Annotated in this window: 18 protein-coding genes, 1 tRNA gene and 1 pseudogene; 10 read left to right on the forward strand and 10 right to left on the reverse strand. The window is 49.9% G+C overall.

The features are described 5' to 3' along the window. Positions 1-80 precede the first annotated feature (80 nt). Complete coding sequence (locus MXE41_RS10345; RefSeq protein ID WP_247100436.1) at positions 81-980, reverse strand: flagellin; 900 nt, start codon at positions 978-980, stop codon at positions 81-83. Between the two features lie 947 nt (positions 981-1,927). Between MXE41_RS10345 and MXE41_RS10350 the strand changes: the two genes are divergently transcribed. The 3 genes from MXE41_RS10350 (at position 1,928) to fbaA (ending at position 6,956) form a co-directional block, all read left to right on the forward strand. Next, complete coding sequence (locus MXE41_RS10350; RefSeq protein ID WP_247100437.1) at positions 1,928-3,592, forward strand: CYTH domain-containing protein; 1,665 nt, start codon at positions 1,928-1,930, stop codon at positions 3,590-3,592. A gap of 889 nt (positions 3,593-4,481) precedes the next feature. Further along, complete coding sequence (locus tag MXE41_RS10355; RefSeq protein ID WP_246978020.1) at positions 4,482-5,648, forward strand: phosphoglycerate kinase; 1,167 nt, start codon at positions 4,482-4,484, stop codon at positions 5,646-5,648. 228 nt (positions 5,649-5,876) lie between these two features. Then, a complete protein-coding gene (gene fbaA / locus MXE41_RS10360; protein ID WP_246978021.1) occupies positions 5,877-6,956 on the forward strand; it encodes a class II fructose-bisphosphate aldolase in 1,080 nt (359 codons plus the stop codon). Between the two features lie 836 nt (positions 6,957-7,792). Here fbaA and fliD read toward each other — a convergent pair. Together fliD and corA are read right to left on the reverse strand one after the other, a co-directional pair. Then, entirely contained in the window at positions 7,793-9,235 is a 1,443-nt protein-coding gene (gene fliD / locus MXE41_RS10365) for a flagellar filament capping protein FliD (protein ID WP_247100438.1), read from the reverse strand. Between the two features lie 2,046 nt (positions 9,236-11,281). Further along, the gene (gene corA, locus MXE41_RS10370) at positions 11,282-12,232 is read right to left on the reverse strand and encodes a magnesium/cobalt transporter CorA (RefSeq protein ID WP_247100439.1); all 951 of its coding nucleotides are present in this window, start codon (positions 12,230-12,232) and stop codon (positions 11,282-11,284) included. Positions 12,233-17,422: 5,190 nt separating this feature from the next. On the opposite strand from corA, the gene MXE41_RS10375 reads away from it, so the two are divergent. Further along, positions 17,423-20,077: an inorganic phosphate transporter gene (locus tag MXE41_RS10375; protein ID WP_247100440.1), complete on the forward strand. Its 2,655-nt coding sequence runs from the start codon at positions 17,423-17,425 to the stop codon at positions 20,075-20,077. Between the two features lie 443 nt (positions 20,078-20,520). Continuing rightward, positions 20,521-20,610 (forward strand) — tRNA-Ser (locus MXE41_RS10380). A 549-nt stretch (positions 20,611-21,159) separates the two neighbouring features. On the opposite strand, the pseudogene MXE41_RS10385 reads toward MXE41_RS10380, so the two are convergent. The 4 genes and pseudogenes from MXE41_RS10385 to cysK form a co-directional block, all read right to left on the reverse strand. Continuing rightward, positions 21,160-21,282, reverse strand: a pseudogene (locus tag MXE41_RS10385) (flagellin); the annotation flags it as partial. A 177-nt stretch (positions 21,283-21,459) separates the two neighbouring features. Beyond that, positions 21,460-23,424 carry a tyrosine-type recombinase/integrase gene (locus MXE41_RS10390; protein WP_247100441.1) on the reverse strand — a complete coding sequence of 655 codons (1,965 nt, stop codon included), beginning with the start codon at positions 23,422-23,424 and terminating at the stop codon, positions 21,460-21,462. Between the two features lie 3,793 nt (positions 23,425-27,217). Then, a complete protein-coding gene (locus MXE41_RS10395) occupies positions 27,218-29,140 on the reverse strand; it encodes a hypothetical protein (RefSeq protein ID WP_247100442.1) in 1,923 nt (640 codons plus the stop codon). 1,512 nt (positions 29,141-30,652) lie between these two features. Next, on the reverse strand, positions 30,653-31,594 hold the full coding sequence (cysK, locus tag MXE41_RS10400) for a cysteine synthase A (protein WP_247100443.1): 942 nt from the start codon (positions 31,592-31,594) through the stop codon (positions 30,653-30,655). Positions 31,595-32,482: 888 nt separating this feature from the next. On the opposite strand from cysK, the gene MXE41_RS10405 reads away from it, so the two are divergent. Both MXE41_RS10405 and MXE41_RS10410 read left to right on the forward strand, forming a co-directional pair. After that, positions 32,483-32,818: a hypothetical protein gene (locus MXE41_RS10405; RefSeq protein WP_247100444.1), complete on the forward strand. Its 336-nt coding sequence runs from the start codon at positions 32,483-32,485 to the stop codon at positions 32,816-32,818. 291 nt (positions 32,819-33,109) lie between these two features. Continuing rightward, the gene (locus tag MXE41_RS10410) at positions 33,110-34,210 is read left to right on the forward strand and encodes a hypothetical protein (RefSeq protein ID WP_247100445.1); all 1,101 of its coding nucleotides are present in this window, start codon (positions 33,110-33,112) and stop codon (positions 34,208-34,210) included. A gap of 117 nt (positions 34,211-34,327) precedes the next feature. Here the strand turns inward: MXE41_RS10410 and MXE41_RS10415 are convergent, their stop codons facing one another. Next, a complete protein-coding gene (locus MXE41_RS10415) occupies positions 34,328-35,302 on the reverse strand; it encodes a flagellin (protein WP_246978030.1) in 975 nt (324 codons plus the stop codon). Positions 35,303-35,658: 356 nt separating this feature from the next. On the opposite strand from MXE41_RS10415, the gene MXE41_RS10420 reads away from it, so the two are divergent. Then, positions 35,659-35,907, forward strand: a complete 249-nt coding sequence (locus MXE41_RS10420; RefSeq protein ID WP_247100446.1) for a hypothetical protein — start codon at positions 35,659-35,661, stop codon at positions 35,905-35,907. Between the two features lie 319 nt (positions 35,908-36,226). On the opposite strand, the gene MXE41_RS10425 is transcribed toward MXE41_RS10420, so the two are convergent. Beyond that, positions 36,227-36,547 (reverse strand): GNAT family N-acetyltransferase, encoded by a 321-nt coding sequence (locus tag MXE41_RS10425; protein ID WP_246978031.1) that lies wholly within the window; start codon positions 36,545-36,547, stop codon positions 36,227-36,229. 1,422 nt (positions 36,548-37,969) lie between these two features. Here MXE41_RS10425 and MXE41_RS10430 point away from each other — a divergent pair. Beyond that, a complete protein-coding gene (locus tag MXE41_RS10430) occupies positions 37,970-39,013 on the forward strand; it encodes a LacI family DNA-binding transcriptional regulator (protein ID WP_247100447.1) in 1,044 nt (347 codons plus the stop codon). Between the two features lie 1,480 nt (positions 39,014-40,493). On the opposite strand, the gene MXE41_RS10435 is transcribed toward MXE41_RS10430, so the two are convergent. Further along, positions 40,494-43,538 (reverse strand): hypothetical protein, encoded by a 3,045-nt coding sequence (locus MXE41_RS10435; RefSeq protein ID WP_247100448.1) that lies wholly within the window; start codon positions 43,536-43,538, stop codon positions 40,494-40,496. A 649-nt stretch (positions 43,539-44,187) separates the two neighbouring features. Here MXE41_RS10435 and MXE41_RS10440 point away from each other — a divergent pair. Further along, positions 44,188-44,574 carry a hypothetical protein gene (locus tag MXE41_RS10440; protein WP_247100449.1) on the forward strand — a complete coding sequence of 129 codons (387 nt, stop codon included), beginning with the start codon at positions 44,188-44,190 and terminating at the stop codon, positions 44,572-44,574. Positions 44,575-45,191 lie beyond the last annotated feature (617 nt).

Genomic DNA, 45,191 nt, shown 5'->3' on the forward strand with positions numbered 1-45,191 from the left:
AAAATTATGTAGCTTTTCTACATATACGGCTGTTCAGTTTGATAGAATTAAATACGAGGTAAAAAAAATGAATGGCCTGTCTATGCGGCTTTAGCTATGGAAGATAGCTTAAATGCCGGGCTATGGTCACGAATTCTGCTGCGGGCATCAGCCTCATTTTCAGAAATGGAAGCCTGGTTACGAATAGTACTTTCCATTCTGTTCTGTAAAGCGCCAAGCTCGGCACGCTTAGAGTCAACCTGCTGGATGATCTTGTCGATGTTGCCAAGGGTGTACTGAGCAAGAGAAGCCTTGGAAATAGTCCAGCGAACTTCTGCCTTGGCAGCATTTGTGGCGCCATCAACCACCAGTCCTTGTGTAGCATTTTTGTCCTGCTGAATATTTTTTGCTGCAGCAAAACCTGCCATATCAGCAAGACCAGAGAGGGTGAAAGGCTTATCCCACTGCATTGACAGTGTGTCGCCTGCATTTGCGCCTACCTGGAAAACAATCTTGCCTGAGGCACTGGGAATAAGGCTGTTTTCAACCTTTAAATGGTCCTGACCATTCTTGTTATTCTTACCATTCAGAACGGTAGCACCTGCAAAAGTGGTCTGGCGGGCAATACGGTTGATTTCCTGGGAGAGCTGGGTAACTTCTTCCTGAAGGGCTTTACGATCAGACTCGGAGTTGGTGCCGTTGGCTGACTGTACGGCCAGTACGCGGATGCGCTGGAGCATGTTGGTGGTTTCATCAAGCGCACCTTCGATGGTCTGGGCAAGGGCAATACCGTCATTGGTGTTACGGTTACCCTGGTTCAGGCCATTAATCTGAGATGTCAGTCGGTCGGAGATCTGCAGGCCGGCGGCATCGTCCTTGGCAGAGTTGATTCTCAGGCCTGAGCTTAATCTCTGGTAGGAGGTATTCAGGGCCAGAGTGCTGTTAGCAAGTTTGCGCTGGGCATTGATCGAACTGACATTGGTGTTAACGTACAGAGCCATAGCAATTCCCTCTTAAAGCAGGTATGCGGGACAGCATAATGGTCCCATGGATAAACATTGTTGAAGCCTGTTGATGAGCTTCATAAAACATTACTGAAGCTTTTAGTTATTGCTTTAGCACCATGTGTGCCATATTACGCTTTGCCTGGTCCTGGACCATAGTTGTCGTGTGATCGTCAGATTTATTTAACTGGATATTTATGCCTTTTGACAGAAGTGCCCGGCGGGACAAGATTATTTAAAAATTTGTTGATGTGTCGAAGTGGCATTTTTTGCATCGACATAAATATGACTGTTTCTGCCACCGGCGGCCCCTGCCTGGCGGTTGCATGGCCATGGTGGTGTCGTATCGATATGTGTTGTGTTGTGGTGTGGGGCTGGAATAAAAGTGATCAGCATTAGCTTGCCGGAGATCCAAAAGTTTGATTGAGCTCTAAATTTTGCACTTTTCCCATATTGGACTTCATGGGGCTGGCCAGATGGCGGTCTATGGCTGGTGCTTCATTAATGGCACCCGGCAGAGCCGTTATTTAGCCCTCAAAGTGGTAAAGATGCTATATCTAGTCAAATGGTGCAGGGCGGAAAAAACGGGCTTTCGGAACGCTTTTCCCTATGTTATGGAAAGTTGCAGGGGCGGGGTAACTTTGCTATTTTCCATGATATTTCTTATTTCTTACTGCCATGGCTTCCTTTTGCCTGGGAGCCATGCTGTTTTTCTAAGCGGCAGCACCATCTTTATAACCCGGTTCTCCCTTTTGCTCTGTGTCAGGGAGTGGGAAGCTATGATGGTGTATGGACTGAGATACGGCTGCTGCCGTCAGCTGCTTGCAGCTGCGTTAATGTTAAAGGCTGATGCTGACTCTTTGCTTTGCTGTTACCCCGGCAAGGTCTGCTGGTCTTTATACAGGGCGGGCTGTTATTGCTGTACAAGATGATATGAGGTTGCTATGGGAGCTGGTTCGGATTTGCTGAACAACATCGAGTGTGAGTACAAGTTTGGACTTAATGGCAAGTATGCCGGTTCATTTTTTGAAGATCTGTGTGCCAAATTCAATGAGGTCATTGCTGTACGCTATGAGGAGCTCAGCGATGATTTCAAAAAGGCCCATGCTCTTGATGAGTTTAAGGCTGATGTCTCCATGGTTCGCACTGAAAAACTGTCCAATGAGTACTTTGATACCAGCTTTGACCATCTGTTCAAAGAATTTCAGATGGGCCTGCGTATGCGTCGTTCCGATGCCGTTGCCGGCGTTGAGCAGACTGTAAAATTCAAGTCCAAAGTTGAGATGGGCGGTGCCTCACATACTCACGTTGAGTACAACGTGCGCTGTGAGCAGGACATGCAGTCTCCTGATCTGAGCCTGTTTGGCCCTGGTCAGCTTCCTGAAGGCCTCAACGACATTCTGGCTGAAAACCCACTTACCCTGCGCTACCGCAGCAACTTCCAGCGCTCTTCCATGGTTTTTACCGTACCTTACTTCATGTCCTTTGAGGTAGCTGTAGACCAGGGTGAAATCAATGCCGGCATCTGCTCCAGCCCGGTATCTGAAGTTGAGTTTGAGCTCAAGTCTATCGATCAGGCATGGCTTGACGCCAGCCGCGACAAGACCATTGTCGATCTTGATGATGTACGTTTTGAGTTCAGCTCCTTTATCAACGAGCTGCTGCTGATGATCTCCGGCTCTCCAACCGTCTATGTAGACAAGTATCCTGTTAACTACCGCAGCGTAGTCTTAAATCAGAGCGGCAAGTATGTAGCAGCCCCTGACCTTGACAATGCCGGCTTTGAGAGCGGTGCTGGCCACGCTGTCCATGAGATGCCTGTTACCATGCAAAAGGAGCAGTCCATTGCCAGCCTGCCTTTAAAAGAGGGTGGTCTTATTGGCATGGAGCCTTTATCTAAGCTGCGCCGTGCTGTAGTTCTGAGCGTCTTTGATCATGACAATCCAGGACGAGGCCTTGACTGTCCAGCTGATACTCCAGCTGTACTGTCCGTATCCCGTGGCACCCGTGTGGACTTTGAGACTTTCCGCGCAGCCTTGAACAGCTACAAGCGCGCTGCCAACCCAACTATCGAGCTTTACAACCATACCTCCTATGCCATTACTGAGGCTTTTACCCTGGCTGTAGGTCTGGCCAACCTCATGGGTACCCGTCAGCACTTTGAAGACGTGGCCATGATTATGAGGGAGGCTATGGACTTCTCCTGTAACCACAAGAAGTTGCGTATTTCTGATGAAATTCGTCAGAGCCATCGTGACCTGTGTCAGGATGCTGAACTGAGCGATCTGAGCATGCTTATCGTCAGTGAATGCTCCAACATGTATCTTGAGTTCAACGTTAAGATGTGGTTTGAGCCTTTCTACCGTCACTTTGCTGAGGATCTTGAGAACAAGGACTTCAACGTTGAGGACTTCAAGACCCTGATGCGCACTTCTGTCAAGAACAGCCAGGGAATCAAGATGGCCGAGTACATCGAGCGTGCCGGTTATATTCTCAGAAGAAAGTCCATGCTGCTAAACGACGACAATTTCAAGGGCAACAAGGGTCTGGCACTGGCAACCCAGTACCACATGCGTCGCGCCTGGGAAACCATCAACCTCGGCAGCTGATGTCGTCATCGGCTGATGACCCATTAGATACCAGCACTGCATTAGCCCCTATGTCATGTCGAAAGGCCGATAGTCTGCCGGATCCACCATGTAGGGGCTATCGTTTCGGAGTCATCTTTCCGTCTTCATAAAGAAGCGCTATAGCTCCGCGTATAAGAAGTATCCATGCATGTATGCTGCAGCTGTGCAGGCTTTATATGAGCGCATGAGCAGTGTCTGGCATGCATATGGGGCGTTTACCTGGACTTTGCCTTATGTTCTTCCTGGAAAGGTAATGTCCATGGTACTTTCCACTTTGGTGCTGCTTAATTGAGCGCAGCATGGCCTGTCAGGGATATGTCTTAGGTGTTTATGCTGTTGTGCTGCGGCAGTCATCTGATATGAGAAATGATTAACGAATCACGATTAAAGCGCCTTTGCAGGGCGCTTTTTTATTAGCTGTATGTCTGAGGCGGGGGTTAACTTACGTGCAGGGTTGCAATGGCAGGGGCGTCTGATGCAGTCAGTGAGTGGATTGAGGGGCTCTGACTGTTTATCTAGGATGACTGATTAAGCTAACTTTTTTAAATGCCTGGATTTGCCCTCAAAGGGCACGCATCCGGGCTTTTTCAATTGCTGCAATGGTGCTTTTACTATATAATATTTCTCACTTGAGGCAGATATTATCTGCCGGTAAACTCCGGAAGTATGCGGTTTTTTTTGTATAAACTGGAAAGCGGCATAGAGCCGGTGCCTGGAGTTCGCGTGTGTGGATCCTGGCAAAGTTCTCATCCGTCATCATCCGGTGCTTTTTGCAACACCGGGCAGACCACAAACCTTAAAACAGGCAAAGGTCCTGAGATGATGGTTAAAAGTCTGAAATGACAATCAAATTTGAGGAATTATCGTTATGGCAGCAGTCAAGAAGATGGCCGACCTCGACCTGAAGGGCAAGCGTGTATTCATCCGTGCTGATTTAAATGTACCAGTAAAGGATGGCAAGGTTACCTCAGACGTACGTATCGTAAGCTCTTTACCAACCATCAAGTTAGCTCTTGAGAAGGGCGCTAAGGTCATGGTTACTTCCCACCTTGGCCGTCCAGAAGAGGGTGTATACGCTGAGGAGTTCTCCTTAAAGCCAGTTGTTGACCACATGGCTACCCTTTTAGACTGCCCAGTACGCCTCGTTAAGGACTACCTCGACGGTGTTGAAGTAAACGAGGGTGAGGTTGTGGTTCTTGAGAACTGCCGCTTCAACAAGGGCGAAAAGAAGAACGCCGAAGACCTCTCCAAGAAGTATGCAGCTCTGTGCGACGTTTTCGTAATGGACGCTTTCGGTACTGCTCACCGTGCTCAGGCCACCACCTATGGTGTTGCTCAGTTCGCTCCTGTTGCCTGTGTAGGTCTGCTGCTTGACGCTGAGCTCACCGCTCTGGGCAAGGCCTTTGAGAGCCCAGCCCGTCCAATGCTGGCTATCGTAGGCGGTTCCAAGGTTTCCACCAAGTTACCAGTTCTCGAGTCCCTGCTGGGCGTTGCTGACCACCTCGTAGTAGGCGGCGGTATCTCCAACACCTTTATCGCTTCCCAGGGCAACAATGTTGGCAAGTCCCTCTATGAGCCAGAGCTCATGGAGAAGGCAAAGGAAATTGCCGGCAAGACCAATATTCCTGCTTTCGTTGACGTAGTAACCGGCAAGGAGTTCGACGCTGCTACTCCTGCTACTGTTAAGAAGATCTCTGAGATTGCCGATGACGACATGATCTTCGACCTGGGCCCAGAGTCCATCAAGAACGTATGCGAAGCCATCAAGGGCGCCAAGACCATTATCTGGAACGGTCCTGTTGGTGTATTCGAGTTTGATCAGTTCTCCAAGGGTACCGAAGCCATGGCCCGTGCCATTGCTGACTCCGATGCCTTCTCCGTAGCCGGTGGTGGTGACACCATTGCTGCTATCCAGAAGTTTGACATTGAGGATAAGATTTCCTACATCTCCACCGGTGGTGGCGCTTTCCTTGAGTTCCTCGAGGGCAAGAAGTTACCTGCCGTTGAGATTCTTGAGAAGCGTGCTGCTGAGTAATTCAGCCGTATGCTGAGCCGATTCCCGGACTGTGAACCGGGCATCATGCCTGAGCCTGCGCAGTGGTAAAATGGATACCGACGGTGTCTGTGCCTCTTCGTGGGCCCCGGCCCAAATTGTCTCCGTAATGACCTACCGTGAGTGTGTGCCCGCTGAGATCAGTAAGAGACAAAACAATTAAGCATTTAAGTGCGCAACCAAGCGCCTTATCTTTAGGAATTGACTTCAATGACCAAGATTTTAGATGTTGTTAAGCCTGGTGTGTTATTTGGCGAAGATCTCCACAAGTTATTTGCTGTTGCCAAGGAGAATGGCTACGCTTTCCCAGCTGTAAACTGCATCGGTACCGATTCTGTTAACGCCGTTTTAGAGGCCGCCAAGAAGGCTAACTCTGCTGTTATAGTTCAGTTCTCCAACGGTGGTGCTTCTTTCGTAGCCGGTAAGGGCATCAAGCTCGAAGGCCAGCAGGGTGCCGTTCTGGGCTCCATCTCCGGCGCCTTGCACGTTCACAACGTAGCTGAGTCCTATGGTGTCCCAGTTGTTCTGCACACCGACCACTGCGCCAAGAAGTTACTCCCATGGATCGACGGTCTGCTCGATGCTGGTGAGGCCTACTTCAAGGAGCACGGCAAGCCATTATTCTCCTCCCACATGATTGACCTCTCCGAGGAGTCACTTAAGGATAATGTAGACCTCTGCTGCAAGTACCTTGAGCGTATGTCCAAGCTTGGCATGACCCTCGAGCTCGAGCTCGGCTGCACCGGTGGTGAGGAAGACGGCGTTGACAACTCTGACAAGGACGAGTCCGCTTTATACACCCAGCCAGAGGACGTAGCTTACGCCTATGAGCGCTTAATCAAGATTTCTCCAAACTTCACCATTGCCGCCTCTTTCGGTAACGTACACGGTGTTTACAAGCCAGGTAACGTCAAGCTCAAGCCAACCATTTTACGTGATTCCCAGAAGTACGTAGCTGAGAAGTTTGGTCTGTCCGAGGCTAAGCCATTAAACCTCGTATTCCACGGTGGTTCCGGTTCTACCAAGGAAGAAATCGCTGAGTCCGTATCCTACGGCGTAATCAAGATGAACATCGACACCGACACCCAGTGGGCTTGCTGGAAGGGTGTAAAGGATTACTACGAGAGCAACAAGGACTACTTACAGGGTCAGCTGGGCAACCCAACCGGTCCAGACGCTCCTAACAAGAAGTACTACGACCCACGCGTATGGTTACGTAAGGGCCAGGAGACCATGACCGAGCGTGTACTCGCCGCCATGCAGGAATTAGGCTGCGTAGACTCCCTGTAATTCCTCATCTCTGCACAGTCCAGCTGCGCTCAGCACCGCTGTACTGACAGGGCAGCAGGCCTGCTTTGCAGGCTGCTGCCACCAGACAATAAAGCCCGAGGCTCGCGCCCCGGGCTTTTTGCGTCTTTATAATCTGAAACCGGACACCCGTACCATTTGAACCGCATTGCCACTTAACAGTCCTGCGACCCGATCAATCTCGACACCATACGTAAGGATCAGGCAGCAGACAGAGCAAGTGCAGTGCCTTGCGCTGCTGACTCCTGCAACTGAAGTCAAATTACCATGGGCCATAACAGAGGCTGTCACTGGCTAAATGTGGCAGTCAATGAGCATGCTTGTGCATCGTAGGCGGACCATTGACTGGTCATTACTCAGTGTTGAGCCAGAGTAAAGGCCAGGCAAGTAGCGGCCATTTGACCAACACTGCATAGCCGGCAAGTTGTACTGCAGCCGGCATGGCAGAGTACTGGGTATGCCAGTGTCAGCCATTGGACCACCTCGGGATAGCCGCCAAGTTGTACTGCAGCCAGCATGGCAGAGTACTGGATAGGCCAATGTCGTCAATTGGAACAACACGGCATAGGCGGCAAGTTGTCCTTTAAGCAGCAGGGCTTATTATTGCCTGTGACGCAGCTCCTCTTTTGTAATGGGGCCAGTAAAAGGGCTTTTACATCCGGCATTCCTGTTTTGAGGCGACCTCATTAAATGCACAGATAATTGGGCCTCAAATACAGAAAAGCCCCAAAGCCTGTTACGGCTCTGGGGCAGAGTAGTAGTGCGAATCAGGTGCGAGGTTGAAAGCCCTGATTTAAAGGCTTTCAGCCTTTATTGCATTAACCTAATGCGGACATTAAGTAATTCAGGGAAGTGTTATAGCCTGCGATAGTGGTATCGAGACGGGCATAACGCTGACGTAAGTTGGCCTCATACTCTTCCAGGTAAGTGGCGTTCTCAGCTTCTTCCTTCTGGTAGTCCTTGAGCTTCATGTTCAGGGACTCTTCACGGTTGGACAGCAGACCGTTGCTCTTGGTGTAGTCGTCAACAATCTTGTTGAGCTCGGTCATAACACCTGGGTTCTTGTCATCCTTGCTGGCAAAGATGTTAACAACGGCGTTGAAGTTGTCCTTGATGCCCTCTTTGAACTTGGTGGAGTCGAGGGACATGGTGCCGTCCTTGTCGATCTTGATACCTACAGAGTAGATGTCCAGACCTGAGGAGTTGCCCTTAACCTTGGTCATGATGTTCTGGACCTGGGTCTTGAGGCCACGGAGCATGGAGTCACCGGCAAGCTCACCACCGTCGTAGTTGTTCTGACCGTCGGTGTAGGTGTTGTGCTCGTAGAGGGTGTCCATGGTGGAGATTAAGGTGTTGTAGGCGTTTACGAAGCCGTTCATCTTCTCTGTAACCTTATCAATGTCAGCAGATACGGTTACGTTGTTGGAGATGTAGCCACCCTTGTCGTCCTTCTCAGACTCGCGCTGTACGTTAATGGTCAGACCGGAAACGTTCTTGAACTCGTTAGTAGAGGAGGTCAGTTCCTGACCATCGAGATCGATGATGGCGTCACGGCCCTGAACAACGTCCCATTTACCAGCCTTATTGGTGCTATTGTTCTTGGTGCTGACATTTAATTCGGCAGCTGCGCCATCAGCCTTACCGTCCTTGGCATCAAACTTCATCTCGAATTCGGCATCCTTACCGGATAAGCCAGTGTCGATTACAAGCTTGTCGCCGTCCTTGGTGGAAACGGTAGTAGCGGTTACACCGAAGTCATTGTCGTTGATCTTCTTACGCAGAGAAGCAACGGTGTCGTCAGCAGCAACCTGAATCTTGATCTCACGCTTCTTGGTGGTACCGTCGTCGTTCTTGATGTCCGGCAGAGTGATGGTAAGGGTACCTTCCTCAAACTTGGTGCCGTCTTTGAAGGTCTGGGAGATCTTTTCGTTGGAAGCGGTCTGCTTAACAGCGATATCGTAAGAACCGTCAGCAGCGTCGTCCTTGGTGGAAACGGTGAAGAATGGGTTCTCGGTAGGCTGGTTGGTGGTTACCTTACGGGTGTTGAAGCCGTTGTCTTCGGTAAGGGCCTTCAGAGCCTTCTGGAAGTCGGTTAAAGCACTCTTTAACTTGCCAACACCAGAGATGGCGATGTTGGTCTCTTCCTTGCGGTAGATGACGTTCTTGTTGATCTGGTTTTTCTTGGCAGCAACCGATGCAGCAATAATGGACTCAAAGTCCATGCCGGAAGCGGAACCAGCGGAAGTAATATTAGATGGCATTTTGCACTCCTGAAAATTCGCACGCGTCCAGTCATAGCTACTGGAACTGTTGAGTACCAGGTCAAAGTCTTTTTCTCTGACCGCTTAGTTATTTTAACGGTTATGCCTTTTACGACTTTAGGGATTTTGCGCCGTGTTTTTCAGCTGCAATCCTTTGCCGTAAGCGGCAAACAAATCAGCTCCGGCAAGCTGTCAAACTACTCTAAAACGTATGGCTGTGACGGCTCTTTTAAGGCACGCCATGACAGCTAATGCTGCAGAAATTAAGCAGCTTTATCCATCAGTAGTGAGGACTCTGTTCTGCTGTTTTCTGGCCTGTTTATCGTATTAGTCAGGCTCCCGCTACAGGGTGAAGCTTGGTGCTCCCTATAACTTATAGCCTGATTGATTCAAGAATCAAGCCAGAACTTCTGCCTGGGATCGGTGCGCAGGTACGTTACATGGATCCTGATCACAAAGACCGCAAATACGGGTATCAGTGAACAGTTCACCTTTTAACGGACCGCAGCCAACAATCTGAATACTGATGACACTCAAAGTTTGACCTTTTTATGGGAACCGGCAAAAATTTCCGTGTATCTATATGAGGCTTGTAAACGGTTTTAAATAGATACACAAAGGCCATATTTTGCCCTATTAAATCACCGTAATTTGTGAGAAATATATGCACCACAACGGTGATGCAACACAGCAAATACCCGGGATGCCATACCAAAATGTTGCACAACGCTCTGCTTAGGCTTCACCGTGCCTTTGAGTCACCCTGAGTGCTGCCATGATAAGGGCGTGCAATATTATCTTCTCGATTCACCCAATGACGAGCCCCTGTTTGCAGGCAGGCCATGAACACTTTTACACTTTCTCCTGGGTGACGCCGGGAACAGCCGGGAAAGGTATCACAGAATATTTTGTTGCTCTTGTTGGACAACTGCTTGTTCTCAAAGCCACCCTATAAGGAAAATACGCATTTATTTCACCTCCTGACGTGCTTTCTTTAGGTACGCTACTAGATGCACTGCAGGGTGATTTGCTGAGTGGTGTGTAAACGTAACCACACCACAGCAGAAAAGCAGCTATGAATGTCTATGAAATTGATAAATTCGGAGCATTGCCTGGACAATATTAACAGCATATGACATCGAAAAGCTTGTACTTGTCAACAAGTGTTTTAAGTGCTGATGCTCAATCAGCATATTGCTCTGATGCTCCTTGGTGATGCATTACAAAATCATTGTACTTACAAGATGCCAAGGGGGCAGTGGCGGAGGTTGTGGCCATGAAATTTTGGAGCCTGGAGTGCTTTTGCATGGTTTGCATGGTTTGCCTGGTTTGTTCAGGTTGACAGAGGTTTTTCATGTTTCAGGTCAAGCAGCAGGGCAATGCAGTGATATTGGCAAGGCTATGTAGCCGGTTTTGATTGCAGCTGTATGTCATCAGAGACAAGCTCCACTCAGCATTTTTCAGCTGGTAACGCTGGGACTGTTATCCAGCTAATGCAGGGGCTGTTAACCAGCTAATGCAGAGGCTCATCAGGCAATACTATATTGTTTTGGAGATTATTAATGTAAATGGGGCGCCCGTGTTAAGTACTGGCTGCTTCACAATGAGTGTGCTGTCCTGAAAGTTCGCACAGCATGGCTTGGATTGCATAAGGCTCTTCTTAATCATGGAGACAGGTATTCCAGTGATCGCCTTGCTGGGGAGGCCTTTGCCGGTGCAGGACCTGGTTGTGCTGTACTGACAGGAGCGAAAACATGCAGCAGGGCGGTTCAAGTCGGGGTCAGGGGTAGTGGTCGGGCTGTACAGTGACTGGATATGAAAAGGCCCACATTAAAGTGGGCCTTGGGCTGGACAACAGCTGACGACAATGCTGTCTGAGCCAGTGACAGTTGAGCTGTTTCGGATTGTGCTGCCTGTAGGGCACCACAGATGCCTGGTGGGCGGCGGTGCCCTGAGATGGAGTTTTATCCTGTGCCGGTGTAACTGCAGAATTGAGCTGTTTGCAGACCGGTGCAATTTTCAGACTGGAGTCGATTGCAGGCCTGGTTAGAGCCAGCCCTTCTTGCGGAAGAACAGGTAGGTAAGTGCAGCTGACAGACCCATCAGTCCTATGGACAGAGGGTAGCCGTACTCCCAGCGCAGTTCAGGCATGAACTCGAAGTTCATACCGTACAGGGATGCAATCCAGGTAGGAGGCATGAACACTACTGCAGCCACAGAGAAGATCTTGATGATCTTGTTCTGCTTATGGTTGGTATAACCCATGGAGGCCTCAAGCTGGAAGTTGATCTTGTTGGCCAGGAACTGAGTGTGCGGAAGAATGGATTCGATATCGTTAAGCACTTCATCGATACTGCGTTCCTGCTTGTCATCAAGGGTAGTCTCAAAGGACTTCTTGATAAAGCGCAGGGCGCGACGGGTATCGTACAGGGCCTGCAGAATCTGACCGTTGAGTTCTTCCTGGCGTACCAGCTCACGCAGGGTATCTTCCACGCTGTCATCACACAGGATCTGATCGGCGGTTTCATCCAGTACGCCGTAAGCATCTTCGATAAGGTCAGAGAGCTGATCTACCTTGAGGTCCTGCAGCTGCAGCAGAATATCCAGGGCAGAGCGGATATCAGCTTTGCCGTAGCGGATGTGATAGCGCAACAGACGTACGATGGACACTTCATCTTCACGGAAGGAGATGAGCAGATTCTTGCGGATGATAAATGACATGTTCACGCCACGGGTATCATTGGCAAGACGCTGAGGGAAGAGGGAGAGAATATGCACACCGTCGGCGCCGATTTTAAAACGGGACGATGATTCCAGATCGTCCATGTCGTCTTCATCAGGCACGTCTTCAACGAAGAGCTTCTCCAGCCAGTCGCTTTCTTCCTCGGTGGGTTGATGCACATCGAGCCAGATTACATCTGAGGGTAAGGCGTCACCTGCAGTTACCCTTACCAGGGAGAGGCTGTTGTCATCATAGAGCTGGCAGGCTGTAATCATAGAAAAATCTCCTGTACTAAACAGCACAAAGGCTGTTGTGCACAGTGCCGTGCATACGTAAAAGAACAGGTTGGGCTGTGACCTGAGGCCATCCCGGCCTGGTGTATTGTCCACCCGCAATCATGTCAGGGCGCAAAACCAGTGATGCATGGCTGCTTCAGCAATATACATGCTCAAGTGGGCAAATATGGCTCGCCCGCCAGCGGAGCAGCCTGGCGGCTGTATACGACTGCTGTATAAAGCTGCATATATCGCATGCATGCATGCTTTGCATTCTATGCATGGACCGGCCTGTCTGGCCATTATGATCATGCAGACTGCATACTTTCACAGGTTCATACGCCATACACTGTTGGCTGTTGTCAGCCGTGTCGTTGCGTCAGATGTGCCGGTGTGCATTGGTTAATGCCGCGACAGCAGGGGGTGATGACCCAACGTACCGCAGCTGCAGACACAGAGGAGAGCAGCCGGCTTGGGCCATACAGATCCTTTCAGGTGCCGAACATGCCTCCTGAGCTCAGTCAGGAGCTGGTAACAGTTTCATCACAGGACCATGGTGCCTCGAGCACTGCTGTGCTCTGCCAGTATTGAAGGCAGGATCCTGCAATACATATAAGGTAAAGAGCAGCACTTAAGGCTGGCTATCATTACAACATCAGCAGGGGCATGTCCTCAATGGCATGTTCTCCTGACTGTATGGCAGCTAATATCCATGCAGATCTCAATGACATGTCAGAACAGGAATTTGACAGCGCAGTCAGGCTGTTACTCAGGTTCATCCTGTGATGAGCTGCTCATCATGCTCATCTTGAATGAAGTGATGAAAATACCGGGCTAAAGTTGTGGTCGGCAAAACATTGATTAATAAGCTTCAGAATATGGTTAGCAGTGCTGATACCGGACTGATACGAAGCTGTTGTTAAACGCCCCAGGTCAGTATTGGAACTGGCCAGAGTAACAGGCGAAACAGAAATCAGCATATTTCAGTCCTGAATTGTCTCATCAGATTTTGCAGGCTCTTTACCAAAGCCTTAGAGCAGGCTTCAGCGATAAGAAAGCATTATGCCGCCTTGCTAAAGCGAGACTATGAGTCTTGCTAATGCATGACCATGAATTTTGCTAAAGCGAGACTATGAGCATTGCTAATGCACGACCATGAATTTTGCTAAAGCGATACTATGAAACTTGCTCAGGCATGGCTGGAGGCAGCATAATCGCACAGTAGCAGGGTTAAGGGCAGAAATAAGATGAAATCAGTACAGTAGACAGTAGTCTGAGTCAGTAATCACAGGGTGGATTTGCTCTGGCAGAGAGTGCCAGTAAGTGAGCTGAGTAAGCAAAGCAGACATTAGAGCAGATCACTGTCAGGACAGTGTGTGTTCTGCATTAAGAAAACTTTAAGATGACAGGATCAACTGACTTTTAGTTGCCTTAATGGTATGAGTGGATTCCAGGTTCAGGCGGATGCAGTACAGGCCTGAAGACGGAAGTCGGCCAGTCAGTTATCAGGAGAGAGATACTCCCTAAGGCAGGTAAAAGACAGCTGTCTTATCCTCAGCTGTGACCTGGAGTTTTGCCGGTAAATGGCGCATAAATAAGCCATTTGCACCGGGTATGACATCAAGGCCTGCTATACTTTAGACAAAAGCCCCCCAAGTGTCAAACAAAAATTCCCCGCATTACATCCTTTGTCTGCATGGCCTTTCCATGCCAGCAGACAAATGCACTTCCTGTTACAAACAATATTTTTCATATCGATTTTCCTGCATTCTGACAGCACATTTGACAGCAATATTCTGCCCTGCAGAGGCGCTGCGCATAATGCCTTTTTCCTTGCATCTCCAGTCTGACAAGGCGCCGGGATGGCCATGCCCTCATTATCTGATGCCATAAGCCTGACCAGTTATCTTAATCTGGCATACATGGTTGCTCTTGCACGGGCTACTCAGGATACCCTGGCCCCTGACCATTACCCTTACCCCTGGGCAATGGACCGTACACTTACTTTCACCTTATTTGAGCAGCAACCGATATGACCAGACCTCTGGAACAGCCACTGTGCAGCAAAAAAACAGCGGCCAGACACGACAGTCAAAACGGCAGCAAGTCAAGCAGTCATAAAGAAAGGAAAACATGACATGCCTCATTACGGCCAGACCAATGGGCAGCTTATGACAGTGCCATTAGTATCTTATGCAGAGGCGGTACGTAGCACCTGTATGCAGTAGAACTATGCATCAGCATTGAACTATTGGAGGCTTCCGGATGCAGTACCAGGCTATGGTCATGCCGTGCCATGCCATGCCATGCCTGGCTGTGCAGTGCATTGCCGTGCCCTCGTCAGACCATGCCCGGGTAATGTTCCGTAATGCCTGCCAGGGATTTTGCCAGTCATTTTATGACTTGCTATCAGGATCATGACGTAACGGGCTATGATGCCCGTCGAGCTCTGTCCGGTCACATAAAGCTAAGTCACTACATGATCCGTTATGTTCAAGTTTATGTCTGAGTATGATCTTTCTGCTATTTGTTATGGATGACAAAACTTGCGGCAATTAGCATGTGGACCAATGATGCAGGGCAGAGATGGTCAATTTCCATATCAGCTTAAGATGAGGTCAGGCAAAGAACGACAAACATCAGGCAGTCAGCCATAATGCCTGCCTGCCTGCCTGCCTGCCTGCCTGCCTGCCTGCCTGTCTGTCAGTAATGGATTAGTTGAGTTGCTGTCAAAGGTATTTGTTACAAGTCCAGCATACAGATGCTGTACGTAATCACCTGAAGGAAAAGCTTTTATAAGGGATTACTGCAGTAGCACGGGGATGACCATTGCAGTCGGCTGCAATATATAACACCTTCCAGGTATGCCGTCATCTTTTGTCAGCATGGAAATACTATGTCAGCGGCACAAAAGCCAGCTATGGCGGGCTTAGCGCTTACGCTTTGATGTTACTTGCACTTGTCCAACTGTAAGCTTGAAGCATGCTGCATAAGCTAATCAGTAGTACGTAGTTCCTGTAAGCATACACACATCATTGAAAATGAACGCAAGCTTCAAGGATAAAGGGCATGAATAGCATGAGCCTGTCAGGACATGGCGTAGCGAGCGGCTTATGCAGTTGATAATGATTTCCTCAAGGATAAAGAGCAGCGTTTTGGGAGTGCTGCATGACTGAGTGGACTTATCTCTGCATGAATGACAGGTATTGCTGATTCCTGCATGTCGGCAGTGACACTTTATATCTTCCTTTGCTCAGCATATGGCAGCTGCTTGCATAGCCACATTGTGCGCTGCATATGGCAGCTGCTTGAATGGCTGACTGGTGATCTGCAAAGGTCGGCAGCCTGCATGGCCGACCTGTGCTCAGCATATGGCAGCTGCTTGCATAGCCACATTGTGCGCTGCATATGGCAGCGGCCTGTGTGTTTTATGGATGAGGGGCTCTATGTATGAGTGTTATTGAGGGATGTGGGCTAATACTCGTGCTTCGACTCATACCAGGATTCATGATTTTAGGGGCGTGTTTCCAGTATTGATGGTCTGACGGATTGAGGGCTGTGGGGGCTGGCTGGCTCTGTGGCTTAAAGGGCAGGCTGAGGGAGGGGCCGGTTTTCTTGAAGCTGTCTGGCAGGGATTTTTGCTGGTAATTTCAGTGATCTGGCGTCTGCTGTTGTGAAACTGCAGAACAATTAAGGCGTCATAACTGTTACTGGACGGCCAATATAAAGGCTGAGCGGGTTTAAGACTGGATGCGTTGCCATGGCCTGTTTGAGGGACTTTTATAGAGTTTTGGGGATCAGCCATGGCGGGGAAACAGGTTAATATGGTGTAGTTAACACGGTTTTACTGTCACTTTTGTAAAAGTCGTATGTATAACTGTGAAACAGCTATGGTTCTGGGGCTTTATCCTGCATTTGTCCGATTAAATGGCTTTGTGATATTTTCTTGTGTGTAAAATGTGCAGGTATATAGTATAAATATGTGTAAAAGTATCTTGTAGCCAGGTGCAACGCTGGAGCTGTATAAGTTTTGCTAATACTAAGCATTCTGAGAAAGTGAAACTGATATGCAGGCAGGTCTGCACCCCCGGCCCCGACTTCCGGGGGGTTGACGCATGATGACTTGGAAACCAGGTGGGATCCTGAACAGTAGAAAGGTCCGTTTTTATGACCGGCTTGATACACCATCAAAGGCTCTTTGCTTTAAATCGGAACATAGTGGATGGTACTTTTGGTCGAGATATTGACCTTTGCGTGGCTGGCTTGGAAAGTTATGGTCTTATATTATTAAATATATGCCTGACCTGCATGTACCTGCCGATATTTCTGGCTATGGTAAAGCATGAGCCTGACTTTTCTCTGTACTGAAACTGTCAGTCAGGGGGCAGCAAAGGACCCCTGTATTGCCTGTTAAAACTGTGATAACAGGAGGTACTGGATAATGAAATGGTACAATTTGAGGGTGATACAGCTTAACAAAAACTTAACAATGCCCTGTTAGTCTTGCGGCAACTTTTGAGCCCTGTGGTATATTTTTTCATGCGGTCTCCCAAGGGGTAGCCGTATGATGTCCTGGCCGTCACAAGCAGGTTTTCAGGGCGTCAGAGTTAACGATTGAGCTTCTAGAGAATGCCTCTTAATGCCCGTCAGAAACAGTACTGACCGGCAGATAACAGCATCTTTTATTCTGTCCATGCTTTGAAAAGGCACAGCGCCTTTCCTCCTGACATCACAGTCTTGCAGACATAAGCCCGGAGTATTTGACAGCAACATAAGACAATGTAGTTGTCTGGCAGCCATGGCACATGCCATGGCTGCCCTCCGGACTTTTTCATGTGTGCAATCTGCATAAGATGCCCTCAATATTAATGAGGGTATATTGAAAATGCGGCAGGGCTGTCAGTGATCTGCCAGATCTGGCCGCTGATAAACTGTCTCTGAACCAGGTGTTCAACCTGCATGCTGTGGCATCTGATGACACTCAAGTCAGTCATAGGCCGCAGCGGCAAAACTGGAACAGAGCGGCCCTGTCTCTGGCTGATAACACTCAGGAGTGCTGAGTAGCATGATGCAGGCAGGATGGAGTGGGACCTTACTGATTATGTCAGTTAAGCGCAGGGTAAAAGATACTGGATCTGCAGCCTGGCCTCAGGCCGGCTTAAGAGCGCCCCCAAAAAAGTGATAATACTTATGCTTGAATCAATTTTTGTTGTGCTGGTTGGCTTTTTGCTGCTGCTGGCGGTTATTGACCTTTTTGTCGGTGTTGCCAACGACGCCGTAAACTTCCTTAACTCAGCTGTAGGCAGCCGCATTGCTCCTCTGCAGGTAGTTCTGATCGTAGCCTCTATTGGTGTACTTATCGGTTCTACTTTCTCGTCGGGCATGATGGAAATTGCGCGCAGCGGTATGTTCAGACCTGAGCTGTTTACCTTCTACGACGTAATGATGATTTTCTGCGCCGTAATGATGGCTGACGTGTTACTGCTCAATACCTTTAACTCTCTTGGTCTGCCAACTTCTACTACCGTATCCATTATCTTTGAGCTGCTCGGTGCAGCCGTAATTGCTACGGCTTACAAGCTCAGCACCATGGGCATGTCTTACTCGGAGATCTTTGAGTACATCAAGACCGACCGTGCAGCAACCATTGTTTCTGCCATTCTTGTGTCTGTAGTAGTCGCTTTCTTCTCAGGCGCCATAGTTCAGTTCGTTCTGCGTATTCTCTTTACTTTCAGATTCCAGAATACCTACAAGTACCTTGGTGGTCTGTTCTTCGGTTTCTCCATTTCCTCCATTTTCTACTTCCTGGTAATGAAAGGTGCCAAAGGTGCCTCATTCATGAAGCCTGAGTACATTCAGTTCATCAATGACAACACCTCAGCCATTCTCACCTATATGTTTATCGGCCTTACCATTCTTGGTCAGGTGCTGGTATTAATCAGATTCAACGTCTTCAAGATCATTATTCTGGCTGGTACTTTTGCTCTGGCTTTCTCCTTTGCCGGTAACGACCTTGTAAACTTCATTGGTGTGCCTCTGGCTGCTCTGGATGCTTTCATGTTCTGGCTGAGTGCCGGTTCTCCTGATCCTCATCAGATAACCATGGGCATTCTCAATAATAATGCTCCAGCTTCCACCATTTATCTCATTATTGCCGGTCTGGTCATGGTGTTCACTCTCTGGACTTCCAAAAAGGCTCACCGTGTAATTCAGACTTCCATTAACCTCTCAAGCTCCACCCACGGTGAGCACGAGCAGTTTGGTGCCTCCACCCCAGGTCGTGTTATTACCCGTTTTGGTCTGGGTGTTTCCCGTGCCTGCCGCAACATTCTGCCTGGCTTCGTTCTGGCATTTATCGGCAGTCGCTATATCAAGCCGGATGTAGTCAAGGGCGAAGCTCCACTTCCTTTTGATTATGTCCGCGCCTCTGTAAACCTGGTTCTGGCTTCCATTCTGATTGCCTCGGCAACCACCTTAAAGCTGCCTCTGTCCACCACCTATGTAACCTTCATGGTCGCCATGGGCACCTCCTTTGCTGACGGCGCCTGGAGCCGTGAGTCAGCCGTATACCGTATCTCCGGTGTAATCACCGTTATTGCCGGCTGGTTTATTACCGCTATCTCTGCTTTTGCAGCAGCCTCCATTGTCTGCCTGTTCTTCTTTGGCGTCGGTGAAATTGCAATTATCATTACCATGCTCATCACATCGGCAGTGATTATCCGCAGCAACTTTGCCCGTGAGAAGACCTCTGATACCACATCTCTGGTACTTGAGGCCAAGGATGACAATGAGAAGGTTCTGGGCTCTATTGCCAAGGCCGTTCCTGTCTACTTTGATGCTCAGGTTGAGGTTGTTGACCGCGTACTTGAGAACTTCTTTGGCGACAACGAGCTCAAGTTAAGAAAAGACTTCAACAAGGCCTCCAATATCGAATACGATATTTCCAAGGTGCGCTCTGAGTACTACACCCTGGCAAATACCAGCTCCAACATGGGTGAGAGCAAGGTTACCAGTGATGCCAAGCACTTCTTCTACCTGACCTTCTCCAATATGCGTGAAGCCTCCAAGGCTATCCGCTACATGGTAGAGCGTGCCGTAAACCACATTGCCAACCGTCACACCATTTTCCAGGGCGAAATGCAGACCTCTTTGATGGACATCAATGCCCGTCTGCACATGCTTTCCCGTGATCTGCACCGTATGGCCGCTGAGCCTACAGCTGGCAATGTAGAGGCCATGGTAAAGCACGCCAAGAAGTTAAACCGTGATATCGACCGCTCCCAGGTTGAGCTGGTAAACATCATCAGCAGCCAGCATGTGTCCATTCACTCCGCTGAAATGTACTTAAGCTTCCTGCAGGGTATCCGTGATCTTGCCAACCGCTACGTAGCCGTAGCCATGCAGGAGCGCGCTCTTGCTCAGATCGTTGGTGGTTCAGTAGTAGATCGCAATCTCAACAACTCACAGATGCGTTCTCAGGTATTTGGCACCACTACCCGCACCGGCTCTGAGGCCATTGTTACCTCCTCAGTAGAGGAAGATGAGCGCAATGCTCCTCATATTTCCGAGGCTGCTGATGCTGACACAGTACCTGTTGCCAACAGTGCCGCTGCAGCCGCCGTAGCCGCTCAAACCGACGTAGCCACAGCAGGTGCCGTTGCTGCAGCTGCTGCTGCCTCAGACAGCGCCCAGGCAGAGCCTGCTCCAGCTGACGCCGCTGCTGATGCAGCAGCCGGGCAGGCTCAGGCCCAGACCGAGCCAGCCGCAGTCCCAGCTGCATCCGAGGCCACCAGCGAAGCTGCCCAGGCAGTCGTAGAGGGCACTGAGGGCAAAAAGGCTGACTAAGCCCCAGCACCGCTGGCTTTAGCCAGCTGTGCACAGAGCGGTACCGTGCATGTGTACGGTACCGCCATAGTAAAAAGGCTCCAGGGTATGATGCCCCCGGAGCCTTTTTGCTATTTGACACTCGAAGTTTGCTTAAGCACAGCCAGACCTTATGCTCCATACTGTCGGCCGAACTTCTTGCAGCCCCATGCCTGAGAGCCCAAAAATGTTAACCTGACCGCATCCAGGGTACTGCAGCAGCCTGTGCATACCGTTCATCAGAGCGGGCCCGCAATCGGTACCAGTTTCAGGCCCGCAGACCTTCCTATTTACCGCCAGCCTGAACCGGTTCAACCGCAAAAGCCTGGCCGATTGTGTAACGTATTAGCTCCTGCGTTTCATTGTGGCGTGCAATCTACCTTTACACTTGCTTTAGCAAACTTTTTTCCTATAATAGAACGCACGGAAAGATGGCAGAGTGGCTGAATGCACCGCACTCGAAATGCGGCATACCCTCAAAGGTATCGGGGGTTCAAATCCCCCTCTTTCCGCCATCCCTTTCAGGCCGTCCTGGCCACATCAACAAACTCTCCAAAAAACTCCCCAACAAACTCCCCAACAAACTCCCCAACAAACTCATCCCCAAACCTTATCATCAAAACTTATCCAGCGGCCTCAAGGCATGCTGCGCTTTGTCACGTCCATACAAATCCGCTCCCGCAGCCGCAAGAGAATCTCCAGCAGGCAGCAAGTCCGTCTCCTGCAGGCAGCAAGCTGCAAAAAGCAAGCTGCAAACCAAAATGCTTTCTGCCCAGAAGTACAGTCCATCTCACAGCAACAAGCCACTCAGTCATTCTCATCACCAGTCCTGGTCATGGCTCTCAGTGAGTAGCGAGTCTCGCTGAAAGCCTTATAGCCTGCGCGTTGCAGTGTTTGTTTAAGATGCACACAAATGACTTTGCCTGCCGGACTGCATACTGTGCTCAGACGTTAAAGTTTCGCTGAGTGTACAACCTGCAGGGCACGTCGGACATCAGCCCCTCTGCAGAAATCAAAAAGGCGGATAAACCCGCCTTTAATGATAATGAGACATATCTGGTTGCTTATCTGCCCAGCAGATTCAGCTCAATGGTAGGACGCTGGTTTGCCTGGGCAAGTACAGACTGTGATGCCTGCTGAATAATGTTGTTCTGGGTAAGGGCAGCGGTCTCAGAGGCAAAATCTGTCCCTGATTCTGCTGCGGGCGTCAGACTGATCTGAAATCTTTTGTTCGTGGCGCGTTTTACATAACTGCAAAAAAGAAAAGCCCGGCAGGGCACATTTCCTTACCGGGCTTCAGGGCTGCAGATGTAACTGCAGCTCTGAAGCGCCGCATTAGCGGCGCTTAATATATTTCATTCAGCCTACTTTCTGCTGCGTGCAGCTGGCTTGGCAGCCTTGGCAGCTGGCTTAGCTGCTGGCTTAGCTGCTGCCTTGGCCTTGCTGGCGGCAGGCTTTGCAGGGGTCCTGGCTGTTGCCTTGGCAGCTGCTTTGGCTGGGGCCTTAGCAGGTGCTTTGGCTGGTGCCTTGGCCCTGGCGGCTGGTTTAGTTTCAGTCTTTACTGTCTTCCTTGTGGCAGCTGTAGCCTTGGCCTTGCTGGCAGCTGGCTTGGCAGCGGCAGTCTCAGCCTTGGCAGATGAGGCACGAACTGATGGCCTGGTCTTTGGACGGGCGGAAGCAGCTGGTGCCTTGTCAGCTTCAGCGGCGGCCTTGCGAGTACTGCGTACTGGCTTAGCGGCCTCAGCTTTGGCTGCGCTGGTCTTGGATGCTACAGGCTTTTTGGCAGCTGTCTTTGCCTTTGCAGGCTGCTCGGCTGCCTTGGTGGCCTTAGTGGTGCTGCGTGCAGCTGTTTTGGCGGCTGCAGCTTTAGTTTCAGTCTTTGCAGTCTTTGCAGAGGTTGTCTTTGCAGAGGCTGTTTTGGCACTCTTGCTGGTGCTTGCCTTGGCAGCTGCAGTCCTGGCTGCGGCGGCTTTGGCAGGAGTGGCCTTGGCAGACTTGGCAGTGCTGGCCTTTGCAGCGGCTGTCTTTGAGACTGCACCTCTGGTAATTCGGGCTGAAGGCCTGGCTGCAGCAGTCTTTTCAGCACTGGCTGAGCCACGGGCGCTCTTTGCAGCGGTTGATTTGGACTTTGAGGATGCAGTGGCTCTGGTGGCCTTTGCCTTTGATGAAGCGGCTCTGCCTCTGGTTACAGGGGCTTCGTCCTCTTCCTCGTAATACTCATCCTCGTCCTCATAATCATACTCGTCCTCATACTCATCTGCTGTATTAGCCTTGAGTTCATCAGCGAGCATGCGCCACTGGCTGTTCTTGCCCTGTACGCTCTCATCAGTCTCGCCGGATACGAAGTGGCGGCGGGTGACCATATCCTGGTCCTGCTGCTGCAGTCTGAGCCAGCGGTTGTGGTACATAATGGCAGCTTCAGGAGACTTAAGTCCCAGGTACTCCTGCAGGGCCATCATATCAAGGCCCATATCCATCAGGTGCATGGCACGGCTGTGACGGAGCATTACGCAGGTAATTTTCTCTGGAATGCTCTCATCACTTTCACGGGCCTTGTTGGCAAACTTGTGAAGGATACGGTTAATACCAGTCTTGTGGAACTTGCTGTCCGGAGTGCTGGTGATTAACAGTGACTGGGCATCGGCATCAGGAGAGTAGCGGCTCAGGAAGTAGTTGAGCAGCTCAGCAGTCTCGTCACTGAGCAGCAGTTGACGGCGTGAAAGATCGCCACCACCAATGAATACCCAGAGATTGTTGTCGGCGTCAAAGACGAAATCACCAACTTTGACGTCGCAAAGCTCCTGGGAGCGGCAGGCGGTCTCATAGAGAATTCTAAGCAGCAGGCTCTGACGACAGGTTACCTTGTTATCAGGGCTGTAAGCTTCGAGGATTTCCTCGATGTGCTCGGCGCTTAAGAATTCAAACTCAGGACGGGTTGCAGCACACAGTTTGATTTCGGTAATTTCCAGCATTGTGTCAGCACGGCCCATCTTGGTACGCATCATCTCGCGGGCAAAAGAGCGCAGCACGGACATGCGGACATTAAGGGTGGACTGAACAATCTGGCGAACGTCGATAAACCACTCCAGAAGTCCCTGGACAAATTCGGCATTGAAGTTTTCAAAGGAAAAGCTGTCGCTGTCTTCTCCAAGGCCCTCCTCAATGTAGCGGGCCATCTGATTGCCAGTATCTACATAGCAGGTGTAGGTGCTTTGCGAATAGGAATCCATGGCAGAAAAATGCTCGGCGACGAATTGTCGGAAGACGCCGATCAGACTGACGTTGGCAGCTTTTGTTTTGCTTTTGCTGCCGACTGTGGCTTTTCTCATGTAACCCTCCATAGGATGCCGCCTGCAGCGGCCTTAAGCAACTGTGTCAAATTCTGTAAAAATCTGCAGAGCGCGAACATTCAGTCATGCATCCGCAGGCAATATGCCTGTTAAGTCCCGTTACGCGGGCTGATTCGTCACGGAGCATGACATCGTTAACGACAGCGCTGTAGGCGCTGCCTGAATATCCGGCTGCAGATGCAACCGGTGAGGTAAAACTGGACTGTTGCGCAGGCTGCTCATAAAAGCCTGTGCGGACAGCTGGAGGTGCCCTGGATATTTGAAGCACCATTGGCCAGGCCTTTCTGGCTGTGGCCGGAAAATCTTTTGCACTGACTTCATGGAAATGCTTTCCATAGCGGATGTCAGTGCTGTGAAGTACTTTACATATGCAAAACTGTGTCTACCTGCATCAGTTAGCACCTGCTGGACTTATCACAGGCTTTAAGTTTGTGGCTGCATAGCCTGTTGCATGAACAGCGCCATATTTGTACTTTTGTGGCCTGTCTTTGCGCGGCGTCACATTCTGGTTGCAGTGCATTAACAGTCACTGCAGCTCTGCTGTTTTCAAGGCTGTATGTCTGGCCTCTCACATGACAAGATGAAGCTGAAGAGCCGTCTGTAATAACAGCTGATCTGCCTGATACTATGGACTGAGTACCGTACTGTTAAGTCGTTTAAAAGCACTGTTTTATGCCGCAAACATGTTGCTGCTGTGCCGTATGTACTGGTTTATTCAGAGCGCGTCATAATCAGCATCTGAATCAGACACATATCCTGAGCACATACTGTCATGACATGTCTGTGCATGTATTCAGCCAGTATCAGAAAGCCATATGGTTAAGGAATCTGCACGCTGATACCTGACTGTACTGTTTACTTTCAGCTATGTTATTGGCTGTAAAAAGCTCACTGGTATCTTTGCTCGACTGCAGCAATATCGTTTCCTGTATTAAGGACTTTGTGACATGCCGCAAGCGGCAGTTTCACTGTATCAGTGCTTGCCGTTGTACATGTCTGGACCTGCATTACAAAAGAGCATAAGTCACAACTGCATTATTTTTGCCAGTCGTGCATTCAAAACAAAGATACAGCTTGAATAAATTAACAAACAGCCTGTTTATGCGCTTTAATAGAGCTCTTTTAAATGCACAAACTGTCATAGTTGTCGTCTCCTTGACCTGATTACATAGTGATAACGCTGATCCTGACAGTCGGGCATTATGTGCCGCATAGTGCAGAAAGTGGCCACATTTATTCGTAAATCACCGTAAATGGCAGTTCAATATTGCCAGTCAGTTTATAAAACGGATTATCTGTGCTTATCGTTACACTAAACAGCATGATTTTCATAGTGTAAAACACGCCAAATCCCGCATGTATATCATCTTTTACCCGTAATTAATGGTCGCGGCAAACAATGCGGCAAAATGCGCTCTAAAATAAAAAACAGCATCAATACCAGGCAATAGCCACAACTTCCCAGCCGCCGCCTCGCAAGTCCCACCACCTGAAGCACAGCCACCACCATGGCTATATCCAGGCCATACAGCAAACGAGCATACACACGCCCTCCACACATGCAATGTAAACCAGCAAAACCGGCTACCAAATGCTCTGTCTATCAGGCCAGATGCAGGTTAAAAGTAAAAGTAAAAGTAAAAGCAGGGTTGCTCGTTATCAGCAAGCTGTTAAGTGATTAACACCAGGCGTACAGGTCATATAAAACCCTTACAGCGGCTGCTGCATATATTTGAACTGGATTACATGTTTGCACATTGGTCTTGCCACAGGCGCGGCCATGAAAGAGGCGTGGTCGTGGCCTGTAAAGCGGCACCGGCTACTGCCTTGCCGCATTCGAAGACGTAAAGGGCCGAAAAAGCGCCCTGGCCTGCACAGCAAATGGGGCAACCATACGCTGCGTCCGTATGTAACCTGGTAATACCTGGAGGTGCTGGGAAACTATGTTGCCGATAGTCCGTGCCTGTTGTGAGCTGCAGTGATGAATGAAAGGCATGTATTAGGGAAATTAAGGCAGTTTACGGAAGAGTCTTATAGTCATTGGACTATCTAAGACCATGGCTTTAAACGTGCTGGCATCAAGGCAGGAGGTAAATAGAAGGAGAATCTCCCGTTAAGCGAAGCTGTGGTAGAAACTGCGCTCATGAAGGGCAAAACTGTCATCTGTCATCTGCTTTCTGCCATTTAGCAAGGGACCGGTATCAAGACCTGGATGGTGCTGCATGCAAAGTCTCATGGGCCTCAGGTGCAGGGCAGCGAGGTGTTAATTAGAAAGGACAGGGATTAAATCAGCATCCCGACCGCATCATAGACTCTCGGCATAAACAGGCAAAACAAAGTGGTACTGTGCCTGTGCCTGTGCCTGTGTTTGTATATATCGTGATGGCTTTAAGAAAGCGACTGTTGAGCAAGTTGGGGCTGAAAAGGTTGCTCAGAGGCTGTCTGCCCAGAAGATGGCTCATGCCTTATGCCTTATGCCTGAGCAAAGGGCATGTGCTTTCGGCGTAAGATCGCAATCTCAAAGGCATGAACAACATTGTTTCAATTATCCATGACAGGAAACACAGGGACTAAGAAGGAGATTCAAGTGAAAGTACAGGTTATGGCACAGATATAAGACAGCCATGCAGTCTGGTCATGTATGACTGACATTCAGAAAAGCTGTCTGGGAGTGAAGCTCTTGCCTGATTTATCAGGTATTTCCGGGTTGATAAGGTACCAGGTAAAGCTGGAGCGGAGCCCCATCTTCCGGAATTATGTTTCCTGAATGCCATAATTTTTAAAAATGCTTATTCTTTAAGATTTAGAAAGCATTTATACAGTGATTGATGACTGTAATGTCAGATGTGAGAGTAATAAGAGATAGCATGGGCTGGTGTATTGATATGGCCAGGTGCCATGACCATAACTGAAATCATCTGGCATGGCGCAGACTGTTTTGCCGCCCAAATTGAATGGGCAAAAGCTGGGAGTTTTGGTTTGCACAGCGGAGCAGAGCAGGGCATAACTGGATATGACATGACATGACATGACATGATAGGACAGGACATGACAGGACATGGCGCGGCTGATCCTTAGCTGAGCTAAAAGCTTCAACAGTATCTGCATCGCTATGAGTGCTGCAGCCTCATGCCTGGCTGGCAATGCTGCTGGTGCGGCAGGGAGGTTAAAGCTGATAAGGCTTTTTACCTTCACCTGGATTATTGTCACATGATGGCCAGGCGATACTCTGAGCACAGCTAATGTCTGTAGCAGGAGGTCATGTTAGAAAGATTTGCCGTATGCCATTAAAGATAAGGATATGCCCCGCTGGCTGCAGTATGTTGAGCTATTAGCATTCAGTGGGGTAGCACTGCCTCCGCCTCTGGTTGCCAGGCTCCATGGAGCATTCTAAGTACTTTTAGCCACAGGCCCATGTATGCACGCATTCTTTCATGCACGAATGCATTCATGAGCGCATTCTTTCATGCACGAATGCATGCATTAGCGCATTCATTCATGTGTGAGGCCTCCGGGGCTGGGCGCAGGTATGCTGACATTAAGAGTGGACTATGCAGATGTATATCTGTCAGTTGCGTAAGCAACTGCATGGAATGCGGCCCTGCGTCCGTGCAGGGCGCCATTGCAGTTTCCATGCTGAGTTGGTCCTGCCATATGGCAGTGTGTATGCAGGACGGCCGCAGGATGCTGCTGGTAAGGCACATAGTGCTGTTACTACCAGGACTGTGAAATGAAACGGCCCCGGTCTGGGGTGCAGATCGGGGCCGGGAGATTATTTGTTTTTGCGGGAGCGTGAGGACTTGCCTGACTTCTCTGACTTGGCTTTCTCAGCTTTTTCCTGCTTCTTCTGGGCTTTCTGGCTGGCCTTGAGCTCCTTTTTCAGCTCAGACTGGCGCTTTTCCATCAGCTTTTTCTGCTTGTACGGGCTGTAGGTCTTGGCTACATGCTCAAGGCTGAAGGAGTGTGGGCCACTTACCAGAGATCGCATGGAGTTGCTGTCATTTTCAGCTACGTTATCAGCAGCACTTATGTCTGCACGGGCTCCTGAGGTAATGTTCAGCGCAACGGCTGCAGGGCGTGCGGCACTGGTAGCGTCCTGCCTGTCGGCTGTGCTGCCTGACTTGCTGCCTTTTTCAGCCTTGTCTGACTTTGCTGGCATGCCCTCAACATTAAGCTGAGGCTCTTTTACTGCGCAGCCGCCTTCACGACGGCCCAGGGAGCATGATTCATTCTCTTCAGGTCCTGGGCAGGTGCGGCAGCTGACGCGACCAGTAACCGGCTTATCGCTCTGCTCAGAGCTGCCGTCTGCGCCGGCAGACGAGTCAGTGCTGCTTACTTCATCAGTACAGCTGCACTCATCGAGAATGGATTCAGCACGGGCGGCTACAATGGCCGCCTGAGCCAGAGCCTGGGCAGCATTGAGGGCAGCCTGACGTTCAGCCGGGCTTAAGGAAGCAGCGAGCTCCTCAGAGGCTGAAGTGCTGTCTGAACTCTGTAAGGCCTCATCATCAGCTGATCCGCTGCCAGTATTCATGCTGTCAGAAAAGTCTGCGGCAGAGATAAGACTGTCAGTGACATCAAAGTCATCTGAGCTCTCCATGGCAGCAAGGGCTGCAATGGCAGAGGCTGCAGCTGCGGCACGCTCGGCACTGGCGCCTGAAGCTGCCAGTGCGGCTGCCAGAGCAGGGTCAATATCTCCATTTAAGGCTGTAACTGTAGCCAGAGCATCATCACTGACATTTTCTGCTCCAATGCTGGAGGTCAGAGCAGAAATGTCGGCCTCAGTAAGGGCTGACAAAGCTGAGTCATTCAGAGCGTTGAGCTGAGAATCTGTAAGGGAGTTGAGATCGTTATCGCTAAGCGGTGTGATATCAGGATCCAGAGCTGAGGTACCTGGTACGGTCTGCAGGCTGTCGCTTCCGGTTTCAGCTTTCTTTTTGCCTTTCTTTCCCTTGCTGCCTTTGGCGCTCTGGATGTCCCTGTTCTTCTGATTTTCTGCAAGCTGAGCCTGGCGGCCTACTTCCTCAAGAACAGCTGCAGCCAGTTTGCAGGCACAACCTGAGGTAGAGCCATGCTCACAGACATGTTCATCTTCAAAGGTAATGTCGGTGTCAGGCAGTGCACCAGTGTCAATGAGGGGATCGTCGAAAGCGGCACTTACCGGATCTACAGTATTGTCGAGCATGCCAAAGGATGAGAGATCCTCTGAGCCTTCTTCAAGGGAATTGAAGCCCAGGTCCATAGAACCTGAGGCAGGGGTGATCTGGCAGCTGGAGTCAAAGAGGTGCTTGTCAATGGAGCTGTTGAGCTGATTGGCTACCTCATCATCAAGGGGATCGGCTACGGAGTTACGGATAGGGTCGACAAGATCATCATCGGCAGCAAGTTTGGCAGCCTGATCGTCTTCAATGGACTGGAAAATGTCTTTTACACCAAAGCTGTCATCATCAGCAGAGATCACAGGATCATTGGCGTCATTATTGAGTTCCTGAATGTTCTGGATTTCGTTCATTTCGTAGAACTTGGAATACAGGGACTCAAGAATGTCGGCTGGCACACAGTAAAAAGCCGGCTTGTCATTGATTATTACGGCAATAGGCTCGCTCTTAACCGCCTTAATTACCGTTTTGGGATTCTTCTTGAATTCTGAAACACTGATACTCAGGTTTGCCAGAATCTGTCTGATATGTGCCATAAATTGCTCCTGCCTTAATCCGTACCGTTAGCCCCCATCCCTCAACAGGAAATTACAGGACATGATACCTGTAATGCAGGACTTGTACCCAATTGCCAAGCCGTTACACATAAAAACAGCCGCAACCCGTCATTATGCGACTGGTACGGCATCATATGGCTGTGAACGGAAGGCATGCTGACCTGCAGCTGCGTACTGAGAAAATAAGGAAAACGTATCTGCTAACTATATACGAAAACCGATGTCTGTGACCATAATAATTAATCCATTTTGCAACAGTGCACGCTACAGAGCACGCTGCACGTGCATAAGCTATGCTGCCACCCCTAAAGTGACTCCAGTTCCATTTTTGCCACAGTGTCACAAGTCCCACCCTTAATATGGCAAGCCATATAGCAAAGCCAAAAACCATAAGGCCCCGTGCCATTACCCGCAATGACATGCCAGAGCCCTGTCCGTTCTAAAGATACTGGCCCAGTCATTCACTTCCCCGTCATTCCCGGATCAGACAGCGGTCTAACCTCTCCAGTAATACCACGGTATAAAGCGCTTATCCGACCGCTGACGCGCTAAGTCACGTAACCAGCCTGAGTATGGATATATCTCGCAATGACATGCCACTCCACACCTTTCCACAACTTTCCACTCAACTCCATTTAATGACCAGCCCCAGCCTGAGGTTTTCATCTTGATTGCCAGCATCAATACAATATCTAAAACATTCAGTAGTGAATGTTTTGCAGTGCTAATCATATTCACGATATAAAAGAGTGCATGAAGCGGACAGGCACAAACATCATGGCTCAATTAATACGAAATTGTGGCTTGATGCCAGCAACGGCCTGAGAATCAGGCAGTAGCAGCTCAGGTAAAGATGAGGACAGTTCCCACATTGACAGGCCGTATAAAAGATTTAATGACTGCTCTGAGTGCGTCATGCATTCTCATGCCTTAGTTAAAGTCTCAACTATATGTTACGGCAACAGCTGGACAGTCTGAGAGGCTCACCAGGGCATGCGCACAGCAGGGAATCATGGAATGTTTAAACCAGGCTTAAAGCATGGCGTCACCTTGAGTGTATTGGCGTGCCTGACAAATATAAGTGTCAGTCTACTAACAGCATCATGGCAGGCCTGCTCATGCAATGTCAGGGCAGAAATATACAGGGCAGGTCATGGCAGGAACAGGTATGGGAGGATCCTGAATGTCAAGCCAGGTACGGGATGGTCAAGGCCGCCTCAGAATATGTATAGAGGAAAATGTAGGTGATGCCGTAGTTCAGATCCTGGGAACAGGTCGTGGCTTTTGCTTTGGACCAGATTTAAAGAACTCAGGGACAGAAAAGGGGCAGGTATCAGAAAAATGACAGGGAATGGATGGGGAGAGCAGAACTGGGCTGCTGTAAGGGAGAACCTGTCAGAAAGGAATATTCGGGGAGGGATTGCAGAGGTTGCCGCCCATCTGGGCGGCGGTCCGGGACCGGCCTGCTGGCCGGTCGGGGGATTTTTGCTGTTATTCCTGCTCGTAAACAAAGAGCTCGGTTGAGAGGTAGCGCTCACCAGTATCTGGCAGAACTACGACAATGTTCTTGCCCTTGTTTTCAGGCTGAGCGGCAAGAGTAAGTGCTGCATGCATGGCAGCACCTGATGAGATGCCTACCAGTACGCCCTCTTTGGTGGACAGGTCGCGGGCTGTAGCAAAGGCGTCTTCATTGGCTACCTGGATAACCTCATCGACTACGTTCTTATCGTAGTTTACAGGGACAAAACCGGCACCAATACCCTGAATCTTGTGAGGACCTGGATTACCGCCGCTTAAGACTGGAGAGGCTGCAGGCTCTACGGCAACAATCTTTACACCTGGAATCTTTTCCTTAAGCACACGGCCTACGCCGCTTACGGTACCGCCAGTACCGACACCTGATACCAGAATATCTACCTTGCCATCGGTATCTTCAAAGATTTCAACGGCAGTGGTGCTGGTATGAGCCAGAGGATTGGCAGGGTTTTCAAACTGCTGGAGGATAATGCTGCCCGGAGTCTGGTCACGCAGCTCCTCTGCTTTGGCGATGGCGCCTTTCATGCCCTGAGCACCAGGGGTAAGTACCAGTTTGGCACCACGGGCCTGCAGCAGACGGCGACGCTCCTGACTCATGGTGTCAGGCATGGTCAGAATCAGCTTGTAGCCTTTTACAGCAGCCACCATGGCAAGGCCTACACCGGTGTTGCCTGAGGTTGGCTCAATAATGGTTGCACCTGGCTGCAGCTTGCCGGCCTTTTCGGCCTCTTCAATCATGTAAAGAGCGGCACGGTCTTTAACGGAGCCAGCTGGATTGAAATACTCAAGTTTGGCAATTACCTGAGCCTGAGCGTTGCGCTCGGCAGCAAGGCGGCTAATGGCAAGCAGTGGGGTACGACCAATTAAAGCGGTAAGGCTCTGAGCGATTCGGGACATGGTTTTGATTCCTTAATTGTTTAAATTCTCTGAGCTGCTCCCAACTGCTTTTAATGCTGACTGACTGGTAACAGAGCGCAAATGTCCCTGGATTAAGTCATTCGGGCGGTAACCGCCACATTGAGCCTGGATCTACATCCTGTTTTGGTAATTACAGGTGAGCACGGGCAAGCAGGTTGAGGAGCAGCTGCGCTGTCAGTCATGCTGCAACAGCTACAGTCTGATTCCATAAAAATTGTCCTGATCTGACCACATAACAGTGGACCGTTTCGGGAATATGTACTACCAGAGAGGCTGCCCTGCCCGGTACACTCTGATTTAGAGGACTGCGGGAGCATCTGGAAGTGGTTTTATCCTAGCACGGCCACCAGGCTTACTTTTTATCAGCTGCAAAATCGTTGTCATCAGGGCCTTTTCTGTCATTTTTGATGCAAATCACAAACTGCGCTGGATTTTCCTTATAAATGCGGTTCAGAGCGCAAAACGGCCGCAAAATTGCCATTTTTCTCACCAAAACAGCGATTTTTCATGCAAATTAATGGTGCATAAGCAGTCATAATCTCTCCAACAGAACCCATGCAGATGCACAGCCGACAGCCTCATACTTACACCAGCATCACGCGCTCTAACTTCACACCCGAAGTCTGTATACAGAATATCCATATTCCAAAGGGCATACAGCTCTTGTAAGGCATGAGCCAGACCTTAGCAATGTCTGCCCATGTATAGACATGCCTTGCCTTGGAGACAACGCACACTGGCAAATGTCGCATAACGCCCCTTTGGCTGGAGATAAACAAGGCTAATCAAGGCTAATCAGGGACAGTCAGGGCCAATCATGGCAAGCTGCTGTATGCAACGGTGTGGAAGGCCGGGTAAAGCAGAGCAGTGCAAGTAGAAAATGCAGCGCAAGCAGTAAACACCAGTCAGGCAAGAAACACCGGTGCAGGTAAGGACACTCATGGTTTGACCAGAAAACAGCTGCGAAGCGGAAACAGCAAGGCAGGCCGAGGCATGCTGTCCCAAATGAAATTAAATTTACCTGATCTTGCGTGGAACATGGGTGGTGGCTGGGCCATACTGTTGCTGGTACAGCTGCTTGCTTGGAACTTTGGAGTTGATATCTCTGTAACTGGCGTGTTTAACCATATGGCAGACTGTTATCTGTCGCTGTCTGCTATCTGCAGGTCTGACATGGAACAAGCAGGCAAGTGCAGGAAGTAGCTGACTGATGTAAGGCCATGGCAGCTGCAATTGTGGTGCACTGCCACAGGTATGAGCACTTGGAGGCAAAATCGGTTATGTTATAGGGGCTGTACCCAGGCGCTCCACAAGGTAAGTCCCGGTCCCATTATTGAGGGCGATTTCACCCATGGACCTTTGCTGGAGAGCTGTCTTACTGGGACAAATGCGGTACATCCCAAAGATTATTTCTGTCAGATACCGGGCTGGCGCTGTCTGAGCAAAAACTGGATGAAGCAGCCCTGTACTCTGGCATATGGTGAGGATTGACTCTTGGTAGATTACTCAAAACAGCTAAGTCACATTATTGGTGAGCTTTCAGCTGAAGATTCATTACGTGGACTGTTTCAGCAGCATCTTGAGGGCAATCCTCTGCCTTCGGCCCGCGCTGTCTATGAAATAGTAAAGCTCTCCCGGGCTATTATCTTTCCGGGCTACTTTGGCAAGTCCAAGATCAACCGCCATACTGTGTCCTATCACATAGGCCTGCAGGTAGAGCAGCTTTTTGAGCTCCTGACAGATCAGATTGCCGCAGCGCTGTGTTTCCAGAGTGCTGATAATGAGCACCATGCCCGTACCACAGTCAGTACCCAGCATAACCGTACCCTCAAGCTCAAAGGATCTCCTGCGACAGCTGCTGCCGCCGTAGCTGCTGCCGCCGCAACCGGTACCGAATCTGGCAGTACAGCAGCTTCAGTGAACTCAGACTGTGGCTGCAATGATCCTGACTGTGAATGCTCTGAATCTCAGGTTGGTGAGCAGGGCAAGCAGTGCCTGAGCTGCGATGATGAGGTCAAAGAGCTGGCCCGCTCTCTTGCGATACAGTACATTGAGTCACTTGGGGAACTGCGCGCCAGCCTGGCTCTTGATGTGCGTGCCGCCTTTAACGGTGACCCGGCTGCCACTTCCTTTGGTGAGGTTATCTGCTGCTATCCTGGCCTGAGAGCTGTAAGCAACTACCGTATGGCCCACAGACTTCTTACTCTTGGCGTTCCTTTAATCCCAAGAGCTATTACTGAGCTGGCTCACTCCGAAACCGGTATCGACATTCACCCTGGTGCCCGCATTGGAGAAAGCTTTGCCATTGACCATGGCACCGGCGTAGTTATAGGTGAAACCTGTATCATTGGCAACAACGTAAAGATTTATCAGGGCGTAACTCTCGGAGCCAAGAGCATACCTGTTGACAATGAAGGCATGCCTCTTAACATTCCACGTCACCCGATTCTTGAGGATGATGTGGTTGTGTACTCAAACGCCTCTATTCTGGGACGTATTACCATAGGCAAGGGGGCCATCATTGGCGGTAACGTCTGGGTAATCGAGGATGTTCCGGCTGGTGGCCGCGTTGTCCAGCAGCGCGCCGACCGGTAATCCATGGCATAACCGGGGTCCATAAGTTCATTGTCAACTGAAAGACAAAAAGAAAGGCGGATCAAATGATCCGCCTTTCTTTTGGCCACAGCAAAAGCTGTCAGTCGCAGGTCTCTATTACTGACCGAGCAGGCTCAGAGCAATAGTAGGACGCTGGTTGGCCTGAGCCAGAACCGTCTGGGAGGCCTGCTGAATAATGTTGTTCTGAGTCAGAGCAGCGGTCTCAGAGGCGAAGTCTGTGTCACGAATTCTGCTGCGGGCATCAGCCTCATTTTCAGAGATGGAAGCCTGGTTACGAATAGTGCTTTCCATACGATTTTGTAAAGCACCAAGCTCAGCACGGCGTGAGTCTACAGCCTGAATCAACTTATCGATAGTGCCCAGGGTATAAGTAGCTAAAGATGCTGCAGAAATAGTCCATCTTACTTGTGATTTTGCGTTCTGACCATCAATTACCAGACCATTTTTGGCATCCTTACCAGCACCAGTAATATCGTTGGCAGCGCCAACGGCAGCCATCTTGGCAAGACCTGATAAGGTGAAAGCATCAGCCCAGTTGAGGGTAAGAGTGTCGTTAGCATTGGCGCCAACCTGGAAAACCAGCTTACCATCATTTGGAATAAGGCTGTTGCTTACCTTAAGGTGAGCAGTAGCATTATTTGGGTCATTCTTACCATTGATAACAGTTGCACCGGCAAAAGTGGTCTGACGGGCAATACGGTTGATTTCCTGGGACAGCTGGGTAACTTCTTCCTGCAGAGCCTTGCGGTCTGCTGTGGAGTTTGTGCCGTTGGCAGACTGTACAGCCAGCACACGGATACGCTGCAGCATGTTGGTGGTTTCGTCCAGAGCACCTTCAATGGTCTGGGCAAGGGCAATACCGTCATTGGTGTTACGGTTGCCCTGGTTGAGGCCATTGATCTGGGAGGTCAGACGGTCGGAAATCTGGAGGCCGGCTGCGTCGTCCTTGGCAGAGTTGATTCTCAGGCCTGAAGAGAGGCGCTGATAGCTGGTATTAAGGCTCAGAGTAGCATTGCTAAGCTTGCGCTGAGCATTAATGCTAGATACATTGGTATTGACATACAAGGCCATAAAAGTTCTCTCTTTATCGTTCGATTAAGTCGGTCAGAACTGGCTTTTGAAGCTTCTGATCAGACTGAATTCAGATACTGACGTTCGCTCGAATCATGCGACTGAAAGTACTTTTAGCACTAAGCATGCCAGGGTGCGGTTATGCTTTCCAAAAGACCATAAAATCAATGAGCCATAAGAGGAATGCCTGTGCTTTTACCCTTAAAGCAAGACCTCAGAAAACTGCAAAAAGCTCATAAAATGAAAGTCGCTTGCCATCAGTGGCAAGTTTATCATCCTCTCATCACGCCTGCTTTTCAGCTCCTGTCCCCATCATTAAGCCCAGGAGCCCCTCCGCTCATAATGCTGCAACTGCCATGTCATTAAACGACATTCAAATACCATTTCAGGCGGCAGTCACAGTGGTGGTAGCTTGCCAAGGTACGATATCAGCTTTCTGCATTATCAATGAGAGGGCATCATTTAAGAGCATGGTGCTTTATAAAAGTAATATAGCAGCAAATGCTGCAACTCTTGCTTCTTTCTTCTTGCTCCTGTTGCCTGCAAAAGAAACTAAAACGCAAAAGCGATGCTACGAGCTGCAGACGGCCAGTGTTCATGAGTAAAAAGCAAAGTGACTGGGATATTTGTACAGGAAGGATGATTCGCTGTCAGAGCGACTGCAGAATGTGTGTAGAGGTGCTGTTGGCCTGGATTTGGTGGGAAATGACTGTTCTGCTGTAAGTCAGTGTGGTAGTCAGGATGTCAGGGTGGCGGGAATGGCCAGGAATTGCGAGGTAAATTTGCTGCCTGCATAAGCAGGCAGCTTTGTGGTGCCGGGACTGAATATGGTTGAGGAAGGGATCGGTCCGGCAGCTTTGATTGAGGAGTATCAGGAGGTGCTCCGCTTATTGGACTGTAGCGGGCTTTTGCCCGTGTATGGTCTCAGCCCTGATGACGGCCTACAGCGCAGCCGCCTTCAACGTGGTCGCAGCTGGCAGTGCCATTGTACTCAGGATGACGCTTGAGCCAGGTTACGGCATAGGAGCAGGTAGCAAGGCACTTGAGGTTGTTATCACGGGCATAATCATAGGCTGCCCTGGTAAGTTTGCCAGCAATGCCCTGACCTCCCAGAGGCTCTGGTACCAGAGTCTTTCTGATATCAAGGCCGCCATCATAAATCTCATAAGTCAGAAAGGCACGGTGACCATCGATAACAGTTTCAAAGGTCTCAGCTTCAGGTAAGTGAGTAATAGTGATATCCACTTGGTATTTCTCCTTGAACAATAAATGGGGCACCGGCCCATTGGCCAGCAGAGTAAATCTTGCCTGCAACCGACAGCTCAATCACAGAGCAGCTGCAGGAATAGAGTAGAGCTATCCTGGCACAGCCATGGTCCAATAGCTAAGATATCTTTTCTCATATGGGCAAGCAGATCAGCTGGCCCTGGTTTCCGGGTTTCTCATCAGGCTAATGTTGCAGCAACTTATAAACGGGCTGACTGCAGATATCGCAAGGCAGCATGAAATCAAATACAGCTCTGGTTCAGGTGCCAGGGCAGGGGCACAGACATGGCTCAAGTGCAGGTGCCAGGGCAGGGGCACAGACAGGGCTCAAGTGCAGGTGCCAGGGCAGGGGTACAGACAGGGCTCAAGTGCAGGTGCCGGGGCATGGGTACAGACAGGGCTCAAGTGCGGGTGCCGGGGCATGGGTACAGACAGGGCTCAAGTGCAGGTGCCAGGGCAGGGGCACAAACAGTGATCTGGTTCGGGGGCCATGGCTGAAAAGGGCACAAACAGTGGCCCTGTACGGTCTGTGGCGCGTCTGCAGTTGTTGTCAGCATGGCACTTTTTGATGCTCATTTTGATTTTTAGTTTTTCGGCATTTAAGTTGAGCAGTCAGTGCCTGATTGATTATTATTCGGGCGTTCTGATTACTGTGCTGCAGGGATGGCACTATCGCAAAAGCACAAAAGTACGTGCTTTTGTGTGCAGGTTTTACAGGAGTCGAGGGGTAATCAGGTTAAAAATTTCTTCAACCGCAGTAATAAATTGTGCTAATTTGGTGCACGATAGGCTATGATTGTCTGAAACAATGTCTGCAATCGTTGACGATTATGGCTTTTTACCAGAGATTATCGGGCCTGTGCCTTTTGGCACAATGACATATTGGCGGCTTCTGGGGACAGCTGTAAGAGGCAGGGAAACTCCCTGGTTAAGGTCCTGACATGAAAGAATATCAGGCGGCCTCAACGGGCATTCTTAAGGGTTTTCCCTTTTGATATGCGGTGAGCAAGTCGCAATACGTCATACATCAAAAGGTATTTAATGGCAGTTTCTGTTACGAGCAGTATGCAGGCTGTGCACTCACACAGCAGGTGCTCATGCAGCAGGTTTAATGTGTTACCGGCATCTTTATCATGGTAACAGCAGGCCTGTGCACTGTGGTCTGTAAACAGATTACAGAGCTGTCTGGATCCTTTATCACGCATAAAAATGAATACTGAACAAAGCAGGCATGAGTGCATCCTGCTGCCTGCAGCAAAAAGCGGCTCAGGAAATATGCAGTGGCCAGCTGTCACTGCTGTATGACCATTGCCACAACAGGCATGCTTTATTGCGCCATATTTACCTGAGCTCTGTTGTCTGGACAGAAATTATTGAGCTCCCAGCGGGCAAGGAACTAGGATGACTGTTACCTTAAAAGACTTATCGCAAGCCATTGGATTATCTGTTGGAACTGTATCCCGTGCTCTAAACGACAAAAGCGAAGTCAGCCCTGAGACGGCTGCCCGTGTAAGACAGCTGGCTGAAGATATGGGCTATGTCCCAAACCGTGCCGGCCGTGCACTGTCCGCTCACCGTAACCACAACACCATTGGTGTGCTGCTGCCGTCAATTAATGCTCCTTTCTTTGATGACATCAGACAGGGCGTCAGGGAGGCAGAGAATGAATTTGGCGACCTTGGCATCGATATCACCATGCGTGAGGTTGAGGGCTGGGATGTCAGCGTTCATCTTAAGGCCATAGAAGAGCTGCGTGATCTTGGCTGTAAAGCTCTTGCTCTGTGTACAGTTGATGATCAAAGGATACGAGACTATCTCAAGGAAATTGAGGCATCTGGTATTCCTGTCCTGCTTATGAACAATGAAATCGACAAGGTGCCTTACCTTTGCTATGTAGGTCCTGACTACTACATGTCGGGTGTCATTGCCGGATCTCTGGTTGATAAATGCCTTGAGGGTCGTGATGTTAATGCTCTTGTCGTAATAGGCATGGAAGGACACCGTGGCCATGCTCAGCGTCTGAAAGGATTCAAAAAGGCTCTGGAACACCGCAAGAACTGTAAGCTTACAGGTGTGTTAGAGGGGCAGGACAACGATATCATCACCCAGCAGGTCACCATGGAGGCTCTTCGTCAGCATCCTGAAATCAACTGCATTTATATGGCATCCGGTTCAGGTGTCAGTGGCCTTGGTGCGGCTGTTATTGCCAACACTGCAAGAAAATTCTTTGTCGTTGCCTGCGATGAGATCTACTCAGCCCGTGAGCTGGTCAAGTCAGACATTATCGACTTTGTAATCTGCCAGGAGCCTCAGGTTCAGGGCTACCAGGCAATAAAGATTCTTCATGAATATCTGTCCATGCCTCGCATTTCACGTCCAGCAAACTATATTGTGGAGAATGTCATCAAGCTCAAGAGCCACTTTATGACAACCGCGCTCAGATAATCATCCCTTGATGTCCATGCAGCTGCGAAGCATCATCAGGTATGCCATTTATTCATGCCATGGGCATCAGCTGTCAATGGTGACCAGGGGCAGACATGCTGCTGCTTTGCAGCTGCAGTGCAGACAAAATAAAAGCCAGCAGTGACGTGAGTCACTGCTGGCTTATTCGCGCTGACAGTATGGGTGTCAGGCACAGACACAAAATAAAACATAATATAAAGCATATTGATGCCTGTGGCTCAAGAGCAAGAGCCTCGAGCAGGCATTACTGCTTTTTTACAAAGATATGACCCTGTCGCTATGCGGAGGGCCTTATTTTTTGGTTGTTAGATACTTTTGGTGTCATCACTGGTGACAGGTAACGAAAAGAGATTCCAGGCACTGAGAGTGTGAGGAATGATATTCAATTACCTGATTTTAAGCCGTACTGATAAGCTTAATATCATGGTGTTTTTCGTTTGAACTGTCGCAATGCAACGGTGACTACTGTGCCTGATGTCTTTGGCAGGAGCTGTATGGCAGGGCCATATGAGCTAATGCAGTGACATCATTCATTCTGCTGCATGGATGAGCAGAACAGGCACTGCGATCTGTCTTTTATCAGGCAGATAAACAGTGTGCTGTCATTTCAGCCGTGACTTATTGCTGTCCTGAATCTCATTTTTACCCTGCCGTCACTTCAATATGTTTCACTATATCTTTGGGAGATGACTGCATGGCTGGCGTGGCCATTGTGAGTATTCAGGTCGGCTGCATGGTCTGGATGCAGGATGTTGCTGCCTCCACCTGCATAATGCCGACAAGTCATGGCCGACTGCAGACAACCTGAAAAGAGTGTGATTACAGGTTATCTGCAGCAGGGCAGCTGCGCTGTATAGCAATGCCCTGCACAACTGATCCGCACGGCAGTCCTTAGCACAATGTGCCGTAGCGGAAAATTCAGCTAAATTATTGTACTCCTGTCAAAGATCATATTTTCAGAAATCTCTCAAGTTGTGGACCATATCTAAAAATAAGCCTGAATAAAGGCCTCTTTAAAAAATTATGTGCATTTTGACAGGTATTTCATGTCGATCTTTTTAAATGGGCGAATGCGTTAAAAGACAGAATTTCAATACATCCAGAACTGCTTTCAGCACGGCTTTTCCGCCTCATAAAAGCCCACTTGCAGCGCCAGGCCCGGCAAGCCATGCAACGGCTGCCCCCATCACCATCGGTCACGCTCATAATGCAGCAGTCCACTCCTATCGGGCAACGATCAGGCGCAGTAGCCCAGTACTATCGGTCAACGATCAGTCAGCAGCAGTCCACTCCTATCGGGCAACGATCAGTCAGCAGCAGTCCAGCCTCATTTAGCAATGCTCAGACATCTGCAGCCCATCCCAATCTGGCAATGCTCGGAGTGCTGCAGTCCAGCCTCATTGAGCAACGCTAAGAACGAAACAGGCCCGGTACTGTAAGGTGCCGGGCCTGAGTGTTATTAGAGTCGGTGTTTGCCCTGAGAGCGACTTTCACGACCAGAGACAATGTTTTCGTTGACGAAGTTGGCTTGAGTCTCGATGGTAAAGCCGCCACCTTCATTACGGAAGGTTCCGGTATTGATCATCACGGCCATCTGCTCGGTTTTGACATTGCCGGTCTTTTTCACGGCAAAAGCACCATCATTGAGTACGCGGGCACTGTGAGTAAACAGAGCTGATCCTGAGATCTCAAAGGTATGGTTGTTAAGCAGCTGGGCATTGTCAGAGATTATGAGCTCACCTTTTTCTTTCTGTCGGAAAGCAGCTCTGTTTTCAAAGACTGCATTGCGGCTGATGGTAACCAGTCCCTCAGGTGTGAGGATACGGCGGTTATCAAAGCGGCTGTGACCGCCAATACTCATTTCTGCTCCCTGACCAAGAAGCAGCCTGCCGGCGTTTCTGACCTTGCTCTTATCCATGATATACAGGGAGGCGCCGCTGTTTAACTCAATGGTGCCGACATTCTCAAGCTTGCCCTTATTACGCAGCTGAGCTGATGCCTGATGCAAAATGAGCTGACCGCTGTTGCGCATTTCTGTCTCATCACTGAAGGTCAGCTGGGCCTTTGGCTCGAGGATTATACGTCCAATATTCTTAAATGTGGTGTTGCCACGGGTATTAAGCCAGCTTCCCTGTGCCATGTGCAGAAGTCCACTGCAGTTAAAGCTGCTGCCATGGTCAATATTCAGAGCTGATCCCGGTTCCATATCAAGCTCGCCGCGAAGTTCAATAAGACCACCATTGCGGGCAGTGATACTGCGGCCTTGAGTAAGCTGAGCCTTGCGTCCGGCTTTAATAAACAGGCGACCCTGTACTACCGTGTCCTGAGCAATGAAATTACCGCCCTGCAGCTCAAAGCACTGACGTGGTCTGATTTGCTCCGGCAGTGGACTGCCAGCTGGCAGCTCGATACAGGGCAGAGGTCCTTCATCAGCCACCTGGGCATGTGTCGGTGCGGCATCTGGCGGTGCGGCAGCTGCATCAGGTGCTGGCGCAGCAGCTGCTGTTGCATCCTGGACTGCTGGAGCAGGGGCAGCCACATTGGCAGAGCCTACTGCCGGAGCGCTGCCATTCATGGCAACAACTGGGGCGGCTGCAACAGCTGCGACTGTTGCAGCGGTTGCACTCTGTCCTGCATCAGTAATACTGTTGCTCAGTGACCAGGCATTGCCGGCACTGGCAACCTGCTGTGATGGCGCAAGGGCTGCTGGCGATGACGGGGCAGCAGGATCGCTGCTGGCCTCGGCATAGGCAGAGCTGTACCTTGGGGTCATGGCATTGTTATCAATCAGATTACTGGCACTCTGAGCAAAGGAATCTGATGGTATCACCATGTCTGAAACTGAGCTGGCGTGATAGGAGACTTCAGCTGGCAGTGTATTGCCACTGTCATTTGAAGCTGCCGGGACTGCAGGTACTGCAGAGCCCTGCAGGCCATTGCTGGCTGCGCTCTGTGGTACAGGTGCCGAGGTACTGGAGTCTGGGCTGGTAAAGGCTTGCTGGACATTAACGGCAGCCTGCTGGTCATTACCGTCAGTTTGCCGGGCCGGTATGCATTCTTGCTTATATGATGACCATACCTGAGCTGACTTGTCGTATACAGCTGAAAGTACTGGTAAAGTTACATCAAATACGGCGCTGAGCTCACTGGAGCTGATGCTCTCCATACCGTCGGATCCGACCATGCTCTTAAGATTCTCGATATGAGAGGCGGCAGGATTATCAGATCCGTAGCCATAGCTGTAGGCACCCTCAGAGCTTGCTACTGTGTGAAATACCGGCCCCATGGAGCTGGCAGCGGCTCTTCTTACTGCCATAAAGGCTGCTTCAGAAGAATGAAGCATAATCTCTGCTACTGGCAGCTCATAGTGAGCCAGAGCCACGAGCGGAGCGTCACTGAAGACAGGCAGTACCCTGTGATGCCATCCTCTTGAGTTTTCCAGTGAAAGGGAAATGCTGGCCGGATCAAAGGCCGAGGAGCCCATGGCATGTACCTGATCTGAGTCGTTGCCCGATGCTGGATGACAGACTTCATCGTTCTGATGACGATAGCGCGACAGCATATTGCCTGAGCTCGATCCGGATACTGTGTCTGAAGTACTGTCAGTGCCTGAAGCCGGCATTACAGCAAAGTCAGTTTCAAAATCAGTGGATGCTGAGGCAGAGCGCTCAATTACCTTGCTGGAGTCGCCATTTGCTTTCCTCTCAGTTGTGGAGCCTGTTACCTTGCTTTGTGTACGGGCAGCATCTGCCTTGCGGTCAGCTGATCTTCTGTCCTGAAGTGACTTGTCTGAAGCATCAGACTTATGGCCATCAGCTTGCGAAACATCTGCTGAAGGGGCAAGGGATGAACCCGAATCGGCAGATGCTGCATCATTGGCAGGCCTGTTGTCTGCATCATTATTCTTGTGAGCCTCAGCATAAGCAGAAAGAGCGTGAGGCTGCAGACGGTTGCCTTTATAGCCAGGCAGTGGTGCAGGAGCGTTTTTCAGGGAGTAGTCATAGCCCTGATAAGGCAGAGGCTGCACATCAGGATAGCGCTGCAGAATAAAAGGTGAGTTCTGCTCGTGGTTATTACCGGTAATTAAAGGGTAAAGCGGCTCAATATGCTGCTCAGCAGGCAGGGTCAGACCGCCCTGAACAGCATTACCAGCCTGGTCATGAGCTGTGGATGCTCCCCTGAGAGCCTCTGGATTGTGCTTGAAGCCCAGTGGCATATCCTGACTGACAGCATCAGCAGAATATGAAGCATATGCAGAGTCTGCAGAATATGCAGTGCCATCGGCTGCTGCCGGCATGGCAGCCAGCACAGCCGCTGCAGCAAGAGCAAGAGCGCTGCGACGCAGGACCTGACCAGGGCGATTGTGCCTGCACTCACAACGGCCAGAACGGCTGCGTGACTTTGACTGTAAATGTAACTGTGCCTGTACCGGTGACAGATCCTGATTAACTGGCCGAGGCTGTTGCTTTGGCTGGGCCTGTGCCTGTGCCTGTGCATGGTTCATGGCCAACTCCTGAACATTGTCATATGCTGACTGCTCAGACATTAAGCGTGATAACGCAGTGCGTCTGGCTGCAGTGCAGTTATCTGCAATGCAGTTACCTGCAATGTTATCTGTCTGAATATGAGAGTTGTTATGTGCCATGGCCTGAATCTTAATCTGTGGTGAAATCTGAGTCTGATGCTGTTTGTGAGCACAGTCCTGAGCATTAACCTCAAAGGTCCTGCTGTCGTGCCCCCTGGTACTGGTCAGACTGTGCGCCTGCACGACTGAGGGGCTTTTGCAGTGGCTGTGGTCCTGTCTGTTCAGGGATGCGCGACAGGGCGGCTCAGTCTTTACCATAGCGCCAGGCATTTCATTGCTTTGAGTTCCATATTGACCGGCTGTTGCGGTCACCTGAACAGTTGCAGGCATAAAGCCGGGCGCTGCTCCTGATACCCAGGAAGAGAGTGGGGCTGGGGCGGTATGATCTGAGAGTGAAAGTGAGGCAGGAGTGGTCGTGACTGAATTGCCTGGTATTACTGCGGTTATGGCACAGCCTGTATTGCCGTCCTGGGATGCAGGAGATGTGAAGCTGGCAATGTAAGCAGGGGAAGACTCAGATAGAGAAAAAGGTAGAGAAAAGCTTTGCCTGAGCAGTGACTTGCTCATTGTGGCAGGGCATATTGCAGGGCATATTGCAGGGCATATTGCAGGGCATTTTGCCGGGAAAGGGGCTGATGATGAGCTGTCAGTACGCTCTAAGCTGTTTGCAGCTGTGCTGCATGCAACAGAGCTGGATGAAACAGAGATTGATGCATCAGAGCGGGATGCGCCAGAGCAGGATGCATCATGGCGGGATGCAACAGCACGGGATGCACCAGAAAGTGGTGTAACAGCTGCGCATGATTGCTGGTGTAAGTCAGCAGGACTTATGGTTGTAAGCCGGCTCAAGTCATGGAAATTATGGCTGCCGTCAGAAATGGGGGCATCAGAGGTATATGTAGAGTGGGCGCCTGTATGGTCGAACTGGTTAAAGTTGTCTTTCCAGGTTACATGATGGCTTATTAATGACCAGATAGCCGACGGACAGCACCCACAGGACGCTGAGCCACCGGCACCAGTCGCCGCTGCAACTCCATTAGCAGCAGTATTTTCCTTGCCATCAAAAGCCATAACCACAAATACACCTGATTTATGAACCAACAACACAGCCGTCAGAGCGGCATGAAAATATGAGTAGTTTATCAGTACTTCAAACCCCATGCATCCTGCAAAAACACTAACTTTGCTTTTTCGCAGGCCCATAGCCACGTGGCCGGACAAAATTATGGTCACCAGGGCGATAAAATGCGACTTACTGGCGCTTATCTAAGGGGGTTAAAACAAGACATTTTAAAGGACATTTATGCGCATTTCAGCTCCTGAAGTCTGAACAGCAGACCAAAGCAGCTGGAGCCCATATGTCACAACGCTTCGATCATGCCAGATGGCGCTTTGCCCAGTGCTCGTCAGGGCATACGCATGATACGTGCTAAGCGGCTTTTCTAAGCTCTAAAGCGGCAGCAATTATGCCTACTGCATTTAGCAGCTGAGCATCGTCAGCCAGACGCACAACGAGCCTTTTTATTGAGCTGTCGCTATAGTTCGTATCTGTTTTTAAGACATTAACAAAGT

The organism is Anaerobiospirillum sp. NML120449 (assembly GCF_023051105.1).
GTDB lineage: Bacteria > Pseudomonadota > Gammaproteobacteria > Enterobacterales > Succinivibrionaceae > Anaerobiospirillum.

Excerpts from the sequence above, each read along its gene's own strand:
- MXE41_RS10345 (WP_247100436.1), bottom strand. The coding sequence starts at position 980 with ATGGCTCTGTACGTTAACACCAATGTCAGTTCGATCAATGCCCAGCGC.
- MXE41_RS10350 (WP_247100437.1), top strand. The coding sequence starts at position 1,928 with ATGGGAGCTGGTTCGGATTTGCTGAACAACATCGAGTGTGAGTACAAG.
- MXE41_RS10355 (WP_246978020.1), top strand. The coding sequence starts at position 4,482 with ATGGCAGCAGTCAAGAAGATGGCCGACCTCGACCTGAAGGGCAAGCGT.
- fbaA (WP_246978021.1), top strand. The coding sequence starts at position 5,877 with ATGACCAAGATTTTAGATGTTGTTAAGCCTGGTGTGTTATTTGGCGAA.
- fliD (WP_247100438.1), bottom strand. The coding sequence starts at position 9,235 with ATGCCATCTAATATTACTTCCGCTGGTTCCGCTTCCGGCATGGACTTT.
- corA (WP_247100439.1), bottom strand. The coding sequence starts at position 12,232 with ATGATTACAGCCTGCCAGCTCTATGATGACAACAGCCTCTCCCTGGTA.
- MXE41_RS10375 (WP_247100440.1), top strand. The coding sequence starts at position 17,423 with ATGCTTGAATCAATTTTTGTTGTGCTGGTTGGCTTTTTGCTGCTGCTG.
- MXE41_RS10390 (WP_247100441.1), bottom strand. The coding sequence starts at position 23,424 with ATGAGAAAAGCCACAGTCGGCAGCAAAAGCAAAACAAAAGCTGCCAAC.
- MXE41_RS10395 (WP_247100442.1), bottom strand. The coding sequence starts at position 29,140 with ATGGCACATATCAGACAGATTCTGGCAAACCTGAGTATCAGTGTTTCA.
- cysK (WP_247100443.1), bottom strand. The coding sequence starts at position 31,594 with ATGTCCCGAATCGCTCAGAGCCTTACCGCTTTAATTGGTCGTACCCCA.
- MXE41_RS10415 (WP_246978030.1), bottom strand. The coding sequence starts at position 35,302 with ATGGCCTTGTATGTCAATACCAATGTATCTAGCATTAATGCTCAGCGC.
- MXE41_RS10420 (WP_247100446.1), top strand. The coding sequence starts at position 35,659 with ATGTCATTAAACGACATTCAAATACCATTTCAGGCGGCAGTCACAGTG.
- MXE41_RS10430 (WP_247100447.1), top strand. The coding sequence starts at position 37,970 with ATGACTGTTACCTTAAAAGACTTATCGCAAGCCATTGGATTATCTGTT.
- MXE41_RS10435 (WP_247100448.1), bottom strand. The coding sequence starts at position 43,538 with ATGAACCATGCACAGGCACAGGCACAGGCCCAGCCAAAGCAACAGCCT.